Origin of the sequence: Nonomuraea sp. 3N208 (assembly GCF_052245935.1) — a bacterium.
Taxonomy (GTDB): domain Bacteria; phylum Actinomycetota; class Actinomycetes; order Streptosporangiales; family Streptosporangiaceae; genus Nonomuraea.
Genome location: NZ_JBQQBR010000043.1, coordinates 1 through 53,659, shown reverse-complemented (window position 1 = coordinate 53,659; position 53,659 = coordinate 1). Strand labels below are relative to the sequence as shown.

Here is a 53,659-nt window from a genome sequence, read left to right as displayed (position 1 = left end):
CCACCTGACCGAGATGGGGCAGGAGCTGCGGCCCGTGCTGGACGAGCTGGTGACGTGGGCGCACAAGTGGATCCCGCTGCCGGAGGCCAAGTCCGCCTAGCCATCCCGGAACCGCTGGATCGTCAAGGTCCGCCAAGCGGGGCACGAGACCGGTAGCCGAGGTCTGGAGCGCAGTCAGCTCTTCCGTTCCATCAGTGGCCGGCGAGCCTGGCTCACCTCGCGCTTGAGCGCCCAGGCGTCCGCCACCGGACCCACGTGCCCGAGCTTGTCGGGGTTGATCACCCCGCGGATCGTCTGGATCCGCCCGTCGAGTATGTCGAGCGCCAAGGTGTTGAGCACCTTGTTGTCCCGGTCGCGGAAGATCGCGCCCGGCTGACCGTTCACCTCGTGCGGCTCCACTACGACGCCGATCCGGACGAGCGTCAGGACGAACGCGGCGAGCACCCGGGCCACGTTCTCGGCGCCGATGATGTGCTTGGCCAATTGCGGGGCCTTGCCGCCGCCGTCGCCGATCATGTGAACGTCTGCTGCCAGCAGCTCTCGCAGCCCGTCGACGTCGCCTTCCCTGAAGGCGTCGAAGAATCGCCCGGCGAGCTCCTCGCGCTCCCTTCGATCAGCCTCGAACCGGGGCCGGCCCGCGTCCATGTGGCGGCGCGCCCGCACTGCGAGCTGGCGGCACGCCGCCTCCGATCGCTCCACGGCCGACGCGATCTCCGGGAAGCCGAACCCGAACACCTCCCGCAGCACGAAGACCGCTCGCTCAGGCGGGGTCAGCCGCTCAAGCAGAAGCAGCGCCGCCATCGACAACGAGTCGGCCAGCTCAGCCGACCGCTCCGGGTCCTCGTAGGGGTCGCTCAGCAGCGGCTCGGGGAACCACGGTCCCACGTACTCCTCCCGCCGTCGGCGCGCCGACCGCAGAACGTCGATCGAGATCCGGGTGACCACGGCCGAGAGGAAGGCCTTGGTCGACGTGGGATTTGTCGGGGAGGCCTCGTAGCGCAGCCAGGTCTCCTGGACCGCGTCCTCGGCCTCGCCCACACTGCCGAGGATCCGGTAGGCGATCGCGAACAGCAGCGACCGCAGCTCCTCGAACTCCTCGGTCCGGGTCACCGGAGGCCATCCCGGCAGTCCTGCCGCCACGACGGATGGCGCAGCTGCCAGCCGAGCTCCCGCTTGGTCTTGGCGTTGGAGAAGCCGCGCCCCTCGGTCATCATCGTCACCGCCACTTCCCCTGCCGGCAGTCGTGCGCGTGCAGGTCCAGCGGGTCCCCCTCGGTCTTCACCCGTCCGCTCTTGCGGGTTCCGTTCCAGCCGGCGTAGCTCTGCGCGGCAAAGTGGGATACGCCGGTCGCTGGTCCACGAGCGGCGGCACCAGCCGCCGCCCCCACGACCCCGGTCCCGCCTGCCACGAACACCCGCACGACCATCACCTTCCTGATTCCTGAGTCTGTCTCTGAGACCTGAGACGAGACAGCCCGACCGTCTGTGACATCGGGAGAGAAGACACACGCCTTCCACGACGGCGCCGCCGAAGTGGGCTGACCGGGTCATTGCCAGGCCGGCGGCCCTGCCGGGGGGCGGCGGCGGACTGCCGAGGGTGTCGGCGTCGACCTTGATCACGTAGACCCTCACATCGGCCAGGGAACGGCCGGGTCGTCGGGGTTGCTGGTTACGCCCACTGGCCGGGCTCGTAGTCGCCGGCGGGCTGCTGGATGATGACGTTCATGCGGTTGGCGGCGTTGATGAGGGCGATGAGGGACACCAGGGCGGCCAGCTGGTCCTCGTCGTAGTGCTTGGCGGCATTGGCCCAGGTCTCGTCGGTGACACCGCCGGCGGCGTCGGCGATGCGGGTGCCCTGTTCGGCCAGTTCCAGAGCGGCCCGCTCGGCCTCGGTGAAGACCTTGGCCTCCCGCCAGGCCGCGACCAGGTTGAGGCGCACCGAGGTTTCCCCGGCGTTCGCGGCGTTCTTGGTGTGCATGTCGACGCAGAAGCCGCAGCCGTTGATCTGGCTGGCGCGGAGCGCCACCAGTTCCTGCGTCGCGGCCGGCAACGGCGAGTCCGCCAGGACCTTGCCCGCCGAGGCGATGTGCTTCACGAGCTTGGCCGTGACCGGGTTGCCGAGGTAGTTGAAACGGGCGTCCATGGTGATCTCCTTGTCGCGTTGGCTGTTACACCCACTGACGAGACAGCCTCGGCAAGCTGTGACAGCAGACGAATGTGATGCGCGTCTCCCCGCCCGTGCGCGTGCACCTGGCAAACCCGTGCGCTATCCAGCTGGTCATCAACACCCCTGGAAAGCGCCTCAGAGCTCCTGACTACGCCACATCGCGTCGCGTGCGGCGGCTACCGGCGGCGCGCGGCCGCAAGGCAAGCCCTCGGACCACCCGGGAGATGTGATGAGCACCGTGGTGATGTGCACAACGTCGTGTCGGTGGACGGCTTCATCGCCGACGCGAAGGATCAGGCCCCCTGTTCGACGGATACTTCGACGGCGACGGCGACGGCGAGCTCGGCCGAAGGGCCGGGATCGCCGACCGCCCCTTGAGGCTCTCAGCAACGGTTACGAGAGACTGCTTGCCGTGCGCAGCTCATCATTGATCTCCCTCACGCCGTGGTTGCCCGTCGTCCTGGTCCTGCTGGTCGCGCTCGGCGCGCTGGTGGCCTGGGCCGGACGATTGGGCCATGGCAACGCCGTGGTGACCGCGTGTCTCCGAGCGGCGCTGCAACTCGGCGTGGTGTCGGTCGTGATCGCCTGGGTCGTCGCCTATGCCGCGGCGGTCGCGGCGTTCATCCTGCTGATGTACGGCGTCGCCGCCTTCACCGCGGGCAAGCGCATCACGGGCGGCAGGGAGCTGTGGTGGGCCGGTGTGCCGATCGCCGTCGGCACCGTGCCGGTCCTGGCCATCCTGCTGGCGACCGGGGCGATCTCCACGGAGGGGATCGTCGTCATCCCCATCGCCGGAATCCTGCTGGGCGGCTGCCTGACAGCGACGACCCTGGCCGGCAGACGGGCGATGGACGAGCTGGTCCAGCGCAAGGGGGAGGTGGAGGCGGCCCTGGCTCTGGGGTTCGCGCCCCGCGACGCCGCGCTGGAGATCTGCCGTCCCGCGGCTGCTCAAGCGCTAGTGCCGGCCCTCGATCAGACCAGGACGGTGGGGCTGGTCACCCTGCCCGGGGCGTTCGTGGGCATGCTGATCGGCGGGGCGAGCCCGATCGAGGCGGGGATCGTCCAGCTCGTGGTTCTGGTGGCGCTGCTGGCGGCCGAGGCGACGGCCATCCTGGTGACGGTGGAACTGGCCGCCCGCGGGCTTTTCGCCCGCTAACGACGACGGCGGCGAGTCAGCTGCCGACCCGATGGGCACGCAGCAGCCAGCCGGTCATCGGTGTTCTTCCTCGCTCGTCCCGCGGCCATTCGCTCATGTCGCCGAGCCCATCGGGCACAATGCCCAGGATGTTCGCAACGTCGAGCGTCTCGATCTCCCAGCCGTCCGCGAAAAGCCCACGCAGCCGGCCCTCGGTAAGCCCTCTGCCGCCGGGTGTACGCGCGCCGGGAATGTCGGCGAAGCAGAGAACCGCGACTCGGCCGCCCGGTTTGCAGACTCGGCGAAGCACATCCAGATAGCGTGCTTGGGCCTCGGGTTGGAGGGAGTGCAGCAGTCCGCTGTCGAGCACGGTGTCGAATGACGAGCCCTGATCGTCGAATTCGGTGGCGTCGGCGACGTGCAGGTCCACGTCGAGCCCGTGCTCCGCGGCCTTGCGCCGGGCGAGTTCGATCGCGTGCGGTTCGAGATCGACGCCCATGACCGTGTACCCGTGCGCTGCGAGGGCCAGGGCCAGCTCGCCGGTCCCGCAGCCGATATCCAGGACATGGCCCGTGCACCAGCCCTTGGCCACCAGCTCCGCCAGGGCAGGTTGCGGTTCCCCGATATCCCATGGAATGCGCCCGGCACGGTAGACCTCGTCGAATTCCATGTCCGGTTGTCGTGGAGCCTCCGACATCTCGTCCCCCAGTGGCCGGTCGCGGCGCGTCTGAATCGTGGTAGCGGATGGTGCCGAGAGAGCGACGGCTGTAATCCCGCATTGAACGGCATTGCCCCAGCTGCCGCAAGGGCCGGCCGGCCAATCCGGGTCGTCAGTGCCGCTGCCCGCGGTGACGCCGGTTGCCAGGCAGGAGTCCGTTGTCGCGGTCGTTGTGAGCGCCGCCGCGACACTAGCCACCGAGCAGTTCGAGCACGGCGTTGACGGCCGGAGTCATGGTGCGGGCCAGCGCATGGGTGGTCCGGGTGATCTCGATCGTGGAGATCGGGCGGAGTACGACGCCGTCGGGGGCGCCGACCACCGTGGCGACCAGTTCGGGGACCAGGCTGACGCCTAGACCTTCGCCGACCATGCGCAGGACGAGCGCGTAGTCGTCGGCCGTGTGGATGACGTTCGGGTGGAAGCCCGCAAGGGTGCAGGCGCGGTCGAGCATCTCGTGGTCGGTGGTGCCCTGGGAGCCCGCTATCCAGTGCTCCTCGCGCAGGAGGCGCATGTCCACCTCGCCGGTGGCGGCCGGGTGACCTGCGGGAAGGGCGATCATGATGGGCTCGACGCCCAGGAGGTGCCGGGAGACTCCGGGCGGAGGGTCTTCGGGGATCAGGTTGTAGGTGAAGGTGATCCCGAGGTCGCAGCTGCCGTCGCGGAGCGCCTCGACCGCCTCGCGGGGTTCGAGTTCGTGGACGATCACGTGGAGGAACGGATGTTGGGTTCTGGCGGTGGCTATCGCGGGCAACAGTCGGTGGGCCGCGGCCGTGGCGAAGCAGGCCACCCGGAGGGGCCCTCTGGGGGTCGAGGCGGAGCGGAGGTCTTCTTCCGCGGCCTCCAGCGCGTTCAGGACGATGTGCGCGTGCTGGACGAGGCGCCGCCCTTCGGCAGTGAGGCGGACACGGCGCCCGGCTCGATCGAACAGCGGGACGTCGGCCTCACGTTCCAGGGTGGCGAGCTGTTGCGAGACGGCGGACGAGGTCATGCCGCAGACCTCGCCCACGGCGGTCATCGTGCCGTGCTCGGCGAAGTCGCGCAGCAGGCGGAGCCTCATGGGATCCAACATCAAGGAAGCCTTATAGATCATCGTAGAAACGCTAAGTGGACGTTGCCGATTGGACCACGCGACACTGTTGCCCGGCCACAAGAAATGGGCGCAAGGAGGGCAGGATGCTGACTGTCGTAGAGATCCCCCAATGGCAGGGCTCGACGTCGCCCACAGCGCCGCGACTGATCGAAGGCGCCTCCCGGCTGGCCGCCATGGTTCCGGACGCCCGGCACATACGGGTGGACACCAGTGGCACCCTTGCCGAGATCGCCGATCGGGTCCGGCGGGCGCTGCCTCAGGACGGCTTCGTCGTCACGGCCGGCGGGGACTGCGGCGTCGAGCTCGAACCGGTCGCGGCCGCGCTGCGCCGTTACGGCGACCGTCTGAACCTCGTCTGGTTCGACGCCCACGGCGACATGAACACCCCCGCCACGTCCCCGTCGGGCGCCTTTCACGGCATGGTTCTGCGCACACTCCAGGGTGAAGGCCCGTCCGACCTGGTGCGCTCCCCCAGGCTGCGCCCGGATCAGATCGCCCTGGCCGGAACGCGCTCACTGGATCCCGCCGAGGCCGACTACATCCGGCGGGCCGGCATCGGCGGCCTGTCCACCGTCGACGAAGACGCGGTCCTATACATCCATGTAGATCTTGACGTCCTGGACGGCATCACGTCAGTCGGTTACCCGGAACCGGACGGCCTGTCCGAGGCGGAGCTGACCGAGGCGATCGCCGCCCTGGCCTCCCGGCACGAGATCGTCGGCCTGGGCATCACGGAATACGCGCCCGCAGCCCCGAAGGACGAGGAGATGCTTCAGCATCTTGTCCCCGAACTCGTCCGGCTGTGCAGCGCGTCCCGCCCGTGGCAGATCGAACGGCGCGCCGCCGACACCTGACCCGCCCGGCACGCCAGGGCATCGTCTGCCCGCTGTGCCGGACGGACAAAGACGAGGACGACCGGGACAGGCCTCACCTGAGCGGAGTTGTGCCGGCTAAGAGTGGTCCAGGAAAGGGCGGTGGCGCGATGACCTCGCCGTCGGACCGCGAGCTGCTCAGCTGGAGTCCGGCCAGCGAGGCCGAGGAGCGCGCCGACATGAAGCAACTCCAAGCTCAGCGCGACGCTGTGACCGCGCCACCGCCGGTCTGAACCGTCGGTTAGGCGTCCTGTCCGACCTCGGCGAGGCCGCGCGGGTGACTGACCTCGCCGAGGCGGCGTCTGGTTTGGCATCGCGGTCGGAGGCGCGCCGATGCGGCCCCTAAGTAGCAGGCGCCGAAACCAACGCTTAGCCGTGCTGGCCCCACCTCGACATCGAGGGTGTGCCCGACCCGGAGCACGTACCCTGGATCGACCCCGACCCATCCGGTCTGGCGAACGGCCCGGTGTCAGCGGCTTCACCGATCAGAAATCCTCCGCCACGCCGTCAGTTCTGTTAGCCCTCTCGCACCGGTGGAAGGATTGATGACCATGACCGACGCCAGACTGCTGGGCGCCGACGAGGCCACGTTCATCGCGGCGGTCCGCTCAGGCGACACGGCGCGGTTCGCACTCATCACGGAGCGCCACCGGCGTGAGCTGCAGGTGCACTGCTACCGGATGCTCGCCAACTACGAGGACGCCCAGGACATGACGCAGGAGACGTTCCTGCGAGCGTGGAACAAGCGGGAGTCGTTCAAGGGTCACGCTGCGCTGCGGACCTGGCTGTACCGGATCGCGACGAACGCCTGCCTTGACTTCCTGGAGAAGCGCAACGACCGCACACCCGTGCCTGCCGAGCTGCCGGGCGGGGGCTCGGAAGTGCACTACCTGCAGCCCTACCCGGACCGGATGCTCCCGGAGGACCCGCAGGAATCGGTGGTGGCGCGGGAGACGATCGAGCTGGCGTTCATCGTCGCCGTGCAGCATCTGCCGCCGCGACAGCGGGGGGTGTTCATCTTGCGCGACGTCCTCGGCTGGCCGGCGTCGAAGGCCGCCAACGCCCTCGAACTGACCGTCGCATCGGTGACCAGCGCGCTGCAGCGGGCGCGCGTGACGATGCGCGAGCAGCTGCCCGACCGCCGCCTCGACTGGCGGAGCCCTGCCACGCACGAGCTGTCGGATGACGAGCGCAGCGTGGTGAAGTCGTATATGGACGCCCATGAGCGCAACGACCTCGACGGGCTGATGGCCCTGCTGCGCGACGACCTGCGTTTCACGATGCTGCCCGATCCGGGCACCTTGGTCGTCACGGCCAAGGACGCGGTGGACGGCTGGGTCTCCAATGGGCTCTTCCAGCGCGGCTACGACGACTGGCGCTGCATCGCCACGACGGTCAACCGCATGCCTGCCGCCGTGCTGTACCTCCGCAGCCCCGGCGACCCGGAATACCGTTTGTTCACCATCGCGGTCCTGCACATCGTCGACGGGAAGATCGCCGAGCTCACCGGATTCGACGCCACCGACAAACCATGGCTGAGCCTGCCCGCGACGCTGTGATCAGACAAGTCCGCATCGTCGACGAGTCCAGCGCACGGGCCGGCGTCACCGTTTGTTTTCATCTTCAGCGAGTCGGTCAACAGCTCACTCGAAACGCTCGCCGAGGGTCACGGTGAGCACGACAGGAAGGATTTCGACCTGGCCTGACGAGCCGAGCATGTGGCCCGTGCTCATCGCCTCCTCTCGTATCGGGTCATCACCACGCCGCCGGGAAATGTCCGCGTCTCGACCAGGTTCAGGTTCACCCAGCTGTCCAGCGCGGTGAAGAACGGCGTGCCGCCGCCCACCAGGACCGGATGGGTGACGATCGCGTACTCGTCGATCAGCCCGGCCCGCATGGCCGCCCCGGCGAGCGTCGCGCCGCCGATGTCCATCGGGCCGCCGTCCTCGGCCTTGAGCCGGGTGATCTCGGCGACCGCGTCGCCGGTGATCAGGCGGGTGTTCCAGTCGACCTTGTCGATCGTCGATGAGAACACCACCTTCGGCATGTCCCGCCACAGGCGCGCGAACTCGATCTCCGCCTGGGTAGCGTTGGGCTGCTGGTCGCCGGTCGGCCAGTGGGAACTCATCGCTTCCCACAGCTTGCGCCCGTACAGCGACAGCTCGCTCGCCCCCATCTGTTCGTACCACCACTGGAACAGCTCGGCGCTCGGCGATGAGTCCGGTCCGTCCCCTCCGCTCCAGCCGAGGTCGTCGCCGGGCGCGGCGATGTAGCCGTCCAGGGTCACGTTCATGCCGAAGATCAGTTTCCGCATCGTGCCAGCCTCCCGTGAGTCGATCTCACACGTACAGACGGGCGCGGCGCGGAAACCTAATCGGTGCGCGATCTGCGTCCGCAGGTAGTCCTCGCGTTCCGGACTCAGCACGGCGTACTCGGCGGGCTCGAGCACCACCGACCGGATCTCGATTTCACTCTCGCAAACGCCAGGTCACACAGCTCACAGCGCCGGGCCCTCTCACCGCGCTGGAGATCGCCAACCAGTTCCCGACGCTGGGCATCTCGCTCGGCGACCAGCGGACGCACGTGCCCGGCAAGATCCGCCAGTACCTACCTCTCCCAGCGCCGACGCAGCCAAGCGTTGTTTTTCGGCGCCTACTACTGAAAGGGCCCCTGAGGGGGCAATGCCCCCGACGCCGAGTGCGCCCCGTGAGGGAAGCCCGTCAGAACAGCGTGTCGCGGACGCGCAGCGGCCGATAGCCGGTGGGACCGAGCTGGGCGAGTTCACCTTCGATGTCGACCTCGATTGCGCCGAAGAAGTTGATGTTCTCGCTATGCGCCGGGGAGATGTGGGCCAGGACCTCGTCGTCGATGCGGCGTCCCGCCCTGCGCATCGACTCGACCGCGAGGCCGTTGTACTCGGTGGTCCAGGCGACCACGGCGTTGGTGGCCAGCGTCAGGCACCACGCCTGCTCGGTCTGAGCTTCGAGGTGCCGCGCTCGGATGGCGCCCTCGTGGGCGTAGAGCAGGTCTCGCTTGAGCGCGTGCAGCGACTCGCCCTTGTTCAGCTGCCGGGAGATCTTGCGCCGGTAGGCCGGGTCGGCGAGGTATCGGGCGGCGTAGATGGTGCGCCGCAGTGCCCCGTACTCCTTGAGCGCTGCGGCGAGCGCGTTCTGCCTGCCGGCCGCGGACAGCTTGCCGACCAGTAGCGAGGCGGTGGCGTGACCGAACTTTAGCGAACCGGCCAGCCGGAGCAGGTCGTCGTAGTGCTCGGCGATCAGGTCAGTGTTGAGCTTGCGGGTCAGCAGCGGCCCGGTGTGTGGGAAGTCGGCCTCGACCTGCGCACGCGATCCGGCCCGGTAGAGCGTGATCTTGCCCAGATCCCGGATCCGCGGGGAGAGCTGCAAGCCGAGCAGGTCGAACAAGCCGAAGTTGACCAGCGTGATTATGTGGACACTGTCAAGCAGCAATCTGCTTGTGGGGTAACAAGCAATCCAGAGACGATCTCTGTCCTCGTGACGGCTTGATCGATAAGGTGTTCGACCATGGGCGTCTTGGTCGACTACTTCACGGCGGACTCCGATGAGTCGGCCGTGCGGGCTCTGTCCGGCGGGCCGGCGTATGTGAAGCTGCCGTATGTCGACTGCAAAGGCTGGATCGACGAACTCGGCGACCTGGTGGCCGAGCTCAGCGGGCGCGACGTCAGCGAGTTCGGCGATAGCGAGGTCGTCGTGGATGACGGTGAGGTGTCGGGCGTGGACCGGGTGATGCCGGAGACGGTCGCCGTACTCGCCGCCGTAGAAGATGCGCGGTTGCGTGAGTATGCCGAGGACGAGCTGCTCAACGACTACGAGATCGAACGCATCACCGCCTTGCGGGACCTAGCCCGCGAGGCGGTGCGGCTCAGCCACGAGATGTATCGCTGGATGTGCGTCTGAACGCCTCGAACAGCTCTTCACGGAGGGCGGGCGGCAGCTTGGGGCCCAGCCTTGCAGGGCTCACCAGAGCTTGATCGTCGGTCCATGCGCGTGCCGTGCCGACGAGGAACTCCAGTGCGGAACGGGCCTCCTGGCAGTGCTTGTCGTCCGGCCAGCTGTCGACCAGCGGAAGCACCGAACTCGCCCGCTCGGCGATCCGGTCGAGGAACGCATATCCGGGCAGGCCGGGGAAGCGCTGAGCCCGCAGGTCAATGTGGCGGAAGGAAACGTCGTCGAGCTCGGCGGCCGTGAAGTCGTTGCCGCTGAAGTCATTGTGGTCTCTGCCCAGTACGGCCTGGTCGCGATCGGCCGGGCGGCCCCAGAAGTTGATGCTGCGCACCGGACCGAGGAAGACACAGTCGACGAACTCGGCCTCGGATGTGGCCGTCTGCTGCCGCAGGCGAGACCGATCGAAGGTGCACCTCTCAAACCGGACGTTGCCGAAGTGAGTGAACTCCGCGAAACGAGTGCGGCGGAACACGCAATCTCGAAAGACAGTCTGCGGCCACGCGGCGCCGTCCCACTCTTCTCCGCCGACGCCGGTGCCAGTGCTGCCCATCAACAGCTGCTCGAAGGCGGCGCCGGAGAAGTCGCAGTCGTCGAACTCGCTGCCATAGGCGATGAAGCAGGGGAACCGCGTCTCGGTGAAGTCCACGTTCACCAACCGCGCCCGGTCGAAGATCAGATCGGTCACGCCGGTGGGCAGCTGGAAGCGCTGGTCACACAGCTCCCCGCGAGCGATCCTCGCGCTTCGCCACCCTTCATTGGTCGGTTCGAAGGTGAACTGCTCAAACGCGTTCACGTCGGCCGCCTGGAAGTAGGAGATTCATGCGCGGAGTCTCGCATTCGGCCCCGACAACCCCTTTGATCACCCGTGTCGGCAGGTGGAGGAATCGTCAGGATGGGGCTTTGTCCGAGCTCAGCAAGGAGCGCTTCGAGCCGCCGAACCACGGCCTGGTGCCGTTCGACTTCGCGGGTCCAGCCGCGCTCGTCGGCGTCCTGGATGAGCTGCTGTTCGACCTCGAGGCGGGCGCGCAGGCGTGGGGCGTACTCGGGAGTCGTCACGAACTTCGCGCAGGTCAGATAGAGGTCGCACTCGCACGGGCCTTCGGCGGGCAGGCGGAGGCAGTGGCCGAGTTCGAGTTCGGTTTTGAAGAAGTTGGTCTTCAGCCAATGCACCGCCTCGTCGGGCAGGACGCCCGACTTCAGGTCGAGCGCAGCCGGGCCGCCGATGACCGCGCCGGGGCCCAGGACGGACTTGTAGTCACGCAGGACCTCTTGATCGCTGATCTGGGCGTAGATGAGGGCCATGGAGACCGAGGAGTGGCCCAGGACTTTCATGATGGTGTGCAGCTTGGCGCCGCGTTCGGCGAGCTGGGTCCCGACCGTGTGCCGGAAGCGATGGGCGGAGATGGTGGCCCCTGACGCCGGGGCCGTTCTTCTTGCCGCCCGGGACAACCAGGCCGACCTCCATGCTGGCCTGTTGGATGGGGGTGTTGAACAGGTAGTGGAGCGACAGCAGCTTGCCGTGGTCCATGAACAGGTAGCGGATCTGCTCGCCGGTGCGGGAATCGATGAAGGGCCGCTCGGGCACGTTCTTGCGCAGGTCGATGACCTTCTGCAAGGCGTCGGCGAGTCGTGTTCCATCGCCCTGGCGAGCAGGAACTCGTCTAGTTCCTTGAGCTCCAGCGTGGTCGGCAGCCGCCACCCCGGATACTTCGCCACCAGCCGCAAATGCTCGGTCCGCGTCATCGCCCGCCGCCCGTACGAGCGCAGCCCGGCCGGGTCGACGCCGAGCTGCTCGGCCAGCCTGGCCACCGCCACCGGCGGGGCCGAAAGCACCTTGTCCGGCACGAACCCCAGCCACGGCAACGTGCATAACGCCACGGCCAAGCCGAGCCGGTCCGCCGGACCACGGCCCCGACCGGGATCGACGAACGCGACATCCGCCGGAGTCAGGGTGAAGAACCTCGCTAGCTCGTCCCTGCCAATCTCCGGGAACCCCCGCAGGCGCTCCAGCTCCTCGTCCGCGAACACCTGCGTCGCCAAGAAAGACCTCCCGCCAGGCCCACAGATTCCCAGATCAGAAGCCTACCCAGCCATATCCGCCCGATTTTCGGCGAGTACTACGGGGACCCCGACACGGCAGGCGCCGCAGGCGGGGCGGCGGGACCGGCGACCGCGCTGGACGCGGCGGCCACCGTCCTGTTCTGCTACCCCGCGACGGGCATGCCCGCCCCCTACTGCCCGACTGGGATCAGGTGCCCGGCGCGATGGGCTGCACGCTGGAGAATCGCCTCTTCAGGGACCGGGCGTCCGAGTTTTGAAAATTTCTTCATTGCTACCGGGGACCCCTACGAGGCGGAGCGGGCTCGCCTTGGAACGCAGCGCTACCAGCTGCGGAGGCACCTTCTAAGATCCCGGGTCCCTGGTCGCCGCGATGGCGTAGCGCTGGGCATCTTCGCGGTAGGAGGAGCCGACGACGGCGAACCCGGCTTCGACCAGCCGTCCCTCCAGGTCGGACGGGGTAAACGGCCGGAAATCGATGGGATGGCGCTGGTGGGTGACGCTGCCGTCCGCGTGCTCCTGCAGGAACAGGAGCTCCGCCAGACACGGCTCGCTGAGGCTCTCAGGTCGTGTGCCCAGCCTCACCCGCCCGCCCGAACCCTGTCGTGACGCCTGCGTGCCCACCGATTGCCCAACCACGCACCCCCTGCAGGGCCTCGCCCGCAGGTAGGAGCGGAGAACCCGATGCCGATCTCCGTGGCCGTGCGCGCCCGGCGCTGTGACACAGAACTCCGATTCGCCGGCCCCTCCGCCGAAGGCGGGGGCTCTACGTTGAGCCCGATCCGGGTCGGACAGGTCATCGTGAGGGCGCTTCGCTGGCCGACCTCCGACCAGAAAGGTGTTTCATAAGCGGACATATGAAACACGGCGGGCGGTGGCGCTACGGCTGCCTACCTTCCGGGCCCGGGCAGGCGCTGCGTCTCAAGCGGGCCATCCTGGTGATCGACCGGCTCCGCGTGGTACGCCACGTCGCCTTCCCCGTCCTCGACATTCCCCAGGCGGTCGAGGACTCGCCAAAAGCCGTGCGGTCCCTCACTCGCTGAGCGAGCGGGCCGGTTCCTGCGTCCGGGCCCGGGACGTCTCGCCTGCTCTCACCCTTCCTGGTCGGCGGGTTCAGGGCAGGGTGACGTACTTGCCGAGGAATGTCCGGGCCGAGGCGGTGTCCAGGCGGTAGTCGTAGTTGGTCCCCTTGCACGCGTCGTCGGCTCCGCTGATCGACGTGGCGATGAGGAGGTGGGAGGTCGGGCCGCCCAGGAAGTTAGGGCCGCCCGAGTCGCCGAAGCAGGTGCTGCCGTCGGTCTTGGAGCTCAGCGACAGGTCGAGCCATCTGCGGGAGAGGCCTTCGAAGGAGATGGACGTCTGGTTGCGCGTGTCCGTGTACTGGTAACGCCTTCCGTGACCCTTTTTGTTCTTGATGGGGTCCAGGGAGCCGTACCCGACCGGAGTGAAGCGCGTGGTCTTCAGGCGCTTGTCGGCTTTGAGCTTGTCGAGCAGGCCGGCGGACGGCAACTGGGCAGGCTTGATGCCCGCGATGGGCGTGTCGAAGACGACCACGGCCATGTCATGAAGGTCCGACTTGTCCTTGTAGCGCGGGTCCGGCACGTAGCGGCCGGCGTAGAGCTTGGACCCGGGCTCGTAGCGGCTGGAGAAGGAGACCCGGGCGGTCTTCTGCTTGCGCTCGCCACAGTGGGCGGCGGTGAGGAAGACGGTGGGCGAGATGAGGGTGCCCGTGCAGTAGGACCATGTTCCGTCAGGATTGGCCTTGTCGCCGATGAGAGCTCCCACCTCTGGGTGGGCGTCTCCGTCAGCCGAGCCGTTGGTGATGGCCGACGCAGGCGTGGCGGCACCGATGGTCACCGCGGCAACAATCACGACAAAAGGGACGAAACGCATTCGGGAAGTGTATGCGTTTGTGGCCCTACTGTGACAAATCGGACAAAAGATCTACCCACCAGGCGCGTGTTTTTCGCGGGCGGGCGCGTCCGAGGCGCGCCGGCGGTCGGCGCGGCGGGGACCCCTGTGCTCTTGCGGGCCCGGATGGCATCGGCAGCCGATATCGGTTTCGTCATATGCTGGCGGGTGCCAGGGCGAGGCCGGTTCAGGGAGGCGAGGCCAATGCGGGAGTTCCAGCGCGGGGCTGTGCGGCTGCACATCTTGCACCATGCGGCCGAGCAGGAGATCCACGGGGCGTGGATGACCGAGGAGCTCAAGCGGCATGGGTACGCGATCAGCCCGGGCACGCTCTATCCGACGCTGCACCGGCTGGAGGCCGACGGGCTGCTGATTTCGGAGCAGCAGGTGGTCGAGGGCCGGGTGCGGCGGGTGTATCGGGCCACCGAAGCCGGCCGGGCGGCCCTGAAGCAAGATCGCGCTGCGCTCGCCGAGTTGGCGCGCGAGGTCCTCACTGACGACGATCGGCCGCATTGAGTGCTGTGGTCTGGTGCTGGGGTGAAGGTGGTGCCGCCTGGCGAAGGCGAATCGGGTGCCATGCCGGGATTCGGCGCGGTCTTCAAGCTCTACAGCCGCGACCTGAGCGAACCGCTCACCTCCGCTATCCCGGCCGCCGGCCGGAGCCTGCACGAGACCCCCGAATTCACCGCCCTCGCCGCAAGATACGGGCTGACCCACGGCAAACCGGACTGGCTCGAGGATGTCGTGGCACGGTACGGGCTGACGTCACTGTCTCACTAAGACCGAACTCGATCTCGTACTCGTTGAGCAGGGGGTGGTACAGCACACCTAGATCAGTGCTCGTGATCGAGGTGCGGGGCGGTCAGGGGCAGGTGGCGCGGCGGCGGGTGGGGAAGCTTTCGCCCCGTGGAGGTGGTGAGGCCGTCGAGGGCCAGCTCAAGGTAGCGGCGCCACGCCTGAGGCTCGGCGCTGAGCAGCGGCGCCGCCGTATGCTGGATGCCGCTCAGCAGCAGGACGACATCGGTGCCGGTGACGTCTGGGCGGACGATGCCCTGTTGGCGTGCGCGGGCGGTGAGCGCTTCGGCGACATCGCAGAGGCGATCGATCGCGTCACGCACCTGCGGGTGCTGCACGGACGGGCGTCCGATGACCTCGCAGAACGCTCGATCCCTGACGAAGATCTCCACCCCGGCGGTCATGAACTCCCGCAGCGCCAGGCCGGGATCGTCGGCCGTGAGCAGCACGGTGGCAGTGTCCACGAGCTCGTCGAGCATGCCGAGCATGATCGACGCCAGCAACTCCTCCTTGGAGGAGAAGTGGCGGAAGACCGTGCCCTTCCCCACACCGGCACACTGAGCGATCTCCGCGATGGACACCTCGACTCCGCGCTCGGCGAACGTTTTGGCCGCGGCGTCCAGCAGCAGTCGACGGTTGCGCACCGCGTCACTGCGTGACGGGGCAGCAGGTGTCGTTCCAGTCATGTGCCTCCTTCCACCTATCAGCCTACCCCAAGGTGACCGAGCGGTCCGCTTTTACGCTAGGCTAAAGGTGACCGATCGGTCCGCTTAGCCATGCGCCCCCTAATGGTCACGCGGGCTGTGGATTCTGCGAGCCCTTGCGGAAGGAAAGCACATGAGCAACAACACGTTGGCTGGAAAGGTCGTCCTGGTCACTGGAGCGTCGTCGGGCATCGGCGAGGCCACCGCGCTGGCCCTCTCAGCGGAGGGGGCCAGGGTGGCGGTCGGGGCCCGGCGCGTCGATCGGTTGGAGTCCCTGGTGGGCAAGGCGCCCGGCGAGGTGCTGGCCCTCGAACTGGATGTGACCGATCAGGAGTCGGTGCGGGCCGCGGTCGCGGCGACCGTCGAGCGCTTCGGCGTCTTGGACATCCTGGTGAACAACGCCGGGGTGATGCTCGCCGGCCCGATCGCGGGTGCGGACACCGCGGAATGGACGCGCATGGTCGAGACCAACCTGCTCGGGTCGATGTACACGGTGCACGCGGCGTTGCCGCATCTGCTGGAGCGCAAGGGCGCCGTCGTGCAGGTCTCCTCGACCTCGGGCCGGTTCGCGTCGGCCGGCAACGGCGTCTACGCCGCGACGAAGTTCGGCATCACCGCCTTCTCCGAGGCGCTGCGGCAGGAGGTCACCGCCCAGGGCGTGCGGGTCGTGGTCGTCGAGCCCGGCTTCGTCGCCACCGAACTGGCCGACCACATCACCGACCCTGCGATGCAGGCCGCCGCGCAGAACATAGCCGCCTCCATGCGCACCCTGCAGCCCGAGGACATCGCCAATGCCGTCGTGTACGCGGTCACCCAGCCAGCGCACGTCGCGGTCAACGAGATCCTCATCCGCCCCACCGACCAGACCCGGTAGGCCGTGATGGACCTCGCCGGCAGATCACGGCGAGTCAGGCCGTAGCGGCCGCGCCTTCCAGCACAGTGCGGATCTGTTTGCGGGAGGCGATGCCGAGCTTGGTGAAGACCTTGCGCAGGTGCCATTCGACGGTGTGCGGGCTGATGAAGAGCTGAGCGCCGATCTCGGGGTTCGTCAGCCCGTCACGGGCCAAGCGCGCTATCTGGGCCTCCTGGGCGGTGAGCGTGGCGGTCGGCGCTTCCGCGGGGCGCTTGCGGATCGTCTCGCCGGTGGCCTGCAGCTCGCGCCGGGCGCGTTCCGCGAACGCCTCGACCCCGATCCGGCTGAGTATCTCGTACGCGAGACTCAGTTGCTCGCGCGCCTCGACGCGGCGGTTCTCGCGGCGCAGCCATTCGCCGTAGAGCAGCCGGGAGCGGGCGTACGTTATCTGGACCTGGGTGCGGCCGAGCCGCTCGATCGCCTCACGGTAGAGGGTCTCGGCGGCCGGTCCGTCGTTCACCTGGGCACGCACCATCGCCGAGGTGCCGAGGGCCCAGTCGGTGCCGCTGGCCTGTGCCATCGCGCCGAGTTGCTGGGCGGCTTCGGCGGCGCGGGCCGGCCTTCCGGTTCGGGATGCGGCCTCGACGAGCTCGACCAGGGACCTGATGGCCAGTCCGAGCTCCTGTGGGTTCTCGGCGCCTCGCTCGGCCGCGGCGTACGCCTCCTCGTAGCGAGCGTGGCCGTTGTTGAGCACCGCGCTCGCCCATTGGCTGGAGCTCAACAGCTTGCCTTCCCCCTGGTGGAGGTCCGCGTCTCGCGTGATCGCTTCGATCGCCTGGAGTGTCTCGGCTCTCCTGCCTCTCCACGGCTCGATCACCATGGTTACGTAGTGGGCGAGGAAGCGGCTGCCCGTCGCCTCACCGATCGTCTGCGCCTCGGCGATCAGCGTGTCCGCGAAGGCGAGCTCACCGGCCAGGATCCGATTCGACACGAGCTGCAGGAGAGCCGACGGCAGCACCGACAGCGCCCCCCTCTCGCGGGCCAGGTCGACCAGCCTCGTCGAGAGCACCGTACTACTGTCGAAATCCCAGACGTTGAAGGCCATGCGGGAGGCGAGCGGGAGCCAGCCGAGGCCTTCTTCCCTGGAGACTCCCTCGGTGCAGAAGGCGTCCAGGGCCTGGCGCACCATGGGCATGCCCGCCGCGTAACCCTGCGTGGTCATCACGGCCAGGCCATGCAGGAGCAGATTGTTGCGCTCCGGCGGCGGCCCCGGCGGCGCGGCGAGCGTCGCCCTGGCGATATCCAGCAATTGAGCGCCGCTCGGCAGCCGGTCGACGGTGAGAGCTGCGTTGAGCGCATCCCGGTAGGTCTCTTGGGCCAGTCCTGCGTCCAGCGGCTCCAGGCGTTTGGCTGCTCTGAGTAGCAGCGGCAAGGCGGTGCCGGCACTTGTGGAGGCGAACATGATCTGGCCGCGCAGCAGGATGGCCTGGGCGAGCTGGTGTTCGTCCAGGGGGCTGAGATCGGCCGCGTCCAGGAGTTCGAGCGCGGCGTCGTACCCGCCGGCCTGGTACTTGGCCCGGGCCGCCGCCAGCGCCCTGGTTCCGCGGCGTGCAGGGTCGGGGGTCAGCTCGGCTGCCCGTTCCAGGAACGCGGCCGCCGCCGCGACGCCGCCGCGGGCCTGTGCCCGATCGGCGGAGTGTTCCAGCTCGGCGGCCACCGTCTCGTCGGGGCTGGCCGTCGCGTTGGCCAGGTGCCACGCCCGACGGTCGGGATCCGACCGAGGATCGGTCGCGTCGGCCAGCGCGCGGTGCACGTTCTGCCGGTTCTCCGGGGTCGCCACGCGGTAGGCCGCCGAGCGTACGAGGGGATGGCGGAAGCGCACGCGGGTCCCGATGGTGATCAGTCCCGCCGCCTCGGCCGGCGCTGCGGCGGCCGCTGCGATGCCCAGCAGCTCTGCCGCCCGGGTCAGCAGGGTCACATCGCCCACTGGCTCGGCCGCCGCGATGAGCAGCAGCTGCTGCGTCTGGGGCGGGAGCGACTGGACCCGCCGCAGGAAGCTCTGCTCGATCTGGCTGGCCAGCGGCCGCGCGTCGGGCCGCCCGAACCCGCCGGCCAGCTCCGCCGGCGTCAATCCCCTGGGCAGCTCGAGCAGGGCCAGCGGGTTTCCCTGCGTCTCGGCGACGATCCGATCCCGGACTCGCTCGTCGAGCCGCCCAGGGGACACCGAGTCCAGCAGTGCGCGCGCGTCGCTGTCGCTCAGCCGCCCCACCGCGAGCTGCGGCAGCCCTCTCAGCTCTTGTTCGAGGTGGGACTCGCGCACCGCGAACACCAGCCCGATCCGCTCGGCGAGCAGGCGCCGCGCGACAAAGGCGAGAGTCTGCGCGGAGACGCGGTCGAGCCACTGGGCATCATCGATCAGGCAGACCAGCGGCTCCTTCTCGGCCACGTCGGCGAGCAGGCTGAGCACCGCGAGCCCGACCAGGAAACGGTCCGGCGGCGCTCCCGCGCTCAGCCCGAACGCCGTGCCGAGCGCCTCGCGCTGCGGAGCCGGCAGGTGACCGAGATGATCCAGAAATGGGGCGCACAGCTGATGCAGCCCGCCGAAGGCCAGCTCCATCTCGGACTCGACGCCCGCCGCCCGGGCGATCCGGCAGCCGGACGCGCTGGCGCGTGCGTACTCCACTAGCGCCGTCTTGCCGATGCCGACATCGCCGCGCACCACCAGCACCGCACTGTTGCCGGCTTGCACCGTCGCCACGAGCTGGTCCAGCGTCTCGCACTCGATCTGCCGCCCACGAAGCTGCAACCCGGGCCCCCTGCTTGCCATGGGCACCGCCCCCCGAGGGCCGTATACCCGCTGACCATTGACGCCGAAGGTAGGAGGCGAATGGCGCTACAGCGTACCTTTCTGGTGTGGAGCACGGCAATTTGCCGTCGACACCGTCTGCGGGAGCAGCCGATAGGCGGTCGTGGCGACAAGGGCGTCGGTCAGGCCGGCGTCGGCACGGGGGCCGGGCGCCACTGTTCGGAGCCGAAGACCTCGTAGCGGATCCGCTCGTCCGGCACGCCGCGGCGGTGCAGGCCGGCCCGGACGACCTGCATGAACGGGACTGGACCGCACAGGTAGACATCCGCGTCGGGGTGCAGTGGGATCGCGTCGGTGTCGATGAAGCCGGTGAAGGCATCCGGGGCGTCCGAGACAGTCTGCTCGTACCAGACGAGGTTGCGGAAGGAAAGCAGCCGGGAGCCATTGGTGATCATGTCGGCGCGTAGCGGGTGGCGCTCCATGTGCCAGGCCGGCGTCTTCTGCTCGTAGTGGTCCGCCGCCGTCACCAGGCCCTGGCACACCTCCGCGGTGGTCTCGAACAGCGCTTGGGCCCTCTGGCGCCTACCCGGCCCTCGTACCCCGATATCGGCCCCCGACTCCAGATCTCCCCTGTCTCCCAGCACGGCCAGGCGCCCAGGGTAGTATCGCTTACCGATATCGGACGCCGTTTGTACCGGGCGAAGGGACCATCTCGGTGAGCGAGCACGACCCCGCGGACGAGCCGCCCGCACCCGGCGACGGGCGCCCCGGCGATCCGGACTCCGCCGACCGGACCCCGGCCGAAGGATCGGCCGGTTCGGTGCGCGAGGTGGCGCTGCTGTTCCTGAAGCTCGGCACCATCGCGTTCGGCGGCCCGGCCGCGCACACCGCGATGATGCGCGACGAGCTGGTCCGCCGCCGCGGCTGGGTCAGCGACCAGCGCTTCGTGGACCTGATGGGCGCCACCAACCTCATCCCCGGCCCCAACTCCACCGAACTGGCCATCCATCTGGGCTACGACCGGGCCCGCTGGCGTGGCCTGCTCGCCGCCGGAATCTGCTTCATCCTCCCGGCCGCGCTCATCGTCACCGCCCTGGCCTGGGCCTACGTCACCTACGGCAACACCCCGGCCGTCGAGGGCATCCTGTACGGCATCGTCCCGGCCGTGATCGCGATCATCGCGCACGCCCTGTTCGGTCTGCTGCGCACCGTGATCAAGAACATCTGGTTCGCCGCGCTGGCCGTCGCCGCGCTGGCCGCCTACCTGCTCGGCGTCAACGAACTGCTCGTCCTCGCCGCCGGAGCGCTGCTCGCCGCGACCGTGCCGCTGGCGCGGCGGCTCCGCCACCACCAGGCGTACGGCCTGCTCACCCTGCCGCTGCTCGGCCTCGGCTCCCCGCTCTTCCCCGACCCCACCGGCGGCCAGCTCACCCAGCTCTTCCTCAGCATGCTGAAGATCGGCTCGGTGCTGTACGGCAGCGGGTACGTGCTGCTGGCCTTCCTGCGCGGTGACTTCGTCGACCGGCTCGGCTGGATCACCAACCAGCAGCTCAACGACGCCGTGTCCATCGGTCAGGTCACCCCCGGCCCGGTCTTCACCACCGCCACCTTCCTCGGCTACGTGATCGCCGGCCCCATCGGCGCGTTCCTGGCCACCGTGGCCATCTTCCTGCCCTCCTTCGTCTTCGTCGGCCTGCTCACCAAACTCACCGACAAACTCCGCTCAAGCGCCTGGACCTCCGCCCTGCTGGACGGCCTCAACGCGGCCGCACTCGCCCTCATGGCCGGCGTGTCCTACCAGCTCGGCCGGACCGCGATCCTCGACCCGCTCACCGCGGCCATCGCCGTGATCACGCTGGTGCTGCTGTGGAAGACCCGCCTCAACAACGCCTGGTTCATCGCCGCCGGCGCGGCCATCGGGCTCGCGCACACGGTCGTGGCCTGACCTGCGCCCGCGTCCTCACGAGACAGAACCGCTGACGCAGCGCAGCATCGGCGGCGCGGCCTCGGCGCCCGTCACCTACCCGGAAGGGCGGCGGCGCGCAGGAACGCGTCGGTGAACACCTCGCACGTCTCCTTCACCGAGGGCATCTCCGGCCCCATCGCGGCCTCCAGGGTGGGGCGGAGCAGCAGGTGCGCCGCCATCGGGCCGAGCATGAGCTGCAGGAGGAGCGGGAACGGCAGCGGCCGCAGCCGGCCCGCCCGCACCTGATCCATCAGCAGGGTGCGCAGGGTGACCACCATCCGGGGAAGGGACGCCTGCAGCATCCGGCTCGCCGGGCCGTCGGGGCGGCCGAACACGTCGGCGAACACGGCGGGCAACACGCGAGGCTCCTGCCCGAACACGACGATCATCGTGCTGTAGATCTCGCGGACCAGCTTGGCGATGTTGTCGGGGGGATCGGCGGCCAGCGCCTCCAGGTCGGGCACCGGGCCGTAGCGGTCGAAGACGGCGGTCAGCAGGCCATCGCGACCCTCGAAGATCGCGTGCAGGCTCGGCAGCGAGCAGCCGGCCGCGGCGGCGACGGCGTCGAGGGTGACCGAGCCGAGCCCGCGCTCGGCGATGAGCTCGGCCGCCGCGGCGACGGCCCGTTCGCGTACGGGGGGCCGCCCGCCGGGGTCGATGCCCGCCTGCCGCACGGCCTCGTTGAGTGCCGCCCGTGTGCCGCCCAGCCTGCGCAGCAGCGTGCTCCGCGAGATGCCCGCCGCCGCGGCGATCGCGCCGATGGGCACCTCCGCCACGTCCTGGCCCCGCTCGCGGGCCGCCGCCAGCGCTGCCGCCACCAGGTCTTCCATGCGCTGTATGGTACCGACACACATACGGCATCGTGCTGGATGTTACCTATATGAAGGTTTCAGTTGGGCGTGAACGGGATGTTGCGCCACGGACTGCCGGGATCCTGCGTGAGGATCCGGTGGGGAGTGAGCGCGGAGTCGTACATGTGGCCGAACGCCTCCTCGTCGAACCGCAGCACCCGCCCCAGGATGTATCCCGCCGAATAGTCCTCCCACGTCCGATACACCCGCCGGGCCAACTCCCCGGCCTGGATCACCAGCTGCTCGGTCTCGTACGGCTCGGCGAACCGGGCGCTCAGCCCCCACCGCGCGAAGTTCACCGCCCGCCCGAAGTCGTAGCCGAGCGCCGAGGTGACGAAGGCGTCCGGCGGGAGGATGCCGTCGGCGCGGAAGCGCTCCTCGTACCGCATGATCTTCCCGATCAGCGGCATCACCCCGTCGATGCCGGGCCCGCTCACGCCCCGCTGGGCGAGCGCCCCGGCCGTCGCCCGCTGCCACACGGACGCGTCGCGGTGCGAGCCCGGGTACTGGCGGGCGAGATCGTTGCGCACCTGGAGCACGAACTCCGGCTCGGCCGGGCTGTTGCGCCCCTCCAGCAGCGCCGTCAGCTGCACCTGCCAGCTGTGCCGATCCGTGACGCCCCACGACCCGCGCAGGGTCTCGACGTCCTCCTCATAGCTGTTGTAGACGTCGCCGATCTCGTTCCAGATCACCCCGTTGTGCACGGCGAGATGCCCGCCGCAGGCCAGCCCGTGCGCAAGGGGCCCGTGCAGCGGCCCGGTGTATTTGGTGAGCATCTGGTCGGCGTCGTGGCCGTTCTTCGGGACGCTCTTCTTCAGTGACTTCCAATGCCGGCGGGTGCGCTTGGCGTCGGGGAAGTACGTCCCTGACGGGCTCCCGGGATTGACCAGCATCCCCTGCAGCTCCGACCCCCACCACTCCTCGGGCGGGAAGGGCAACGAGACCGCGCAGGCGACGACGTCGGGCCGCGTTCCGGGCAACTCCCCCCGGGTGTACACGACCAGGCACTGCTTGCCCTCGGGTCCCTGCTCCGTCCGCCAGTCCACGACCAGCTTGCGGCCGTCGACCTGGTCCTTCGGCTTGTACGAGAACGTGTCGGCGTCCAGCAGGACGCGCACGTAGGCGTCCCAGTCGCCCCGGGACTTGGCTTCGGCCAGCGACCGCTCGACATCGGTGGGCGGCACCCATGCCGGCTGGAGTTGCAGTTCGTGTCCCGAACTAATATGGTTCGGGACACGAACTGTAGTTCATCCTTTGAGGAGCAGACATGACGAGGCATACGGTCGCGATCATCGGCGGCGGGTACGGCGGCGCCACTGCCGCCAAAGCGCTCGATCAGGACACGGACGTCGTCCTGATCGAGCCCAAGGACGCTTTCGTCCAGAACGCGGTCTCCCTGCGCGCGCTGGTGCAGCCGGATTGGGCGGACAATCTGTTCTTCCCGTACGACAGGCTGCTCCGGCACGGCAGGGTGGTCCGTGACCGCGCGGTCTCGGTCGACCCCGGCGGCGTGGTCCTGTCCTCCGGCGAGCGGGTGGATGCGGACTATCTGGTGCTGGCCACCGGTTCCGGTTATCCCTTCCCGTTCAAGTTCGACGCCGATGCGTCCAGCGCGGCGCGCGAGCGGCTGCTGGCCGCCCACGCCCAGCTCGCGGGTGTCTCCCGCGTGCTGATCGTGGGCGCGGGGCCGGTCGGCCTGGAGCTTGCCGGGGAGATCAAGACGGTCTGGCCGGACAAGCACGTCACCCTCGTCGATCCGACGTCGCAGCTGCTCCCCGGCTTCCAGCCGGAGATGCGGGAGGACCTGCGGCGCCAACTCGACGCGCTCGGGGTGGACCTGCGGCTGGGGACCACGCTGAGCGCGGAGCCGCCGGCCGAGCCCGGCCGGGCCGGGTCGTTCACGGTGCCGTCCACCGGCGGGGACATCTCCGCCGATCTCTGGTTCCGTGCCTACGGCGTCCGCGTGAACACCGGCTATCTCGGCGACGACCTGGGTCCCGTACGCACGCCGCAGGGGCTCATCCGGGTGACCGAGACGCTCAACGTGGAGGGTCACGGCAACATCTATGCGATCGGTGACATCACCGACATCGCCGAGGCCAAGATGGCCGGGAACGCGATGCGGCATGCCGAGGTCGTGGCGGACAACATCATCGCCCACGTGCGCGGTGACCGGCCCGCCGCCGTCTACCGGCCGTCCGCCACACCGTTCGTGCTGCTGCCCCTCGGGCCCGAGGGCGGTGTCGGCCAGCTGCCCTCCCCCGACGGGCCGATCGTGCTGGCCGCGCAGGCAGTCGCCGACTACAAGGGCGCGGACCTGTTCACCGGCCGGTTCGCCGAGCTGTTCGGGATCGCCCGCAGCGTGCCCGCGGCTGCGTGATGTCTCCTGCCGGCGGGTCAGCCGTGCGCGGCCGGCGGCGCTTCGTCTCGCTCCTGGAAGACCATCGGCACGTTGTTGTCCCGCACCACCCGGCTGAGCAGCTCGGCGAGCCTGTCGCGCTCGTCGCCGCCGAGGGTTGCGGGAAGCTCCTCGATCCGCCGGCACGTGGCGGTGTAGAACACCTCGACCAGCTCGCTGCCGCGCTTGGTGAGCGCCACCCGGACCGCGCGCCGGTCCGCCGGGTCCGCCTCGCGCCGCACCAGGCCGCGCTGGGCGGTCCTGTCCACCAGCTCGGTGAGACTGGACTTGGCCAGCCGCAACACCGCGCCCAGGGCGCTCATCCCGTACGGCTGCGCCATCAACACGCACAAGAGCTGCCCCTGCTGAGGGGTCAGCCCGTATTCGCGGGCCGATTCGGCGTAGACGGCATTGACCAGAAAGGATGACCGCACCAACGCGGACACCACCCCCGGTTTGTCCTCGTCCTCACGCATCTGATCAGATTACCACTGAATGATTCGCTACACGAACTACTCACGTCATGGAGGACTCGCATGACCATGCCGGCGCGACACGTGTTGTTCGGAGTCGGGATCTCGACCGCGGTCGGCGAAGCGCGGCAGACCCTCCACCATGCGGTCCAGGCCGACCGGGAAGGGCTGGACCTGTTCACGGTCTCGGATCATCCCTATTTCGGTGGCCGGTTGGACGCCTACTCCCTCGTGGGCGTGGCGCTGGGCCGGACCACGAACATCGCGGGCCTGGTGAGCGTCACCAACCTGCCCAGCCGTCCCGCGCCGATGCTGGCGCGCACCATCACCTCCTTGTCCGCCCTGTCCGAGGGCCGGATCGTGCTGGGCATGGGCGCAGGCGGCTTGTGGGACGACATCGCCAAGCTGGGCCTGCCGCGGCTGGGGCCGGGCGCCGCGGTCCGGGCGCTCGAAGAAGCCATCACCCTGGTCAGGGCGCTGTGCGGCGGCGGCGACCTGGTGACGTTCGACGGCGAGTTCTACCACGTCACCGACCTGGAGCCGGCGCCGGTCCCGGCCCCGCCCGTGTGGACCGGCTCGGTCGGGCCGAAGTCGCTGGCCGCCACCGGACGCGTGGCCGACGGGTGGATCCCCGGACACGCCGCGGACTGGCTCAGCCCGCGCTACCGTGACTCGCGGCCGATCATCGACCAGGCGGCCGTCGACGTCGGCCGCGATCCCCGCGACATCGCCACGATCTACAACATCCCCGGCGTCATCGTGCCGCGCCCGCTCGCCGCCACCCGCGATCGCGAAGGCCGCTGGATCGGCGGCTCGGCGGAGCAGTGGGCCGAGGAGCTCACCGGCGCGGTGCTCGAGCACGACGCCTCCGGCTTCGTGTACTTCCCGACGGGTGACACACCCGCGGACGTCGCGCTCGGACGCTGGGCGCAGGAGATCGTCCCGGCGATCCGCCAGGCCGTCGCCGCGTCGCCGAAAGGCGGTCAGGAGCGCTTCGGCTCGTAGTGCAGCGCGGTGATCCCGCACTCGAACGGCCGGGCGGTGACCAGGCGCAGCCGCTGGGGTGCGCCGAGGTCGGGGAACACCGGCATTCCGGTGCCGATCGCGGCCGGGTTGACGAACAGGTGGAGTTCGTCGAGCAGTCCCTTGGCGATCAGGTCCCGCACGAGCGTGCCACCCCCGTAGGTGATGATGTCCCCGCCCGGCTGGGCCTTGAGCTTGTTGACGGTCTCGGCGAGGTCCCCGCCGGCGACGGTGGCGTTGTCCCAGGGCGACTCGGTGAGGGTGTTGGAGATCACGACTTTGGGCGTGTTGTTCATCCAGTCGATCGTCTCCTGGGTCTCGCCTTGGGGCCCGGACGCCCAGGCCGGGATGAAACCCTCGGCGAGGTTGCGGCCGAGCACAATGCAGTCGACCGGGTCGGTGATCGCGTCGATGTAGGTGTTGATGTCATCGGTCCATGGGAACGTCATCCAGTCCATCTCGCCGTTCGGGCCGGCCATGTAGCCGTCGACGGTGGTCTGGACCTGGAGCTTGAACGTACGCATGAGACGTCTTCCCTTCGGAGTTCCTTGTTCGCTTGAGATGGCTCCACGCTGCCAGCAGGACCTTACGGTCTTCTTCAGACGGGATTACGGCAGCTGCATCTATAACCTGACGGCATGGATGTCGACACCCGGCTGCTGCGCTACTTCATCGCCGTGGCGGAGGAGGGCAGCCTCACCCGCGCCGCCGAACGGCTGTTCGTGTCGCAGCCCGCGCTGACCAAGCAGATCAGGCAGCTCGAGGCGCAGCTCGGAGTGCGGCTGTTCACGCGGTCCAAAGCCGGCATGGCCCTGACCGAGGCGGGCCGGGCCCTGGCGCAACAGGCGCCTGCCCTGCTGGCCGGCTGGGATCAGGCGCTGCGGGAGACCAGGAGCACGGCCAGCCGGGCGGCACGCGTCTTGCGGGTCGGTTTCCTGGCCAGCGCCGCCAACGAGGCCACCCAGCACATCGTCGCCGAGTTCGCCCGCCGCCGGCCGGGATGGCGGGCCGACATGCGGCAGGCCGCCTGGTCGAACCCGGCGGCCGGCCTCGACCGCGGCGACGTCGACGCCGCCCTGCTGCGACTGCCCTTCCCCGGCCAGGAGAGCTTGCGTGTGGAGGTGCTGTTCACGGAACCGCGCTGGGCCCCCGAGTCCGCCGCCCGCTACTACGCCCGGCCCGGTGTCACATACCGTCCCGTCAGCGGGGTGAGCCCCAGCCAGGTGGCCGTCGCCTGGGCTCCCGCCGACGACGCCAATCCCGTCGTACAGGACTTCGTCCGCTGCTGCCTGGACGTGGCAGGCGGGTGAGCCGGCCACGGCCCCGGGTCAGCCCGCGACCGGGGATGCGATGACGACGGTGACGTCGGCGGGCGCCTCGCCGGTGCGGTAGCAGTGCGGGGCGTCTCCGGCGAAGGCCAGCATGTCGCCGGGCTCCAGCCGGCGCAGATCGTCGGCCGGGCCGGCGACGAGGCCGCCGGAGGCGAGCAGGAGATGCTCGGTCGTGCCGGGCGCGTGCGGCACACCGTCGACGGCGGTGTCCGGCGGCAGGCGCAGCCGCCAGATCTCCAGACTGTGGCCGCCGCTGATGCGGCGCAGCAGCTCACGCGTGGGGCCATCGCCGGCGGCGGCGGTGGCCGGCAGGTGCACCACGCCGGGGTCGTCGGCCCGGGTCAGCAGGTCGGTGAGGGGGACGGCCAGGGCGACGGCGATGGCGTCCAGGGTGTCGATGGTGGGGTTGCCCATGCCGGCTTCCAGCTGCGACAACGTCGCCTTGCTGAGGCCGGTACGCCGGGCCAGCTCGGCCTGGCTCATGCCGCGTTGCCGCCGGCGGCGCTGAATCTGGGCACCGGCCGCGGCAGCCGCGCTGCTGGCGGGACGGCGGTCCCGGTCGCCGGTGCTCACCGCGGCGGCCGGTGGGAGGCGGTGTAGGAGACGCGGACGCGGCCCCTCTTCAGCTTGACAGCGGTGATCGTCACCTGGGCCAGGTCGGCGAGGCTGCGGACGTGCGTCCCTCCGCAGGGGGCGGCGTGCAGGTCACCGAGCCGGACGATCCGCCGGCCCTCGGCGTCGTGCTCGGCGATGACCGGCAAATCGTCGGCCACGGCCGCGGCCACGAACGCGCGCAGCCGATCGGCGGCCTTCTCCCGGTCCTCGGCGTCGGCCGGCCGCGTGCCCGTCTCGGACGGGGTGAGCTCGATGCGGGCCTGGCCGGGGAAGTGGTTGCTGCCGGCCAGCGTCCATCCCTCGGCCCGGCTCGCCGCTTCGACGAGGTGGCCGGCGGTGTGCAGGGCGGCGTGCAGCAGCCGCAGCCCGGCGTCGACGCGCGTGTGGACGACGTCGCCCTCGGACGGTCCGGCTTCGCCGCCCGCGAGCACCACCAGGCCGGTCGCGGCATGGCGTACCGGAACGACCTCCCACTCCCCCGCCCAGCCGCGATCGGCGGGCTGGCCACCGCCTTGGGGGTGGAAGAGGTTGTCCCGCACGGCCACCCACGCGCCGCCGGCGTCGTCCCGACCGGCCGCGATCACGCTCGTGGTGATCTCGGTGAGATAGGTGTCGTCGAGATAGAGCACACTTTGATGAACCATACGTTCATCATACCGAACGCACCTTGGTAGCATCGACGCATGCCGACACCCGTCCACCTCACCTTCCACCCCGCTTCCCCCGCCGATACGGCAGAGGTGCTGAGCGTGCTCAACGAGGCGGCGGAGTGGCTCAGGCGGCGCGCCGTCATCCAGTGGCCGGACCGTTTCGAGCGCTCCTGGATCGAAGAGGCGGTCACGCGGGGAGAGACGTGGCTGGTCCGCGACGGCGGCACGGCCGTCGGCACACTCACGCTGGACTGGTCGGACCCCCTGTGGGCGGATGCGGCCGGGTCCGCCGGGTACGTGCATCGGATGGCCGTCCGCCGCCGGGTGGCCGGCCTGGGCGCGGTCATCCTCGACTGGGCGGCCGGCACCGTGCGCGGCAACGGGCGGGATGTCCTGCGGCTGGATTGCGTGGCCTCCAACGGCAGGCTGCGGGCCTACTACGAGGCGCGCGGCTTCGTCCATCGCGGCGACGTGCCCGTGGGCGGCGCTCCCGGCCAGCGCCGTGACGACGGCCCGCGCACCTGGGTCAGCCGCTACGAACGGCCGCTTCCCTGCTGACGCGAAGCTCCGCCCGTGCGGTCGGCGGAACCCGAACGTACCGGACCGGCGCCGCACGAGCACGCGGCCGAGCAGTCGCACGAGCAGCCGGCCGAGCATGCCCCGGTCGTCAGCGGGAGAGCAGGTCGCGCAGCGCCTTGGTGACGTCGGCGGGCGCCTCCTCGGCCATGAAGTGGCCGCAGGTGACGGTCTCGTGCCGCAGATCGGGCGCCCAGGCGCGCCACAGCGCCGCCGCGTCGTAGCCGAGCGCGGCGCCCCAGTCCTGCTGCAGCACGGTGACCGGCATCCGCAGGTGGTTGCCCGCCTCCCGGTCGGCGTGGTCGTGCTCGGCGTCGATCCCGGCGGAGGCCCGGTAGTCGGCGACGATGGAGGGGATCGCCTCGCGGCAGGCCTGCAGGTACGCGGCACGCACGCCGTCCGGGATGGCCCGCGTGTCACTGGTCCACACGTCGAGGAAGTGGCCGAAGAACGCGTCCGCGCTGGCGGCGATCATCTGCTCGGGCAGCCCGGGAGGCTGGGCCATGAGGTACAGGTGGAAGCCGACGGCCGCGCCCGCGCCGCGCATCACCTGCCACATGTCCAGGGTCGGCAACACGTCCAGGCAGGCCAGGTGGGTGACCGCCGCCGGGTGGTCGAGGCCGGCGCGGAAGGCGACCAGGGCGCCCCGGTCGTGCCCGGCCAGCGCGAACCGCTCGTGGCCCAGCGCTCGAGCCAGCGCCACGACGTCGGCGGCCATGGTGCGCTTGGCGTAGGTGCCGGCGCCGGACTCGGCGGGCTTGTCGCTGGCGCCGTACCCGCGCAGGTCGGGGCAGATCACGGTGTGGTCGGCGGCCAGATCGGCGGCCACGTGCCGCCACATCAGGTGGGTCTGGGGGAAGCCGTGCAGCAGCACGATGGGGCTGCCGGCGCCCGCGACGGCCACGTTGAGCAACACGCCGTCGGCGACGGGGACGCGCTGGTAGTCGAAGCCGGGGATGGTGCCAGTGAGAGTGCTCGTCATGGTGGTGCTCTCCTTGCGGTGAAGGGTGACGGCGGAAGGTGACGCACTTCAGCGTGCCGGGCGCGAATGAGCATCCGGTCAGCGCGCTACGGTGGCTGGCTGAGGAGGGGTGTCGAACGGTGCGGTTCGGGGTGCTGGGGCCGGTGACGGTCTGGGACGAGGCCGGCGGTGTGGTGGACGTCAAGGGGCCGCGGCACCGCGCGGTGCTGGCCCGGCTGATCGTCGCCCGCCGCCGCGTCGTGCCGGTGGCGCGCCTGGCCGGGGACCTGTGGGAGGAAGAGCCGCCGCCGGGCGCGGTGGGGGCGTTGCGCACGTTCGTGGCGGCGCTGCGCCGCGCGCTGGAGCCGGAGCGGCCGCCGCGTGCCGCGCCGCGGCTGCTGGTGACCGAAGGTCCGGGGTACGCCTTGCGTGCCGCGCCGGACGCGGTGGACGCGTGGCGGTTCGAGCAGGCGGTCGCCGCCGCCGCGGGGCTGCCGCCCCGGGAGGCTCTCGAGCGGGTGGAGGAGGCTCTGGGCTGGTGGCGCGGGCCGGCCTACGCCGATTTCGCCGGTCAGGATTGGGTACGCGTGGAGCGTTCGCGGCTGGCCGAGCTGCGCCTGCATGCGATCGAGCGGCTGGCCGAGGCGCGGCTGGCCCTGGGGCTGGCCGGCGAGGCGGTCCCGGACCTGGACGCGCACGTGGCCGAGCATCCGTGGCGGGAGGACGGCTGGCGGCTGCTGGCGCTGGCGCTGTACCGTACCGGCCGTCAGGGCGACGCTCTGGCGGTGCTAAGCCGGGCGCGCGACCTGCTGGCCGAGCACCTGGGGGTGGATCCGGGGCCGCGGCTGCGGCGGCTGGAGTCCGACATCCTGCATCATGCCCCGCATCTCGATCCGATGTCCGGTACGGCGGACTCGGTGTGGGCGCAGGCGGCGGCCGCCTACGACCGCAGCGTGCCTGCGGGCGCCAGGGCGCGGCTGGAGTCGACGGTGACGTTGATGCGCGACCTGGCCGTGACCGGCGGTGCGGGCCTGGAGGCGGCGCGCCGGCACCGGGTGGCGGCGATCGCGGCGGCCGAAGAGCTGGGCGAGGCGGAGCTGACGGCGCGGGTGATCGGATCCTACGACGTGCCGGCGATCTGGACCCGTTCGGACGATGCGGGGCAGGCGGCGCAGGTCGTGTCGGCGGCCGAACGCGCCCTGGCTGCGCTCCCGCCGGCCGCGCCGGACGCGGTGCGGGCGCGGCTGCTGGCCACGATCGCGCTGGAGTCGCGCGGCAGGCACGCCGTGCGTGCAGGTGCGGCGGCCCGGCAGGCGGAGGAGATCGCGCGTCGGCTGGACGACCCCGCGTTGCTGGCCTTCGCGCTCAACGGCGTGTTCATGCAGAGTTTCTCGCGTGCGGGGCTGGCCGGTCGCCGGGACGGGGTCGGCGCGGAGCTGGTGGCGTTGTCGGCCCGGCACGGGCTGGTCACCTTCGAGGTGCTCGGGCATCTCATCCGCCTGCAGGCACGTTGCGCGCTGGCCGACTTCGCGGGCGCCGACGAGCACGCGGCCGCCGCGGAACGGCTGGCCGAGCGGCATGAGCGGCCGCTGGTGAGCGTGTTCACCGCCTGGTACCGGGCACTGCGCCTGGACGTGACCGGACGGCGGCCCCCCGCAGAGGCACAGGCAACGCAGCGTGAATCGGCCGGTGTGGCCGGACGGCAGCCCGCCGCTGAGGCCGAGCCGGCACCGGCGGTCGAGGAGGTGGAGGCGGCCTACCGCCGGGCGGCCGCGCGGCTGGAGGGCGCCGGCATGCCGGGCCTGGAGCGCGGGTTGCTGCCGCTGGCGTCGCTGTGCGCGCGCGTGCGCCGCGGCCTGCCGCCCCAGACCGGCGAGGCGGACTGGGGGCCGTACGAGCCGTGGGTCCGCCCGCTGCTGATCCTGGCCGACGGCCGCCGCGACGAGGCCGCGGCGGCACTGGCCGGCGTGCCGGAACCACCGCGGGACCTGCTGATGGAGGCGATGTGGTGCCTGGTGGCGCGGGCTGCGGTGGCCGTCGGCGACCGGGAGGCGATGCGACGCGCCCGCGCCGCGCTGGAGCCGGCGGCCGGGGAACTGGCGGGCGCGGGCAGCGGCCTGCTCACCCTGGGCCCGGTCTCAGGACACCTCGCCGCCGTCGCCACCGCCCTCGGCGACGCCCCGTCCACATGACGGCGGCGCGCCGAGGTCGGCGAAGTCCGTCACGTGCAGGTTGTCGTGTTCGGCGGCAAGGTCGCGGATCATCGCGGTGAGGTCGAGGTCTGGGCCGTCAGGTGGGGTGCCCGAATCAGGACCGCATCGGTCGCGAACCCCAGCGCCACGCACAACGGTGTGTAGAGCAGCAGGTTGAGCCAGTAGAACGGGGTGCCGGTGTCCGTGCCCAGCCCGAAGGCCCAGGCGAGGCCGAGTTCGGCACGCACGAGCAGCCCGCCGCCGAGCGCGAGCGTGGCGGTCTTGGCGAGCCGGCCGCCCCGGCCGAGGGAGACGGCGATCACCGACAGGGCGGCGACGGTGAGCATCACGATCAGGGGCACGAGGACGCGGGCCGTGAACGGCGCCTCGAAGTTGAGCACCGCCAGGGAGAGCGCTCGCGGGTCCGCGGCCGGTCGTACCAGCCAGAACAGGTGAAGGAACGCGTCGAGCAGCAGGACGGCGGCGACGAAGGCCGCGGGGAGCGAGATTCTCATGCCTGGCAGGAGGCGTGGAAATCGCCCGTGGTTCCATGGAACCTTCGCCGCGATCGACGCCTCTGGATGGCTATGACTTGGCCTGTTGCTGAATTGGATCCGGTACGGAGGCTGCGGGTGCTCGCCTCCGCCATCCCCGGGGCGTACGTGGCTGAACGCGTCATCCCCGCCCCGTTCGAGGACGTCTGGTCCGTGGTGAATGCCCTGGAAGAGGAGTTCGGCACCTTCGAGCCGGACATGCGCCGTCTGACCGTCGTGTCCGGGCACGGGAGCGACCGCCTGGTGGCCACGGCGCGAAGCAGGTACGGGATGCGTGCCAGATTCGACGTCGAGCTGCGGCCCGGCTGGTGCTGGATGCAGAGCAGGTTCCTGATCGTCGGCGTCGCGGCGGTGGCCGTACCGGAAGGAACCCTGGTCGCCCAGACCGGAGGAGTCCGCGTGCCCGGCCGAGCGGCACTGGTTCCCCTGGGCGTGCGGGCCGCCGGTGAGAAGGCTCTGGCCAGGCTCGAGGCCCGGGTCACGCGGCGATGAGCGCCGAGCTGGTACGCGCCGCGCAAAGCGGCGACACGATGGCCATGAACGACCTGCTGAGCGAGCTGACGCCGTATCTCGGCCGGATCTGCGGGCCCATCGCGCTCGACGACGGGCGCGACGCCGTCCAGGAGACGCTGATCGCGATCTTCCGGAACTTGCGGAGCCTGCGGTTGTCACCGGAGCATCGGGCGGTGCTGGTCCTGCGTGACCTGGAGGGGTTGCCGGAGGACGAAGCGGCGCGGCTGCTCCAGGTGCCGGAGGGCACGGTCAAGTCCCGCCTGCACCGCGCCCGCCGGAGCTTCCGCAAAGCGTGGCAGTCGTGAGGAACCTCCCGCGACTCGTTCGCCTCCTTCTGGTGGAATCCCACAGAACGGAGAGCATCCATGAGGCCTCGCACGCTCGTGGTCCTGAGCCTGATCCTCACCTTGCCTATCAGCGCCGCCCTTTGTGGCGCGTACGGCTACCGCCCCGCGGTGGCGAGCTACCGGCCGCCGGCGAACGCGCTGTTCCTCGACACGCCGCTCGCTCGCTTCCACTACGTCAAGGAGGGTTCCGGCACACCGGTCGTGCTGCTGTCGCCGGATGACCACACGAACCAGTCCCCGCCATGATCTGTACCCGAGACAGGCGTGTTCGCATTCATTTTCGGTTGCTCAGGCGAAATCAGTTGGCGGGCTTGCCGAACCAGCGGGAGAGGTGGTCGTCCAGGTCCTGCTGATCGTCGCCGATCCAGGCCACGTGGCCGTCGGGGCGTAGCAGGACGCACGGAACATCCAGTACCGCAGTGGGATCCGCGAGGTAATCGACCCGGTCTGACCAGCCGCCGACGGTCAGGCGTTCGGTGCGGTCCAGCAGCAGGCCCCGGCCGCGATGCAGCAGACCGTAGAGGTGGCCCTGTTTCACGTCGATGTCGCGCAGGCGGCGGCCGAGCAGGTCGGGGCCTTCGCCGAAGTCGTAGCGGATGCCGATCGCGGTGATCTTCTCGATCAGATAGCGGTTCACCTCGTCGAAGTCCATCAGTTCGGTGAGCAGCCTGCGCACGGCCTGCGGGCCCGGTTCGGTGGACAGCAGTTCCATCTGGGCGCGGGTGTTGTCCAGCACGTCCTCGGCGACCGGATGACGTTCGGCCTGGTAGGTGTCCAGCAGTGTTTCCGGCGCCCAGCCGCGGATCTGTGCGGCCAGTTTCCAGCCGAGGTTGAAAGCGTCCTGAACGCCCAGGTTCAGGCCCTGTCCGCCGATGGGTGGATGGATGTGGGCCGCATCGCCGGCCAGTAGCACCCGCCCGACCCGATAACGTTCGGCCAGCCGGGTGGCATCCCCGAAGCGGGACAACCAGCGCGGGGAGTGCACGCCGAAATCGGTTCCGGCGATGGTGCGCAGCTGTTGTTTGAAATCCTCGAGGGTGGGCGGTTCCGCGCGGTCGCTGACTCCCGCGGCGGGGACTACGACGCTGTAGACCGCTTCGCCGAAGGGCCGGAGCCAGAATGGCTGATGGGTCTCGCGGATTTCGGTCACCTTGGCGGTGATCTCCTCCTGCGGCACGCCCACTTCCATCTCGCCCATCAGCGTCTCGGTCCGCGAGGGCTCGCCGGGGAAGCCGACACCGAGCAGTTTACGCACCGTACTGCGCCCGCCGTCACAGCCGACGAGGTAGCGCGAACGCAGCTGTTCCCCGTCGGCCAGCTCGACGGTCACACCCTCGTCGTCCTGCTCGAAACCGGCGACCGCGCAACCGCGCCGGACCTGCGCACCCCGTTCGATCGCATGTTCTTCAAGCAGATGTTCGATGACCGGCTGCGGGATGCCCAGCAGATAGGCGTGCGCGGAATCCAGGCCCTTGGGCGCGGGTTTGGGGATGGCGGCGAAGAAACCGCCGGCCGGACGCTGTCTTCCATGCTGGAGAATGCGCTCCAGCAGTCCGCGCATTGCCATCAGCTCGAGACTGCGGATATGCAGACCGACTATGCGGACGAACGACTTGGGCTCGGTTTCCTTCTCCAGAACGAGTACCCGCACGTCGTGCAGCCGCAGTTCGGCGGCCAGCATCGGTCGGCCCGCAACCGGCAATGATCACATCGAAGATGAGGGGCGCGCGATCGGCGCCGGAGGCCGGCGACCAGAGAACTCCGGGGACGTCGCCCACCGTGGAGTCACGCTCGACCCTGTCGTTCGACGGCGGCTCGGCGGTGACCTGCTGAGAGTGCATAGGTGTTGCCTTTCGGGAGTGCCTTGTTGGCGAGGCGCTCCCGGCGACACCTACGTCAATCGCCCGACCGTGACGGGAAGGGGGAGCACCCACATCGATACAGCGTTCATGGGTCTCACCTCCTCGGGCGGTGTCACGATCAACTGCAAGCTACAAGCCCGAGCATCATCCCGTCCAATCCTTTTCCGGCCACGTGATCACGACTCCAAACGGGCCCGTGCGGCTGCAGGGCGCATCCGGCGTGGCGGCCCGTCTAGTACTGGGAGGCCAACAACACCGCCTTCCAGCCGGTGATGGACGCTCTGGCTCCGCTGGACCGCTACGCCGACTCCGAGGCCGCCTTCTGCGACCCAACCGAGACGGTCCCCTCGTGCACGCGGTACCCGAGGATTGGCAGGAGGCCATGGTCGATGAACGCGGCCGCATCGAACGCGACGGCGTCAGTCCGGGCGGGGAGCCGGGTCGGCGGTGACCGCTCGCAGGAGCGGGCGGCTGAGCGCACCCGCCCCGATCACGCCCGCGAACCCCACGACGACGCATCCGCCCAGGGTGGCCGCGCCCACCGAGCCGACGCCGCCGGACGTGACACCGGACATGAACGGCAGCGCGCAGAACACGCCCACGAGGATCGCGCCGCCGCCCATCACCGTCAGCGGGATCAGCGTCTCGGCCCTGCGGGCCCGGTCGAGCACCTCCAGCGGCGTGCCGGCCAGGCGCAGCAGTCCGTACGTCTGCCGCCGGTCCAGCACCGACGACATGGCGGTGATGCCCGAGCTGGTGATGGCCACCAGGAACGACACCGCCAGCACGACGTTCGTGCCCACCCGGATGTCGGCGAGGAACTGCAGGGCGGACTGATCGTCGGCAGCCTGCGTCGTGGGCGTGCGCCCGGGAACGAGCCCGGCCAGCGCAGTGCGGGCCCGGTCCACCGTGGCCGCGTCAGCGGAGCCGTCGAGGGCCGCGACCACGACGTTCTGCGCGGGTTTCACGGTCGCCGTCACACCGGCTTTGCGCAGGCGTTCGCGGGCCTGCTCGCTCACCTGCTCAACCTGCCCGGCGGGCGCGGTGACGCGGAGTTCCGGCGGCCCGGCGGTCCCGCCGTCGAGCACCGCAGGGCTGAGCAGTCCGAGGAAACCGGCCACGAACCCGGTCAGCGCCACCCCGCTCACCGTCCGCCAGGCGGAGCGGGGGTCGTCCACGAGCCTGCGGCCGGCGAGCAGCCGCACGGGGCCGCGGGCGAGCCCGGCCGTGATCCGGCCGATCATGCCGACTACCCAAGGCCCCACCAGGTTCACGCCCAGGAACGCCAGCGCCAGCGCCACCCCGATGATCGCGATGCCGGTGTTCATCGACAGCTGTGGGATGACGGCCAGCACCGCCAGCAGGGCGATCACCCTGACGAACCGCATGGCGGGCGGTGTCTCGCGTTTGGCCACTCCCAGCGGGCTGACCACCACCCGCCGCAGCCCGGCCACCGCCGACAGGCCCACCAGCAGCGGCACGGCGACCAGCACCGCCGCCATGACCAGCGGGTTCGGGAACACGTCGGCGGCGAACCAGGGGCCTCCCTGCATCTCGATCCTGGCCAGCAGCGGCGCGGCCAGGGCGTAGGCGACGGTCCCGGCCAGCGCGCCGGCCAGCGCCACGATCACCGCCTCGGCCACGGTCATCCCCACCACCTGGCCGGGCGTCGCGCCGACCAGGCGGAGCGTGGCCAGCCGCTGGTCGCGCCGGGCCACCGTGAGCCGGGCCGCCGCGCCCCCGAAGATGAGCAGCGGCACGACCATGAGCACGCTGGCGATGACCGCGAGCGTCTGGTACAGCTTCGCGTCCTGGCTCGCTTGTCCGTCGAGGGTGGCGACCTTGACCGGCCCCGTATCGACCATCGAGTCGCTGCCGCGGGACGCGGTCATTTCCGAGGCGTCCGGCTTGTGGCCGACGACCGCGACCAGCTCACCCGGATACACCAGCGCCTCGTCACCGAGCACACCTACCTGGCGCGGGAAACGCGCGGCGAGCTCGTCATCGGGAAGCCGGCCGGCCAGCTCGGCCAGAGCGGGCGAGAGCCACGCCTCGCCGGGGCGAGGGAAGCGGGGCAGGCCGGGCGGAGGATCGGGCGCCTCACCCAGCGCGGCCAGGTCGACGACGGTGATCGTCTGGTCGCGGACGACATCCGTGCGCGACGCTTCGATCGCCACCGCGCCCGAGGAGGCCGGGACGGGGTTGCGCCAGGCGCCGCGATCGGCCCTGGCCTGAAAGGCGAAGTTGGCGGCCACTGCGAACAGCAGCAGTGCCGTGGACACGGCGACCGCCCCGAGCGTGAGCCAGGTGCCGAGCATGCCGCGGCGCCCGCCGCCCCTGAGCAGGCGCCAGGTCAGTGCGAGGTTCACGCACGCACCCCGCTCACCAGCTGCCCGTCGCGGACCTCGACGGTGCGGTCGCACCAGCCGGCCACGTGCGGGTCGTGGGTCACCACGATCAGGCTGGCGCCGTTGTGCTTGGTCGCCTCCACCAGCAGCCGCATCGTGTCGTGACCGGTGCGCTGGTCGAGGGCGCCCGTGGGCTCGTCGGCGAACACCACGGCCGGCTTGCTCACCAGCGCCCTGGCGATGGCCACCCGCTGCGCCTGGCCGCCGGACAGCTCGCCCGGCCGCCTGGACTCCATCGCGTGCAGGCCGAGCGGCGCGAACCACTCGCGCGCCTGCCGTACCGCCTGCGCCCTGGGCACACCGCCGAGCATGAGCGGGAGCGCCACGTTCTCCTCGGCGGGCAGCTCGGGCAGGAGCTGGCCGAACTGGAAGACGAAACCGAAGCGGGTACGGCGCAGCGCGCTGCGCTTGCGCTCCCCCATCGCGTCGATGCGCTGCCCGAGCAGGTGCACCTCGCCCGCGTCCGGCTTCATGATCCCGGCCAGGCAGTGCAGCAGGGTCGACTTGCCGGACCCGCTCGGCCCCATGATCGCCACGGCCTCCCCGGCCCGTACCGCGATGTCCACGCCGCCGAGGGCGACCGTCTGCCCGAACCTCTTCACCAGGGCCCGTCCAACAAGCACGTCATTCATGCCGACCAGCCTCGCGCCCGGGACGGGGTACGGGAGATCGGCCGTTCGTCCATATCCTTCTCGATCGCCTCGGCCGAACGGCGGATCCCGGGTGAGCCAGGCGATCAAGACCCAGACCGCGGCCTCGGCGCCCAGCTGGCGGTCTTCTTCGGCCGCTGCCCCTCGCGCGCACAGGGGAGGTGGACGACCGTTGATGTTCATCTCCGAGCTCTCTGCACGTTATGTCACATTTGTCCTCGGTGCGGCAGGATCTGGCCGGGGGTATCGACTGTGGTAATCGATCAGGGGCGCCGCTACCTCGACCGTGGCCGGTTCTTGTGGGAGTTCGTCAAATCGCCGCTGCGTACGGCCTCAGTGGCGCCGAGCTCGGCGTGGCTGGCGGAGCGTATGGTGGTGGGCGTCCCGGAGCGCGGTGACCCGGTGGTGGTGGAGCTCGGCGCGGGGACGGGCGCCTTCACCTCGGCCATCCAGCGGCGGCTGGCCGGCCGCGGCAGGCACGTCGTGGTCGAGCTCAACGAGAGATTCGCCGCGGGGATCGCGCAGGCGTACCCGTCGGTGGAGGTGGTGTGCGACGACGTCACCCACCTGCCCGAACTGCTCGCCGGGCGTGGCATCGGGCCGGTGGACGTCATGGTCAGCGGCCTGCCGTGGGTCGCCTACGCCGGGGAGCCTCCCCTGATCCAGTCCATGGCCCGCGCGCTCGCCCCCGCCGGGGTCTGCACGCAGTTCGCCTACAACTGGACGCGCAGGGCGGGCCCGGCCCGGCGGCTGCTCGGTGACCTGCGGGCGGAGTTCGAAGAGGTCGTGACCAGCATGACGGTCTGGCGCAACCTGCCACCCGCGGTGGTCTACGTCGCCCGCCGCCCCCGCTGGAGGTGAAAGCACGTCACCGCAGGTGAACCGCGCCTAGCCTGTTGGAGGCGGGGATTGAGCAGCATCCGAACGATCCGCGGCCGGCGGACCGCCACCGCCTCGATCCGCGCCCTCTCGCCAGGTCATCGCGACACGACAGCGTCCGTGTCGGCGCTGCGGGCGAACGGGTCGTCGTAGCCGCGCCACACCCGCGAGCCGGCCAGCGCCTCCTCCGGCGTGAGCAGGCAGGAGTCCAGCAGGGTGTGGATGTGATCGCGGTCCAGGTCGGGGCCGGTGAAGACCAGGTGCTGGACGCGGTCGCCGGTGATCGGGTTCCAGTCGAGAGCGGCGCCGGCGCGGCGGGCCGGGCCGAGCATGTCCCAGGCCGTCTCGGGCAGCGCGGCCAGCCACAGACCTGCGTCGCGTACCGTCACCTGGCCGGCCACGGCGTCCCAGGCCAGCATCCGCTCATGCCGGCTGGCCAGCCAGAAACGGCCCCGGCCGCGTACCGTGCAGGCGGCCAGCTCCCCGGCGGCGGCGTACAAGCGTGCCGGATGCAGCGGGCGCAGCCGCCGCCAGACGACCGTGACGACCGCGCCGGTCTGGGCGTCGCACGGCAGCAGGGCCGTGCCGGGATCGACCCGGGCGGCCAGCTCGCGCGGGCACAGAGCCGGCCCGGCCAGGCCGGGGAGAGCGTCGCGCAGATGGTGCACCGCAGTACAGGGGGCCAGGTGGGCCAGGACCGCCGCGGCCAGCTCGACGTCCTCGGCGTCGCCGCCCACCAGGGCCAGGCAGGTGGCGTACTCGATCTGCCGCGCCAGCACGCCGGCCACGTGAGGCCCGGGCCCCTGCCCGGGTTCCGTCGCCTCGAGGCGGTCGCCGCGGATGATGTCGATGGGCATGTGCCGGGCATCCAGAGCCGCGAGCACCCCGGTCAGCCGCAGCCCGCCCCCGGCGATCGCCTCGGCGACCGCGCGCGGCTCACCCGCATCCCACACGTCCACCACCAGGAGCGCCGCGGCCGGGGCCAGACGGCACAGCTCGGCCGTCAGGTCCTCGCGACCGGCCCCCGGCCCGTGACGAACCGCCGCCGCTCCGGGGTGATCGGCCAGCAGCCGGTCGACGACGGCCGCGCGGGCGGCACCGTGCAGGCCGACGACCAGAACGACAGGAGTGGACACGGGCTCTCCCCTTCCGCAAAAACAGAATGAAAACCGTTATCGATATCTTGACATACCGGGACGGGCGACGGCCTTGGAGAAGGCGGCTGAGGCCATCGTTATCTTGGGTAGTCAAGCGAAATATCTGGTCAGCTGCTTGAAGGTCTGTCAGGCACGTCAGGCAAGTGAGTCCGCTGTTCCAAACGCCGGATCCGACGGCCGGCGTTCGTACCCTTCGACGCCGACCACCAGGTCCTCACCGACCACCTGGACGACCTGGGCGAGACCGTGATGGGGGAGTAGCGTGAGGCAATGGATCGTCGCATCTTCGGCCTGGAGAACGAGTACGGCGTCACGTGCACGTTCAGGGGCCAGCGCAGGCTGTCCCCCGACGAGGTGGCCCGGTACCTGTTCCGGCGGGTCGTGTCCTGGGGCCGGTCGAGCAACGTCTTCCTCCCCAACGGCGCCCGTCTGTACCTGGACGTCGGCAGCCATCCCGAGTACGCCACGCCCGAGTGCGACAGCGTGATCGAGCTGGTCACGCATGACAAGGCGGGCGAGCGCATCCTGGAGGGCCTGCTCGTCGACGCCGAGAAGCGGCTGCGCGAGGAGGGCATTGCCGGCGACATCTACCTGTTCAAGAACAACACCGACTCGGCCGGCAACTCCTACGGCTGCCACGAGAACTACTGTGTGGGCCGGCACGGCGAGTTCGGGCGGCTGGCCGACGTGCTGATCCCGTTCCTGGTCACCCGGCAGATCATCTGCGGGGCGGGCAAGGTGCTGCAGACCCCGCGCGGCGCCGTCTACTGCGTCTCGCAGCGGGCCGAGCACATCTGGGAGGGCGTGTCGTCGGCCACCACCCGGTCCCGGCCGATCATCAACACCCGTGACGAGCCGCACGGTGATGCCGAGCGGTTCCGCCGCCTGCACGTGATCGTGGGCGACTCGAACATGAGTGAGACCACGATGCTGCTCAAGGTCGGCGCGACCGATCTGGTGCTGCGCATGTTCGAGGCGGGCACGGTGATGCGTGACCTGTCGCTGGAGAACCCGATCAGGGCGATCCGCGAGGTCTCCCACGACATGACCGGCCGGCGGCGGGTGCGCCTGGCCAACGGCCGGGAGGCGTCGAGCCTGGAGATCCAGCAGGAGTACCTGTCGAAGGCGAAGGACTTCGTCGACCGGCGCGGCGGCGACGCGATCGCGCACCGGGTGCTGGAGCTGTGGGAGCGCACGCTGCGCGCGGTCGACACCGGCGACCTCGACCTGGTGGCGCGGGAGATCGACTGGGTGACGAAATACCAGCTCATCGAGCGTTACCGGAAGAAGTACGACCTGCCGCTGTCGTCGCCCAGGGTGGCGCAGCTCGACCTCGCCTACCACGACGTGCACCGCAAGCGGGGCCTGTTCTACCTGCTACAGCGCCGCGGCTCGGTGGAGCGGGTGGCCTCCGACATCAAGATCTTCGAGGCCAAGTCGGTGCCGCCGCAGACCACCCGGGCGCGGCTGCGCGGCGAGTTCATCCGCAAGGCGCAGGAGAAGCGCCGCGACTTCACCGTCGACTGGGTGCACCTCAAGCTGAACGACCAGGCCCAGCGCACCGTCCTGTGCAAGGACCCGTTCCGCAGCGTCGACGAGCGGGTGGACAAGCTCATCGCCGGCATGTGACCGAGCGGCCGGCTGGCATCGCGTCAATGGCCACGCCACTCTGCGTCTGTACGGGCACCAGATTGCGCGCGGGCCCACGGGGGCGGTCACGCCTTCACCTGGCTCGTCGACCGGGACGTCACTCCCCTGCTCGTCGGCCGCTACACCGCCGCGGTCGGCGGCGAACCATCGCACGGCGCGTAGCGCGCTGCTGGCGGGGGTGAAGTCCGGTACGGCCAGCGTGGCGGAGGTATTCGGCCGTAGCGGCGAGGAACTGGTGAAGAAGACTCGGATAGCGCAGGTTCTCCGAGCGGTTCCTGGTTACGGGCCGGCGAGGGTCGCGGCGCTGATGGCCGTGTCGGGGGTGGCTCAGAAGCGCCGGGTGGGCGGACTGACCAAGCAACAGCGGGAGCGTCTGCTGCAGGCGCTGGCCGGTTGATCGCCGAAGATCAGCCGAGCGCCCTTGAGGAAAGGGGCACCGCACCGTCCTCCCCCGCGGGCTGCGCGCCGCCACCCCGCGCGGATGCGCTCTATTTGCAGACCAGCGCGCAAGGCGGCTGCGGCCCGCCGGCTCGCATCGCTTCACCTGAGGCGGTGCGGCCGGCTTCGGGGCTGCGCCTCGGACGGCACGAGCATCCGCCGGACCTGTTCGTGGGAGACCCCGGCGTGCTTGCCGATCCGGCGCAGCCCCCACCCCTCGGCCTGCGCGTCCGCCATCGCCGCAGCCATCGCCTGCGAGGTGACTTCATCCAGCATCGCCCGCAACTCCGCCAGCCGCGCCAGCCGTATCGCAGGAGCCAGATCGGCGATCTCGCCGCAGAACCGGCCAACATCCGACCGCAGGAACGCCACACCTTCAGAATCCGCCACAACGCAAGATTGGCCTGGTCAGAGATGGTGTGTCAAATCATGTGACACTAACCCCGGTTCATCGTTCCACTAGTACTGGGAGGCCAATACCCCCTGCTACGGCGACCCCGCAGAGCGCCGATGACGAGGCGGGGGCACGGGATGACCGGCGCGTTGTCCGAGTCCGGCACATGGGCACGGGACATCCATCATGATCGTTGGCATCGTCAACGGCTGTCTGTTCGCTCGGTGTCCCCACCGGTGGCGGGGCGGGCGAGGCGGAGCATGGCCCGGTACAGCGCGGTGTGTGCAGGAGCCTGCTCCAGCGGTGGGAGGTCGGTGCCGGGGGTGGCGTAGGCGCGCAGCATCTGGCCGACCAGGCGGCGCCAGGCGTCGGGGGCGGCGTCTTGGGTGGCGGCGACGACGCCGGCGTTGGCCATCAGCAAGATGACGAGGTCTTGTGAGGTGAAGTCGGCGCGCAGGTGGCCGCCGGCCTGGGCGCGGGCGATGAGTTCGAGGAACCCGTCGTAGGCCTCGGCGCGGCGGCCTTCCAGCGCCTTGGCGGCCGGGAAGGTCATGGCCAGCACGTCGGCGAAGCCCCGGTCGGCGGCCTGCATGGCGCACACGGCCTGGATGAAGCCGATGAAGCCGTGCCAGGGGTCGGGGTCGGCGAGGGCTTCGGCGGTGGCGGCTGCGTAGGCGTCCATACGGTCGGCGAAGACGGCGTTGATGAGTTCTTCGCGGGTGGCGAAGCGGCGCGACAGGGTGGCCTTGCCGACGCCGGCTTCGCGGGCGATGCAGGCCATGGAGACGCCGAGCCCGTCGCTGGCGTACAGGCGGCGGGCGGCGGCCAGGATGCGCTCGCGGTTGCGTTCGGCGTCGGCGCGCAGCCCCGGTTCGGGCTGGCGGTCGGCGGGCGAGTCGGGCTCTGCGGTCGAGGTCATGACCCCCACTCTACCCAACTGGAACGACCTACCCACTTTGGTGCTAGGCTGCACCACGGAACTGGGCAGGCCGTTCCGTTTTCGAAAGGTGCAGCTCATGCGTGCCATAACGCTCGAATCCGTCCCCTCGACCCCGGCTGTGGCCGAGGTGGACACTCCCCGCCCGGAGGCCGGGGAAGTGTTGGTGAAGGTGGCCGCCGCCTCGTTGAACGGGATCGACGTCTCCACCGCCGCCGGCTATCTGCAGGGGTTGATGGAGCATCGGTTCCCGCTGGTGCTCGGCAAGGATTTCGCGGGCACCGTCGAGGGGCTCGGTGAGGGCGTGGAGGGCTTCGCGGTCGGCGACGCGGTGTTCGGTGTGGTGATGAGGTCGTACCTGGGCGCCGGGTCGCTGGCCGAGTACGTCACGGCGCCCGCCGGACACGGCGTCGCCCCGATCCCCGCGGGCCTTGAGGTGGCGGACGCGGCCGCGCTGGGCGTGGCCGGCGCGACCGCCGTGGACAGCCTGAACGCGGTGGCCCTGGCCGAGGGCGAGACGGTGCTGATCTCAGGGGCCGCCGGTGGGGTGGGTTCGCTGGCCGTGCAGCTCGCCGCCGCCCGCGGCGCGAAGGTGATCGCAACCGCCCGCCCCGGTACGCAGACCGACTTCGTCACCGGCCTGACCGGAGCAGAGGTCCACGTGGTCGACTTCACCGGTGACCTTCACGCCCAGGTCCGCCGAATCGCCCCGGACGGCGTGGACGCGGTGCTGCACCTGGCGGGCGACGGCGCCCAGCTCGCCGAACTGGTGCGGCCCGGCGGCCGGATCGCTTCCACCACCGGCCTGACCCAGGATGCCGTCAAGGGCCCGGACGTCACCGTCCACACGATCATGGCCGACCCGACCGCTCCGACTCTGACCGCCCTGGCTGAGCAGGTCGTCTCCGGTGCGCTGCGGGTGCCGGTCACCGCCAGCTACCCGCTGGAGAAGGCCACGGAGGCGTTCGCCGCCTTCGGCGCGAGCACCCCGGGCAAGATCGCCATCGCCTGCTCCTGACATCCATCGCTTCACGGAAAGAGATCTCACGTGCCCACTCTCGCCATCGTCGGCGCCGGCCCCGGCATGGGCCTGGCCATCGCCCGCACCTTCGGCAGCCGCGGCTTCGACGTCGCCCTGATCGCCCGTACCAAGGAGAAGCTGGAAACGCTGGTCGCCCAGCTCGGCCAGGAAGGCATCACGGCCGCCGCGTTCCCCGCCGACATCCTCGACCGCCCCTCATTGACCGATGCCCTGGACGCGGCCAAGGCCCGCTTCGGCGGCATCGACGTACTGGAGTACTCTCCGGCCCCGCACTCCCCCGTGCCCGGCCTCACCCTGGCCGCTCCCTCGGAGGTCACGGTGGACAATCTGCAGCCGCAGATCGAGTACAACTTCTACGGCGCCGTCACGGCGGCCCAGGCGGTACTGCCCGCCATGCGGGAGGCCGGTGCCGGGACCCTGCTGTTCACCACCGGCGGCGGATCCGTGGACCCGGTGCCGATGTTCGGCAACGTCAACGCGGCCGCAGCAGCTCTGCGCAACTGGGTGATCAACCTGAACAAGGAACTGGCCGGCAGCGGCGTGCACGCCGCCCACGTGGCGATCAACGTCTGGATCGGCGGGAACGGCCCGGCGGGATTTCCGGCGGCCACGCCCGAGCAGATCGCCCCCTGTACTGGGACCTGCACGAAAACCGCGACCGATCCGAGGCCATCTTCAACGCCTGACCGGCCGGCCCACCCCGCTCCCGGGAGGGGCATCCGCTCCCTCCCGCCCCCGTCCCCCTCTGCCAAGGAATCCGTACGTGAACGTCTTCTTGTGGATCCTGCAGGCCGTGCTGGCCGCCATGCTCGCCATGGCCGGCGTCATGAAGTCCACCCAGCCCAAGGAGAAGCTGGTCGGCCAGCTGCCCTGGACGGCCGACTTCTCGCAGGCCACCGTCCGCTTCATCGGCATCGTGGAGTTCGCCGCCGCTCTCGGGCTGATCCTGCCCGCGGCCACCGGCATCGCCCCCGTGCTGACCCCGCTGGCCGCGTCCGGCCTGGTCGTGGTGATGGTGCTGGCCGCGATCACCCATGCCCGCCGCAAGGAACCCGGCGCGATCGCCTTCAACGCCGTCCTGCTGATCCTGGCTGCCCTGGTGGCCTGGGGACGCTTCGGCCCCTACAGCTTCTGACCCTCACCGCAAGGAACCCCCTGATGCGTGTCACCGTCCTCGGCGCGACCGGCGGCATCGGCCGCCTTGTCACCCAGCAGCTCCTGTGACCGACGGGACCCGCACCATCGTGCAGGTCATGGAGGCGCAGAAGGTGGCCCGCTTCATCGGCCTGGCCACGGCGTCGCTGGCCGACCTGCGCGACAAGCCGCACTGGAAGCACAAGGTCCTGCCCGTCATGGCCCAGCTGATGTTCCCCAACGCGCTGGCCGAACTGACGGGCATGACCAAGGCCGTCAGACTGATGCCTTCCACCAGCGATCCCCACTTTTCGAGGAGCACACCGCCATGACCACCATCACCGATCCGTCCTTCGTTGACCGGCTCGGCTCAATCCCCGCGTGCCCAGGGAACCCCAACTGACGGTCCACACGGCGGAGCACCGCCCAACGGCAGGCGCTTCCCGCCGTCGTGCGTACCACCGGTTCGGCCGGGACTCCGAAGGGACACCATCATGAAGAAGCGGCGAGGGTGCCGGGGAGGTGCTTCTTGACGACGATGCGCAGGCGGCGCTCATTCATGCCGGACCAGCTCACGACCTCGCGCACCAGTGGCTCGATGTCCGCCAGGTCAGGGGGGACTACCTGGCCCATGTGGGCGGGTTCGACTTGACGTCTTCCGCCCCGCTGATCGGGTCCCTGGGTCAGCGCTGCGTGTAGATCACGCCTACCTTGTCCAGCTCGGCGCCGGAGCGGCCGTGGAACCCCGCGATCTGCCGGCCCGCCGGAGCGGTGAACGTGGTGCAGTCGGAGGTGGTGGAGCCACCCGCGAGCGTCCGGCCGAGATTGGTGGTGAAACGCGCGGAGAAGATGCGCGTCTGCCCGTTCCTGACGCCGCGGCACACCTGGAGGGAGGAGGCGTACTCGTCGGGGCCCAGCGTCAGCGTTGTGGCCGTGCCGCCGGTGCCGCCGTGCGCCAGGATGGTGCCGTCCTGCAGGGTGAGCCCGATCCGGTCGACGCGCGAGCCGGCGTTGAGTGAGATCGCGCTCGCGCGGGCGCGGACGGGGACGATGTCGGTGAAGTACGTCCCGTGTGGGCCGCCGAACTGGTCGCTGAGCTGGAACGCAGGGTTGAGCGCCCAGGAGAACGACGCGGTGATCGGGTAGTGGTCGGACAGCGGCGCGCCTGCCGCATCACGGAAGGAGGCATTGTCGTTGTCGTAGCCGGTGGCGGTCAGCGTGACATAGGGGCCGCCGCGGTAAAGGATCTTGTCGACCACCTCGCACTCGTTGGTCACCGCCGCGTCGTCACAGGTCAGCGCGGGCGAACCCGCCGCCGGTGGGGTGCCGCCGCGTACGCGCTGGACCCACACGTCGGTGAGGCCGTTCTGCGCGAGCAGGTCGCGGATGTTGTCACCCGTCCGGGTGTAGCGGGTATTGGTGTCGCCGTAGACGATCACCGGGTGTCCGGCCGAGTGCGTCTGGATGAACGCCGACAGTTGCAGCAAGTTGGCGCGCCGCGCGGCCAGGTCGCCGCTCTCGGTCCCGGCGTCGGTGTGCAGGTTGTACAGGTGCGCGTAGACGCCCGTGGCCAGCCGTACGCGCATGAACGTGAATCCCTTGGGGGTCAGGCAGTCGCCCGAGCCGATGGAGCAGGTGTCCCAGGTGACGCGCTCGAAGTCGTCGGCGTCGTAGGGCAGGTCGGACAGCGTGTTGAGGCCGCTGCCGAAGGGGACGCCGCCGCTGGTCGGGGTCCGGTGCGGGTGGTCGTCGGCGGCGTAGAGCGCGGCGTGGTAGTTGAAGTCCTCCTGGATGTGCACGATGTCATACGGCGCCAGCCGCGCCCCGATGAGGGGCGTGTTGGTGGCCGGGTCTCCGCCGGAGATCGGTTCGGGCAGCCCGGCGATGTTGTAGGCCAGCACGGAGAACGTGCCGGAGAAGGTGCCGGAGGCGGCGTGCGCGGGGAGCGGCAGGCCCACTCCGATCAGCAGGATGATGAGCGGCGGAAGTAAGCGGGCGATCCTCATGGTCGCGACGATAGATACCGGAGGTTAAACGTGCATGTTCCGCTGTTCATGAGGGGTTCTCGCTTCTGAGGTTGTCCCCTTCCCCTCTGATCCTGGAAAAGGGATCCGTGAACGTGAACAAGGATCGACGAGCGCTCCTCGCGGGCGTGGGCCTGGTCGGTGCGGGTACGGTGCTGGCCGGGCCGGCAACAGCCGCCCACGGTTCGGCCAGGCGCGCCGAGCGGCGCCGCGGCTACCTCTGGCTGGCCGGCGACCACCACCTGCACTCCCAGTACAGCAACGACGCCATGTACCCGGTCGCCGCGCAGGCCGAGCGGGCGGTGGCGGGCGGGCTGGACTGGATCGCCATCACCGACCACGGCAACGTGCCCTTCGCCACCCACAGCGTCAACCCGCTGGTGGCCGACATCAGGACGGCCAGGGAGCGCCACGGCGACCACCTACTGATCTTCACCGGGCTGGAGTGGAACATTCCGGCAGGCGAGCACACCACGCTGATGCTCGCCCCCGGCCGCAACGAAGCCGCCTTCCTGCAGGAGTTCGTCACCAAGCACGACGCCAGGGTCAACGGCACCAGGGACGGCACCCCCGCCAACGAGGAGCTGGCCGTCAAGGCCGTCCAGTTCCTGCGCGAGGCCGTACGGCGCGGCCGGATCGACGATGCGCTCGTGATCCCCAACCACCCCGCCCGGCTGGGCATCAACTCCCCGTCCGAGACGCGGGCCTGGCGGGACGCCGCGCCCGAGATCGTGATCGGCATGGAGGGCGCGCCGGGTCACCAGGCGGCCGGCCTGCCCGCCCCCGGCATGGCCAGGGGCCGCGGCCTGTACGACTCCAGCCCCGGCAACTGGTCCTTCCGCGGCTACCCCGCCGAGGCCTACCGGACCTGGGGCGGCTTCGACTGGATGGCCGCCGCCGTCGGCGGGCTGTGGGACAGCATGCTGGCCGAGGGCCGGCCGTGGTGGATCACCACCACCTCTGACGGCCACCAGGGCTGCGGCGACTGGGTAAAGAACCCGGTCGATCCGCTCAACCAGACCGGCTACGACTCGATCCCCTACAACGACCGGGGCGACACCTTCAACAGCACCGGCCGCTTCCCCGACCCGGTCAACGCCGGCCGGCCGATCAGCGAATACAGCTCCCTGCCGCCCGGCGCGTACAACAAGACCTGGGTCGGCGCCACCAGCTTCGGCTACCGGCAGGTGATGGACGCCATGCGGGCGGGCCGCATGTGGGTTTGCTTCGGCGACCTCATCGCCGGGCTCGACCTGCGGCTCGGCCGTAGCCCGATGGGCGGGACCGAGCGGGTGCGGCGAGGCGGGAAGGTCAAGGTGACGGTCACCGTCGACCTGGCCGACCGGCCCAACGCCACTGGCCTGGTGCCGCGCGCGGCCCGCGTGGATCTGATCCTCGGCACGGTCACCGGCCCGGCCGCCGACCGGGCCGCCTTCCGCGCCCCCGACAGCCGCGTGGTCAAGTCCTGGGACGTCTCCGGCCTCAGCGGCACGATCACGCTGGAGCACGAGGTCACCGCCGAGAACTCGTTCTACGTCCGGGTGCGCGGCACCGACGGCAAGCGCAGCGCGCCCGGCTACTTCGGCGCCGACGTCGACCCGGCCGGGCCCGCCATCGACGTGCCGGGCCAGGCCAACCCGTGGGAAGACCTCTGGTTCTACTCCAACCCGGTCTTCGCCATAGTCCGCTAGGGCGCAGGCGCGGCTGAGCCGGATCAGCTCCTCCTGTGCCCCGACGGGACCTTCAGGAGCCGAGCCAGCTCAGCAAGTGAGGTGATGCGGGGAAAACCGGCGGGCGGCGGCCCGGCACCGAGCCGGTCCAGCCAGACCGAGCGCATGCCGGTCACCGCCGACCCCGTCACGTCCTTGATCCTGCCTATGGATTGATCGTCATCGCGGAGCCCCCTAGGCCGACCGTGTCATGGCCGGCGGTGAAGGCCCTCCCGAGGAGCTCAGCGAGGATGTTCGGGAAGCCCTGCAACGCATGGGCATCTTGGGCGGCGAAAGGACGCCTGAGCCATGGACGCGGCCGTCGAGCGCGTCGCGCTCGCGCTGCAAGCCCCGCGGCTGGACCCGCACGGCCCCACGGCCAGCCCCGGCGACGTCGACGACGCGCTCACCCTGCTTGGTCACGCCCGGGCCGTGCTCGACTCCTACGAGCTGCATCTGCTGGACGCCGCCCGCGCCGCCGGTCGCGACCCTCGATGTCGTCTCGATCCGGATCTGGCTCCGAGACCTCGTCGCATGATCACGTGACACGACCCAGCCACGTTCTCCTGCGCGGCAGAGCGAACGTGCACGTCAGAGCGGTAGGTGCCGGTTTCAAGGGGCGAGCCGCGGGTGGGCGATTTCTGAAAGATTCATCGATCCTTGACACCAACAAGGTCACCGTTGACGATGCGTCTGCCGGAATCCCATCGTGCGGTGTCTCGGCCTGGGTCGGCGCCGTCTCGCTTGCGCTGAGAGGTGCATAGCCGTGGCTTGGACAAGACGGATGACCTTGGGCCTGAGCACGATCGTCGGCCTGCTGACCATGCTCGCCACACCGGCGATCGCCGGAGGCACCGTGGTGGCGGCCGCCCAATCGGCCGGGTGCGCCGCCACCGCGCGCGTCGACGGAGAGTACGCCGGGGGAAGCATCGTGACCGTCACGATCACCAACACCGCCGCCACCGCCGCGACCAGGTGGACGGCGAACGTGACCCTTGCCAGCGGCCAGTCGGTGGTGTCCGCATGGAACGCCATCGTCGCCACGGCCGGCACCACTTCCGCCACCTACGTCACCGCGGTGAACGCGGCTTACAACGGACAACTGGCCCCGGGGGCCTCGATCACCTTCGGGATGCTGGTCACCGGCACTGGACCGACCCCGACGGCGAGCTGCATCAACAACGCCATCACCGGTGAGCCGAGCGTCACGCTCACCGAGGCCGACAACGGCAAGACGATCACTCTCCGCATCGGACAGACCCTCGGCATCTCCCTCCCCGCGGCGTACCGCCCGACCGCCGTCAGTGGACCGGCCCTCGTGAAAGCCTTGACCCGCGGCGGATACCCGACCGATCAGCCGCTGTTCGAGGTGTACCGCACCGGCACCGCCGGTTCCGCCGACGTCAGCACTGCGACCGACTACGCCTGCCTGCACACCCCGCCCTGGTGTGCGCTTCCGCAAAAGTTGTGGCAGGTACACGTCGACGTCGTCGGCAGCGGCGACTGAACACCCGTCCACCAGGCCGCGGTGACAGGTGACGCGTGAGCTCACCAGGAACCTGGCCGCCAGGCTTGGGCTGACGTTGACGGTCGAGGAGACCCTCCAGCCCGGCACCTCACCGCGCAAGGCATGGGAGAACGTGGCCGCCCCATCGACCCAGGCCGGGTGGCGTACGTCCGACGGGTTCGGGTTTCAGGGGTGGGCTGCGTGAGCACGCGCCCGAATGGCTGCGGCTGGAGCGTATCCGCTGGATTGCTCGGGAGGACTACGCCGCTCTGAAAGCCGCTGGCCGTCACCGCGCCTCGCCCCTGACCCCCATTCGCCACGACAAGGAGCCGCTTCCATGGTCAACCTTCAGACACCGCATCCGGGGCAGCTGCCGCCGCTCCACCCGAGCGCCGCCGCCTACTCGGCGGTCCGCGCGGTCACCCGCGATGCCCGGTAGCTCCCGCCAGCGCGTCCGTGCCGGACGGGGCGCCGGGTCGCGCCGAGCCGTGCCCGCAGTGGTCACTTGACGGTCAGGGTGGTCTCCATGCCTTGGGCGCGGTGGTTTCCCACCGGGCACCACACCTCGTAGGTGCCGGGCTGGAGGGTGACCGTCCAGGCGGTCTTCTTGCCGCCGTCGACCACGTCAGACTGTTGGGTGCCCACGCCGGGTCCCTCGAGGGCCATCGCGTGGGGCACGCTTCCGACGTTGTCGATCATGAACGTGTACGTGCCGGCGGCGAGGTCTCGCTTGGCCATCACGAAAGAGAACTCGTTCACCGTCACGTTGATCATGCTTCCCTGCTCGGCAGGCGACGTGGTCGCCTGGCGGGCGGGAGGAGCCTCAGGTGCGCTCGCACCGCCCCCGCAACCGGAGACGGCCAGCAGTGTGACGGCAGCCGCCCCAATGGCGCGGGCCAGTCGCCGTCGATTGGTGATCCTGTGCATGGAAGACCTCCTCTTGGCCTCGCTGCCCTGTCTTCCGCGGGCGCGGTGGCTCGGCCATGGCCACGCCCGGTGGTCCAGACTGCTGCGGTCAGCCGTATGTGGTGGTCTCTCTCCAGTCTGCCGTCATCACCCCCAACGGGGAACACGTAGAGGTCCAGCGTGTGTCCCATGTTCTGCTATGGCTCGCCTCAGGCCGGCGGCGTGTCCTCCAGAACGACCGGCAACGAGCCCGCGCCCGGTAGGCCGCTCAACGAGGGCTACCCAAGAGTGAGATCTCCTCGGGCGGCCCCGGGCGCCGCCGCGAGAAGGGGGAGCATGAGCCGGCCGTTGCGCCCGGCCACCAAGCGGCAAACGCCCGCTCACATGTCGTAGCCGGCGGTAAGGGTGATCAGATCGAGCAGCTCGGCGACCTCGTTGACGATCGCCGGTAGTCGCGCTGCGGTGTCGTGCCATCGGGGGATATCGCCGCGCCGCCGCCCTCGGCCTCGCGAGCGCCGGGTCGACGCTTTATCGGCCGTGCGGGCACGCGATCGCACGGACGTGGGCTGCCCTTGATGAGCGAGGGTCAGGTGTGCGGTCTCCTCGCGACACGATTATGAACGATGTCTCAGCGCTTATGCCGGGACGCTGGTGGAATGGGCTCGCCGCTTCCTGCGCCTCACTTTGAAGATCGTGACTAAACGGCCTGGTCAGACGGGGTTCAAAGTACTCGCGAGACGTTGGATCGTCGAGAGGACGATTTCGTGGCTGATAAACGCTCGTCGCAACGTGGTCGACTTCGAACGCAAGCCGTCGCATAGCGAGGCACACCTGACCGTCGTCGCGATTACGCTCATGACCGGGCGGCTGACCAGGAAAAATCACAGGCGTGGACTCGGAGATCAGCCTCTACGCGGCGTGCCGCCTGAGCTTAGAATCCGCGGGCTCGAATTCTGTTGATCACTATAGATCCGATCACAGGTGATCTTATGCAACGAGTCATGGCCAACTTCGGTCAAGCGGCCGGCCGCCGGGTACGACCGGGTGGTCGTCATCGCCCCCGTCGTCCGCGGCGGCGGCGTGATGAAGGGCGTCCACGAGCAGGTCGCCGAGCTGGGCGACGAGGCCCGGGTGGCGCTGGTGGAGCCGGACGCGGAGCAGTTCCGCGCGGTGATAGGCCGCCGCGCGGTCAGCTCCCTCCTGGACCCCGCCCGCCGCGCTCCGGCCGCCCGAGCGGGCCGCCGGCACGGCCTGGAGGTGGCGTCCCAGGTCGCCGCCGTGTGGAACGACTGATCGTACGTGGCTGGGTCAGCGGGTGGCGCTGAGCTGGTCGAGCAGCAGCGTCAGGCGGGCCTCGCGGCCTGAGGCGGGGAGTCGGCCGCCGCGGGACAGGACGATCAGCCCGTGCAGGGCGCTCCAGG

At 70.1% G+C, this 53,659-nt stretch carries 62 protein-coding genes and 2 pseudogenes (1 of these 64 cut by a window edge); 31 read left to right on the top strand and 33 right to left on the bottom strand.

What is annotated here, in order from left to right:
* Positions 1-100, top strand: partial view of a winged helix-turn-helix transcriptional regulator gene (locus ACTWPT_RS46405; protein WP_443183939.1) — the end only. Its footprint begins 233 nt before the window's first position; 100 of the gene's 333 nt are visible here — the last part of the coding sequence; its start codon lies beyond the left edge, outside the window; it ends in the stop codon at positions 98-100.
* Positions 101-174: 74 nt separating this feature from the next.
* On the opposite strand, the gene ACTWPT_RS46400 is transcribed toward ACTWPT_RS46405, so the two are convergent.
* The 3 genes from ACTWPT_RS46400 to ACTWPT_RS46390 all read right to left on the bottom strand — a co-directional run bounded on the left by ACTWPT_RS46400 (position 175) and on the right by ACTWPT_RS46390 (position 2,142).
* Positions 175-1,110, bottom strand: a complete 936-nt coding sequence (locus ACTWPT_RS46400; RefSeq protein WP_443183938.1) for an RNA polymerase sigma-70 factor — start codon at positions 1,108-1,110, stop codon at positions 175-177.
* A gap of 106 nt (positions 1,111-1,216) precedes the next feature.
* Entirely contained in the window at positions 1,217-1,420 is a 204-nt protein-coding gene (locus ACTWPT_RS46395; protein WP_443183937.1) for a hypothetical protein, read from the bottom strand.
* 248 nt (positions 1,421-1,668) lie between these two features.
* On the bottom strand, positions 1,669-2,142 hold the full coding sequence (locus ACTWPT_RS46390) for a carboxymuconolactone decarboxylase family protein (RefSeq protein WP_443183936.1): 474 nt from the start codon (positions 2,140-2,142) through the stop codon (positions 1,669-1,671).
* A gap of 436 nt (positions 2,143-2,578) precedes the next feature.
* Between ACTWPT_RS46390 and ACTWPT_RS46385 the strand changes: the two genes are divergently transcribed.
* Positions 2,579-3,322 carry an ABC transporter permease gene (locus tag ACTWPT_RS46385; protein WP_443183935.1) on the top strand — a complete coding sequence of 248 codons (744 nt, stop codon included), beginning with the start codon at positions 2,579-2,581 and terminating at the stop codon, positions 3,320-3,322.
* A gap of 16 nt (positions 3,323-3,338) precedes the next feature.
* Here the strand turns inward: ACTWPT_RS46385 and ACTWPT_RS46380 are convergent, their stop codons facing one another.
* Positions 3,339-3,971: a class I SAM-dependent methyltransferase gene (locus tag ACTWPT_RS46380; RefSeq protein ID WP_443183934.1), complete on the bottom strand. Its 633-nt coding sequence runs from the start codon at positions 3,969-3,971 to the stop codon at positions 3,339-3,341.
* Positions 3,972-4,209: 238 nt separating this feature from the next.
* The gene (locus ACTWPT_RS46375; RefSeq protein ID WP_443183933.1) at positions 4,210-5,076 is read right to left on the bottom strand and encodes a LysR family transcriptional regulator; all 867 of its coding nucleotides are present in this window, start codon (positions 5,074-5,076) and stop codon (positions 4,210-4,212) included.
* A gap of 116 nt (positions 5,077-5,192) precedes the next feature.
* Between ACTWPT_RS46375 and ACTWPT_RS46370 the strand changes: the two genes are divergently transcribed.
* The 3 genes from ACTWPT_RS46370 to ACTWPT_RS46360 all read left to right on the top strand — a co-directional run bounded on the left by ACTWPT_RS46370 (position 5,193) and on the right by ACTWPT_RS46360 (position 7,540).
* Positions 5,193-5,963, top strand: coding sequence for an arginase family protein (locus ACTWPT_RS46370; protein WP_443183932.1), 771 nt, complete (start codon positions 5,193-5,195; stop codon positions 5,961-5,963).
* A 128-nt stretch (positions 5,964-6,091) separates the two neighbouring features.
* Entirely contained in the window at positions 6,092-6,214 is a 123-nt protein-coding gene (locus tag ACTWPT_RS46365) for a hypothetical protein (RefSeq protein ID WP_350958054.1), read from the top strand.
* Between the two features lie 318 nt (positions 6,215-6,532).
* Positions 6,533-7,540, top strand: a complete 1,008-nt coding sequence (locus ACTWPT_RS46360) for an RNA polymerase subunit sigma-70 (RefSeq protein ID WP_443183931.1) — start codon at positions 6,533-6,535, stop codon at positions 7,538-7,540.
* 170 nt (positions 7,541-7,710) lie between these two features.
* Here ACTWPT_RS46360 and ACTWPT_RS46355 read toward each other — a convergent pair whose 3' ends face one another.
* The gene (locus tag ACTWPT_RS46355; protein WP_443184001.1) at positions 7,711-8,295 is read right to left on the bottom strand and encodes a dihydrofolate reductase family protein; all 585 of its coding nucleotides are present in this window, start codon (positions 8,293-8,295) and stop codon (positions 7,711-7,713) included.
* Between the two features lie 406 nt (positions 8,296-8,701).
* Positions 8,702-9,448, bottom strand: coding sequence for a Tn3 family transposase (locus ACTWPT_RS46350; RefSeq protein ID WP_443183930.1), 747 nt, complete (start codon positions 9,446-9,448; stop codon positions 8,702-8,704).
* 75 nt (positions 9,449-9,523) lie between these two features.
* Between ACTWPT_RS46350 and ACTWPT_RS46345 the strand changes: the two genes are divergently transcribed.
* Complete coding sequence (locus ACTWPT_RS46345) at positions 9,524-9,916, top strand: hypothetical protein (RefSeq protein WP_443183929.1); 393 nt, start codon at positions 9,524-9,526, stop codon at positions 9,914-9,916.
* Here ACTWPT_RS46345 and ACTWPT_RS46340 read toward each other — a convergent pair.
* The 3 genes from ACTWPT_RS46340 to ACTWPT_RS46330 all read right to left on the bottom strand — a co-directional run bounded on the left by ACTWPT_RS46340 (position 9,882) and on the right by ACTWPT_RS46330 (position 12,607).
* Positions 9,882-10,610 (bottom strand): hypothetical protein, encoded by a 729-nt coding sequence (locus ACTWPT_RS46340; protein WP_443183928.1) that lies wholly within the window; start codon positions 10,608-10,610, stop codon positions 9,882-9,884. The two genes, ACTWPT_RS46345 and ACTWPT_RS46340, sit on opposite strands and share 35 nt — an antisense overlap.
* Before the next feature lie 143 nt (positions 10,611-10,753).
* Positions 10,754-12,004 carry a DUF4158 domain-containing protein gene (locus ACTWPT_RS46335; protein WP_443183927.1) on the bottom strand — a complete coding sequence of 417 codons (1,251 nt, stop codon included), beginning with the start codon at positions 12,002-12,004 and terminating at the stop codon, positions 10,754-10,756.
* A 363-nt stretch (positions 12,005-12,367) separates the two neighbouring features.
* Entirely contained in the window at positions 12,368-12,607 is a 240-nt protein-coding gene (locus tag ACTWPT_RS46330) for a hypothetical protein (protein ID WP_443183926.1), read from the bottom strand.
* A gap of 272 nt (positions 12,608-12,879) precedes the next feature.
* Between ACTWPT_RS46330 and ACTWPT_RS46325 the strand changes: the two genes are divergently transcribed.
* Positions 12,880-13,065 (top strand): hypothetical protein, encoded by a 186-nt coding sequence (locus ACTWPT_RS46325; protein ID WP_443183925.1) that lies wholly within the window; start codon positions 12,880-12,882, stop codon positions 13,063-13,065.
* A 70-nt stretch (positions 13,066-13,135) separates the two neighbouring features.
* On the opposite strand, the gene ACTWPT_RS46320 is transcribed toward ACTWPT_RS46325, so the two are convergent.
* Positions 13,136-13,915 (bottom strand): S1 family peptidase, encoded by a 780-nt coding sequence (locus ACTWPT_RS46320; protein WP_443183924.1) that lies wholly within the window; start codon positions 13,913-13,915, stop codon positions 13,136-13,138.
* A 222-nt stretch (positions 13,916-14,137) separates the two neighbouring features.
* Here ACTWPT_RS46320 and ACTWPT_RS46315 point away from each other — a divergent pair, with 222 nt between their 5' ends.
* Positions 14,138-14,449: a PadR family transcriptional regulator gene (locus tag ACTWPT_RS46315; protein WP_443183923.1), complete on the top strand. Its 312-nt coding sequence runs from the start codon at positions 14,138-14,140 to the stop codon at positions 14,447-14,449.
* Between the two features lie 21 nt (positions 14,450-14,470).
* Positions 14,471-14,713, top strand: a complete 243-nt coding sequence (locus tag ACTWPT_RS46310; RefSeq protein WP_443183922.1) for a hypothetical protein — start codon at positions 14,471-14,473, stop codon at positions 14,711-14,713.
* 53 nt (positions 14,714-14,766) lie between these two features.
* On the opposite strand, the gene ACTWPT_RS46305 is transcribed toward ACTWPT_RS46310, so the two are convergent.
* Entirely contained in the window at positions 14,767-15,414 is a 648-nt protein-coding gene (locus ACTWPT_RS46305) for a TetR/AcrR family transcriptional regulator (RefSeq protein ID WP_443183921.1), read from the bottom strand.
* A 151-nt stretch (positions 15,415-15,565) separates the two neighbouring features.
* Here ACTWPT_RS46305 and ACTWPT_RS46300 point away from each other — a divergent pair, with 151 nt between their 5' ends.
* On the top strand, positions 15,566-16,306 hold the full coding sequence (locus ACTWPT_RS46300) for an SDR family NAD(P)-dependent oxidoreductase (protein ID WP_443183920.1): 741 nt from the start codon (positions 15,566-15,568) through the stop codon (positions 16,304-16,306).
* 34 nt (positions 16,307-16,340) lie between these two features.
* Here the strand turns inward: ACTWPT_RS46300 and ACTWPT_RS46295 are convergent, their stop codons facing one another.
* A complete protein-coding gene (locus ACTWPT_RS46295) occupies positions 16,341-19,112 on the bottom strand; it encodes a helix-turn-helix transcriptional regulator (protein ID WP_443183919.1) in 2,772 nt (923 codons plus the stop codon).
* Between the two features lie 161 nt (positions 19,113-19,273).
* Positions 19,274-19,735: a hypothetical protein gene (locus ACTWPT_RS46290; protein ID WP_443183918.1), complete on the bottom strand. Its 462-nt coding sequence runs from the start codon at positions 19,733-19,735 to the stop codon at positions 19,274-19,276.
* A 71-nt stretch (positions 19,736-19,806) separates the two neighbouring features.
* Here ACTWPT_RS46290 and chrA point away from each other — a divergent pair, with 71 nt between their 5' ends.
* Positions 19,807-21,036 (top strand): chromate efflux transporter, encoded by a 1,230-nt coding sequence (gene chrA / locus ACTWPT_RS46285; RefSeq protein WP_443183917.1) that lies wholly within the window; start codon positions 19,807-19,809, stop codon positions 21,034-21,036.
* Between the two features lie 71 nt (positions 21,037-21,107).
* Here chrA and ACTWPT_RS46280 read toward each other — a convergent pair whose 3' ends face one another.
* The gene (locus ACTWPT_RS46280) at positions 21,108-21,887 is read right to left on the bottom strand and encodes a TetR/AcrR family transcriptional regulator (RefSeq protein ID WP_443183916.1); all 780 of its coding nucleotides are present in this window, start codon (positions 21,885-21,887) and stop codon (positions 21,108-21,110) included.
* Positions 21,888-21,946: 59 nt separating this feature from the next.
* Positions 21,947-23,092 carry a DUF1266 domain-containing protein gene (locus ACTWPT_RS46275; RefSeq protein ID WP_443183915.1) on the bottom strand — a complete coding sequence of 382 codons (1,146 nt, stop codon included), beginning with the start codon at positions 23,090-23,092 and terminating at the stop codon, positions 21,947-21,949.
* 83 nt (positions 23,093-23,175) lie between these two features.
* Between ACTWPT_RS46275 and ACTWPT_RS46270 the strand changes: the two genes are divergently transcribed.
* Entirely contained in the window at positions 23,176-24,288 is a 1,113-nt protein-coding gene (locus ACTWPT_RS46270) for an NAD(P)/FAD-dependent oxidoreductase (protein ID WP_443183914.1), read from the top strand.
* 17 nt (positions 24,289-24,305) lie between these two features.
* Here the strand turns inward: ACTWPT_RS46270 and ACTWPT_RS46265 are convergent, their stop codons facing one another.
* The gene (locus ACTWPT_RS46265; RefSeq protein ID WP_443183913.1) at positions 24,306-24,782 is read right to left on the bottom strand and encodes a MarR family winged helix-turn-helix transcriptional regulator; all 477 of its coding nucleotides are present in this window, start codon (positions 24,780-24,782) and stop codon (positions 24,306-24,308) included.
* A gap of 60 nt (positions 24,783-24,842) precedes the next feature.
* Between ACTWPT_RS46265 and ACTWPT_RS46260 the strand changes: the two genes are divergently transcribed.
* A complete protein-coding gene (locus tag ACTWPT_RS46260) occupies positions 24,843-25,784 on the top strand; it encodes an LLM class flavin-dependent oxidoreductase (protein ID WP_443183912.1) in 942 nt (313 codons plus the stop codon).
* Here the strand turns inward: ACTWPT_RS46260 and ACTWPT_RS46255 are convergent.
* Complete coding sequence (locus ACTWPT_RS46255; RefSeq protein WP_443183911.1) at positions 25,763-26,326, bottom strand: dihydrofolate reductase family protein; 564 nt, start codon at positions 26,324-26,326, stop codon at positions 25,763-25,765. The two genes, ACTWPT_RS46260 and ACTWPT_RS46255, sit on opposite strands and share 22 nt — an antisense overlap.
* Positions 26,327-26,440: 114 nt before the next feature.
* On the opposite strand from ACTWPT_RS46255, the gene ACTWPT_RS46250 reads away from it, so the two are divergent.
* Entirely contained in the window at positions 26,441-27,112 is a 672-nt protein-coding gene (locus tag ACTWPT_RS46250) for a LysR family transcriptional regulator (protein WP_443183910.1), read from the top strand.
* A gap of 18 nt (positions 27,113-27,130) precedes the next feature.
* Here ACTWPT_RS46250 and ACTWPT_RS46245 read toward each other — a convergent pair whose 3' ends face one another.
* On the bottom strand, positions 27,131-27,706 hold the full coding sequence (locus tag ACTWPT_RS46245; protein ID WP_443183909.1) for a helix-turn-helix domain-containing protein: 576 nt from the start codon (positions 27,704-27,706) through the stop codon (positions 27,131-27,133).
* Complete coding sequence (locus ACTWPT_RS46240; RefSeq protein WP_443183908.1) at positions 27,703-28,392, bottom strand: hypothetical protein; 690 nt, start codon at positions 28,390-28,392, stop codon at positions 27,703-27,705. The genes ACTWPT_RS46245 and ACTWPT_RS46240 overlap by 4 nt, the downstream gene beginning before the upstream one ends.
* Before the next feature lie 39 nt (positions 28,393-28,431).
* Here ACTWPT_RS46240 and ACTWPT_RS46235 point away from each other — a divergent pair, with 39 nt between their 5' ends.
* The gene (locus tag ACTWPT_RS46235; protein ID WP_443183907.1) at positions 28,432-28,956 is read left to right on the top strand and encodes a GNAT family N-acetyltransferase; all 525 of its coding nucleotides are present in this window, start codon (positions 28,432-28,434) and stop codon (positions 28,954-28,956) included.
* 109 nt (positions 28,957-29,065) lie between these two features.
* Here ACTWPT_RS46235 and ACTWPT_RS46230 read toward each other — a convergent pair whose 3' ends face one another.
* Positions 29,066-29,956: an alpha/beta fold hydrolase gene (locus ACTWPT_RS46230; RefSeq protein WP_443183906.1), complete on the bottom strand. Its 891-nt coding sequence runs from the start codon at positions 29,954-29,956 to the stop codon at positions 29,066-29,068.
* Between the two features lie 119 nt (positions 29,957-30,075).
* Between ACTWPT_RS46230 and ACTWPT_RS46225 the strand changes: the two genes are divergently transcribed.
* Positions 30,076-32,127, top strand: a complete 2,052-nt coding sequence (locus tag ACTWPT_RS46225) for a BTAD domain-containing putative transcriptional regulator (protein WP_443184000.1) — start codon at positions 30,076-30,078, stop codon at positions 32,125-32,127.
* A 68-nt stretch (positions 32,128-32,195) separates the two neighbouring features.
* On the opposite strand, the gene ACTWPT_RS46220 is transcribed toward ACTWPT_RS46225, so the two are convergent.
* Entirely contained in the window at positions 32,196-32,642 is a 447-nt protein-coding gene (locus tag ACTWPT_RS46220; protein WP_443183905.1) for a hypothetical protein, read from the bottom strand.
* Positions 32,643-32,759: 117 nt separating this feature from the next.
* On the opposite strand from ACTWPT_RS46220, the gene ACTWPT_RS46215 reads away from it, so the two are divergent.
* From ACTWPT_RS46215 to ACTWPT_RS46205, 3 genes are read left to right on the top strand one after another with little or no spacing between them, the layout of a single operon-like run.
* Complete coding sequence (locus tag ACTWPT_RS46215; RefSeq protein ID WP_443183904.1) at positions 32,760-33,173, top strand: hypothetical protein; 414 nt, start codon at positions 32,760-32,762, stop codon at positions 33,171-33,173.
* A complete protein-coding gene (locus tag ACTWPT_RS46210; RefSeq protein ID WP_443183903.1) occupies positions 33,170-33,499 on the top strand; it encodes a sigma factor-like helix-turn-helix DNA-binding protein in 330 nt (109 codons plus the stop codon). The genes ACTWPT_RS46215 and ACTWPT_RS46210 overlap by 4 nt, the downstream gene beginning before the upstream one ends.
* Positions 33,500-33,559: 60 nt before the next feature.
* A complete protein-coding gene (locus ACTWPT_RS46205; RefSeq protein ID WP_443183902.1) occupies positions 33,560-33,787 on the top strand; it encodes a hypothetical protein in 228 nt (75 codons plus the stop codon).
* Between the two features lie 52 nt (positions 33,788-33,839).
* Here ACTWPT_RS46205 and rox read toward each other — a convergent pair.
* The 3 genes and pseudogenes from rox to ACTWPT_RS46190 all read right to left on the bottom strand — a co-directional run bounded on the left by rox (position 33,840) and on the right by ACTWPT_RS46190 (position 38,443).
* Positions 33,840-35,259 (bottom strand): annotated as a pseudogene (gene rox / locus ACTWPT_RS46200) (rifampin monooxygenase).
* 563 nt (positions 35,260-35,822) lie between these two features.
* Positions 35,823-37,772 (bottom strand): FtsX-like permease family protein, encoded by a 1,950-nt coding sequence (locus ACTWPT_RS46195; RefSeq protein WP_443183901.1) that lies wholly within the window; start codon positions 37,770-37,772, stop codon positions 35,823-35,825.
* Positions 37,769-38,443 carry an ABC transporter ATP-binding protein gene (locus ACTWPT_RS46190; RefSeq protein WP_443183900.1) on the bottom strand — a complete coding sequence of 225 codons (675 nt, stop codon included), beginning with the start codon at positions 38,441-38,443 and terminating at the stop codon, positions 37,769-37,771. The genes ACTWPT_RS46195 and ACTWPT_RS46190 overlap by 4 nt, the downstream gene beginning before the upstream one ends.
* Positions 38,444-38,713: 270 nt before the next feature.
* On the opposite strand from ACTWPT_RS46190, the gene ACTWPT_RS46185 reads away from it, so the two are divergent.
* Positions 38,714-39,322 carry a class I SAM-dependent methyltransferase gene (locus ACTWPT_RS46185; RefSeq protein WP_443183899.1) on the top strand — a complete coding sequence of 203 codons (609 nt, stop codon included), beginning with the start codon at positions 38,714-38,716 and terminating at the stop codon, positions 39,320-39,322.
* 116 nt (positions 39,323-39,438) lie between these two features.
* On the opposite strand, the gene ACTWPT_RS46180 is transcribed toward ACTWPT_RS46185, so the two are convergent.
* Positions 39,439-40,476 carry a GTP-binding protein gene (locus ACTWPT_RS46180; RefSeq protein ID WP_443183898.1) on the bottom strand — a complete coding sequence of 346 codons (1,038 nt, stop codon included), beginning with the start codon at positions 40,474-40,476 and terminating at the stop codon, positions 39,439-39,441.
* 291 nt (positions 40,477-40,767) lie between these two features.
* Here ACTWPT_RS46180 and pafA point away from each other — a divergent pair, with 291 nt between their 5' ends.
* Positions 40,768-42,126 (top strand): Pup--protein ligase, encoded by a 1,359-nt coding sequence (gene pafA / locus ACTWPT_RS46175; protein WP_443183897.1) that lies wholly within the window; start codon positions 40,768-40,770, stop codon positions 42,124-42,126.
* Positions 42,127-42,166: 40 nt separating this feature from the next.
* Positions 42,167-42,544 carry an integration host factor, actinobacterial type gene (gene mihF / locus ACTWPT_RS46170; RefSeq protein ID WP_443183999.1) on the top strand — a complete coding sequence of 126 codons (378 nt, stop codon included), beginning with the start codon at positions 42,167-42,169 and terminating at the stop codon, positions 42,542-42,544.
* A gap of 143 nt (positions 42,545-42,687) precedes the next feature.
* Here mihF and ACTWPT_RS46165 read toward each other — a convergent pair whose 3' ends face one another.
* Positions 42,688-42,975 (bottom strand): hypothetical protein, encoded by a 288-nt coding sequence (locus tag ACTWPT_RS46165; protein WP_443183896.1) that lies wholly within the window; start codon positions 42,973-42,975, stop codon positions 42,688-42,690.
* Between the two features lie 206 nt (positions 42,976-43,181).
* Positions 43,182-43,898, bottom strand: coding sequence for a TetR/AcrR family transcriptional regulator (locus ACTWPT_RS46160; RefSeq protein ID WP_443183895.1), 717 nt, complete (start codon positions 43,896-43,898; stop codon positions 43,182-43,184).
* Between the two features lie 97 nt (positions 43,899-43,995).
* On the opposite strand from ACTWPT_RS46160, the gene ACTWPT_RS46155 reads away from it, so the two are divergent.
* The 4 genes and pseudogenes from ACTWPT_RS46155 to ACTWPT_RS46140 all read left to right on the top strand — a co-directional run bounded on the left by ACTWPT_RS46155 (position 43,996) and on the right by ACTWPT_RS46140 (position 46,424).
* The gene (locus tag ACTWPT_RS46155) at positions 43,996-44,934 is read left to right on the top strand and encodes an NADP-dependent oxidoreductase (RefSeq protein WP_443183894.1); all 939 of its coding nucleotides are present in this window, start codon (positions 43,996-43,998) and stop codon (positions 44,932-44,934) included.
* A 66-nt stretch (positions 44,935-45,000) separates the two neighbouring features.
* Positions 45,001-45,459 (top strand): annotated as a pseudogene (locus tag ACTWPT_RS46150) (SDR family NAD(P)-dependent oxidoreductase); the annotation flags it as partial.
* A gap of 262 nt (positions 45,460-45,721) precedes the next feature.
* The gene (locus ACTWPT_RS46145) at positions 45,722-46,093 is read left to right on the top strand and encodes a DoxX family protein (protein WP_443183893.1); all 372 of its coding nucleotides are present in this window, start codon (positions 45,722-45,724) and stop codon (positions 46,091-46,093) included.
* Positions 46,094-46,178: 85 nt separating this feature from the next.
* Positions 46,179-46,424 (top strand): hypothetical protein, encoded by a 246-nt coding sequence (locus ACTWPT_RS46140; RefSeq protein WP_443183892.1) that lies wholly within the window; start codon positions 46,179-46,181, stop codon positions 46,422-46,424.
* Between the two features lie 160 nt (positions 46,425-46,584).
* On the opposite strand, the gene ACTWPT_RS46135 is transcribed toward ACTWPT_RS46140, so the two are convergent.
* Together ACTWPT_RS46135 and ACTWPT_RS46130 are read right to left on the bottom strand one after the other, a co-directional pair.
* The gene (locus ACTWPT_RS46135; RefSeq protein ID WP_443183891.1) at positions 46,585-46,725 is read right to left on the bottom strand and encodes a hypothetical protein; all 141 of its coding nucleotides are present in this window, start codon (positions 46,723-46,725) and stop codon (positions 46,585-46,587) included.
* A gap of 50 nt (positions 46,726-46,775) precedes the next feature.
* The gene (locus ACTWPT_RS46130) at positions 46,776-48,098 is read right to left on the bottom strand and encodes a jacalin-like lectin (RefSeq protein WP_443183890.1); all 1,323 of its coding nucleotides are present in this window, start codon (positions 48,096-48,098) and stop codon (positions 46,776-46,778) included.
* A 113-nt stretch (positions 48,099-48,211) separates the two neighbouring features.
* Between ACTWPT_RS46130 and ACTWPT_RS46125 the strand changes: the two genes are divergently transcribed.
* Positions 48,212-49,807, top strand: coding sequence for a PHP domain-containing protein (locus tag ACTWPT_RS46125; RefSeq protein WP_443183889.1), 1,596 nt, complete (start codon positions 48,212-48,214; stop codon positions 49,805-49,807).
* 23 nt (positions 49,808-49,830) lie between these two features.
* Here ACTWPT_RS46125 and ACTWPT_RS46120 read toward each other — a convergent pair whose 3' ends face one another.
* Positions 49,831-49,977, bottom strand: coding sequence for a hypothetical protein (locus ACTWPT_RS46120; RefSeq protein ID WP_443183888.1), 147 nt, complete (start codon positions 49,975-49,977; stop codon positions 49,831-49,833).
* Positions 49,978-50,134: 157 nt separating this feature from the next.
* On the opposite strand from ACTWPT_RS46120, the gene ACTWPT_RS46115 reads away from it, so the two are divergent.
* The 3 genes from ACTWPT_RS46115 (at position 50,135) to ACTWPT_RS46105 (ending at position 51,537) form a co-directional block, all read left to right on the top strand.
* Positions 50,135-50,371, top strand: coding sequence for a hypothetical protein (locus tag ACTWPT_RS46115; RefSeq protein WP_443183887.1), 237 nt, complete (start codon positions 50,135-50,137; stop codon positions 50,369-50,371).
* Between the two features lie 238 nt (positions 50,372-50,609).
* Positions 50,610-51,332, top strand: a complete 723-nt coding sequence (locus ACTWPT_RS46110; protein WP_443183886.1) for a cellulose binding domain-containing protein — start codon at positions 50,610-50,612, stop codon at positions 51,330-51,332.
* A 28-nt stretch (positions 51,333-51,360) separates the two neighbouring features.
* Positions 51,361-51,537, top strand: a complete 177-nt coding sequence (locus ACTWPT_RS46105) for a hypothetical protein (RefSeq protein WP_443183885.1) — start codon at positions 51,361-51,363, stop codon at positions 51,535-51,537.
* 296 nt (positions 51,538-51,833) lie between these two features.
* Here the strand turns inward: ACTWPT_RS46105 and ACTWPT_RS46100 are convergent, their stop codons facing one another.
* Both ACTWPT_RS46100 and ACTWPT_RS46095 read right to left on the bottom strand, forming a co-directional pair.
* Positions 51,834-52,259: a cupredoxin domain-containing protein gene (locus ACTWPT_RS46100; protein WP_443183884.1), complete on the bottom strand. Its 426-nt coding sequence runs from the start codon at positions 52,257-52,259 to the stop codon at positions 51,834-51,836.
* A 359-nt stretch (positions 52,260-52,618) separates the two neighbouring features.
* A complete protein-coding gene (locus tag ACTWPT_RS46095; RefSeq protein ID WP_443183883.1) occupies positions 52,619-52,795 on the bottom strand; it encodes a hypothetical protein in 177 nt (58 codons plus the stop codon).
* Positions 52,796-53,219: 424 nt separating this feature from the next.
* Between ACTWPT_RS46095 and ACTWPT_RS46090 the strand changes: the two genes are divergently transcribed.
* Positions 53,220-53,531 (top strand): hypothetical protein, encoded by a 312-nt coding sequence (locus tag ACTWPT_RS46090; protein WP_443183882.1) that lies wholly within the window; start codon positions 53,220-53,222, stop codon positions 53,529-53,531.
* Positions 53,532-53,659 lie beyond the last annotated feature (128 nt).

Excerpts from the sequence above, each read along its gene's own strand:
- ACTWPT_RS46390 (WP_443183936.1), bottom strand. The coding sequence starts at position 2,142 with ATGGACGCCCGTTTCAACTACCTCGGCAACCCGGTCACGGCCAAGCTC.
- ACTWPT_RS46380 (WP_443183934.1), bottom strand. The coding sequence starts at position 3,971 with ATGGAATTCGACGAGGTCTACCGTGCCGGGCGCATTCCATGGGATATC.
- ACTWPT_RS46375 (WP_443183933.1), bottom strand. The coding sequence starts at position 5,076 with ATGAGGCTCCGCCTGCTGCGCGACTTCGCCGAGCACGGCACGATGACC.
- ACTWPT_RS46370 (WP_443183932.1), top strand. The coding sequence starts at position 5,193 with ATGCTGACTGTCGTAGAGATCCCCCAATGGCAGGGCTCGACGTCGCCC.
- ACTWPT_RS46365 (WP_350958054.1), top strand. The coding sequence starts at position 6,092 with ATGACCTCGCCGTCGGACCGCGAGCTGCTCAGCTGGAGTCCGGCCAGC.
- ACTWPT_RS46360 (WP_443183931.1), top strand. The coding sequence starts at position 6,533 with ATGACCGACGCCAGACTGCTGGGCGCCGACGAGGCCACGTTCATCGCG.
- ACTWPT_RS46355 (WP_443184001.1), bottom strand. The coding sequence starts at position 8,295 with ATGCGGAAACTGATCTTCGGCATGAACGTGACCCTGGACGGCTACATC.
- ACTWPT_RS46345 (WP_443183929.1), top strand. The coding sequence starts at position 9,524 with ATGGGCGTCTTGGTCGACTACTTCACGGCGGACTCCGATGAGTCGGCC.
- ACTWPT_RS46325 (WP_443183925.1), top strand. The coding sequence starts at position 12,880 with ATGAAACACGGCGGGCGGTGGCGCTACGGCTGCCTACCTTCCGGGCCC.
- ACTWPT_RS46320 (WP_443183924.1), bottom strand. The coding sequence starts at position 13,915 with ATGCGTTTCGTCCCTTTTGTCGTGATTGTTGCCGCGGTGACCATCGGT.
- ACTWPT_RS46315 (WP_443183923.1), top strand. The coding sequence starts at position 14,138 with ATGCGGGAGTTCCAGCGCGGGGCTGTGCGGCTGCACATCTTGCACCAT.
- ACTWPT_RS46305 (WP_443183921.1), bottom strand. The coding sequence starts at position 15,414 with ATGACTGGAACGACACCTGCTGCCCCGTCACGCAGTGACGCGGTGCGC.
- ACTWPT_RS46300 (WP_443183920.1), top strand. The coding sequence starts at position 15,566 with ATGAGCAACAACACGTTGGCTGGAAAGGTCGTCCTGGTCACTGGAGCG.
- ACTWPT_RS46295 (WP_443183919.1), bottom strand. The coding sequence starts at position 19,112 with ATGGCAAGCAGGGGGCCCGGGTTGCAGCTTCGTGGGCGGCAGATCGAG.
- ACTWPT_RS46280 (WP_443183916.1), bottom strand. The coding sequence starts at position 21,887 with ATGGAAGACCTGGTGGCGGCAGCGCTGGCGGCGGCCCGCGAGCGGGGC.
- ACTWPT_RS46270 (WP_443183914.1), top strand. The coding sequence starts at position 23,176 with ATGACGAGGCATACGGTCGCGATCATCGGCGGCGGGTACGGCGGCGCC.
- ACTWPT_RS46265 (WP_443183913.1), bottom strand. The coding sequence starts at position 24,782 with ATGCGTGAGGACGAGGACAAACCGGGGGTGGTGTCCGCGTTGGTGCGG.
- ACTWPT_RS46260 (WP_443183912.1), top strand. The coding sequence starts at position 24,843 with ATGACCATGCCGGCGCGACACGTGTTGTTCGGAGTCGGGATCTCGACC.
- ACTWPT_RS46255 (WP_443183911.1), bottom strand. The coding sequence starts at position 26,326 with ATGCGTACGTTCAAGCTCCAGGTCCAGACCACCGTCGACGGCTACATG.
- ACTWPT_RS46250 (WP_443183910.1), top strand. The coding sequence starts at position 26,441 with ATGGATGTCGACACCCGGCTGCTGCGCTACTTCATCGCCGTGGCGGAG.
- ACTWPT_RS46240 (WP_443183908.1), bottom strand. The coding sequence starts at position 28,392 with ATGGTTCATCAAAGTGTGCTCTATCTCGACGACACCTATCTCACCGAG.
- ACTWPT_RS46235 (WP_443183907.1), top strand. The coding sequence starts at position 28,432 with ATGCCGACACCCGTCCACCTCACCTTCCACCCCGCTTCCCCCGCCGAT.
- ACTWPT_RS46230 (WP_443183906.1), bottom strand. The coding sequence starts at position 29,956 with ATGACGAGCACTCTCACTGGCACCATCCCCGGCTTCGACTACCAGCGC.
- ACTWPT_RS46220 (WP_443183905.1), bottom strand. The coding sequence starts at position 32,642 with ATGAGAATCTCGCTCCCCGCGGCCTTCGTCGCCGCCGTCCTGCTGCTC.
- ACTWPT_RS46210 (WP_443183903.1), top strand. The coding sequence starts at position 33,170 with ATGAGCGCCGAGCTGGTACGCGCCGCGCAAAGCGGCGACACGATGGCC.
- ACTWPT_RS46205 (WP_443183902.1), top strand. The coding sequence starts at position 33,560 with ATGAGGCCTCGCACGCTCGTGGTCCTGAGCCTGATCCTCACCTTGCCT.
- ACTWPT_RS46190 (WP_443183900.1), bottom strand. The coding sequence starts at position 38,443 with ATGAATGACGTGCTTGTTGGACGGGCCCTGGTGAAGAGGTTCGGGCAG.
- pafA (WP_443183897.1), top strand. The coding sequence starts at position 40,768 with ATGGATCGTCGCATCTTCGGCCTGGAGAACGAGTACGGCGTCACGTGC.
- ACTWPT_RS46160 (WP_443183895.1), bottom strand. The coding sequence starts at position 43,898 with ATGACCTCGACCGCAGAGCCCGACTCGCCCGCCGACCGCCAGCCCGAA.
- ACTWPT_RS46155 (WP_443183894.1), top strand. The coding sequence starts at position 43,996 with ATGCGTGCCATAACGCTCGAATCCGTCCCCTCGACCCCGGCTGTGGCC.
- ACTWPT_RS46135 (WP_443183891.1), bottom strand. The coding sequence starts at position 46,725 with ATGGGCCAGGTAGTCCCCCCTGACCTGGCGGACATCGAGCCACTGGTG.
- ACTWPT_RS46130 (WP_443183890.1), bottom strand. The coding sequence starts at position 48,098 with ATGAGGATCGCCCGCTTACTTCCGCCGCTCATCATCCTGCTGATCGGA.
- ACTWPT_RS46115 (WP_443183887.1), top strand. The coding sequence starts at position 50,135 with ATGGACGCGGCCGTCGAGCGCGTCGCGCTCGCGCTGCAAGCCCCGCGG.
- ACTWPT_RS46110 (WP_443183886.1), top strand. The coding sequence starts at position 50,610 with ATGACCTTGGGCCTGAGCACGATCGTCGGCCTGCTGACCATGCTCGCC.
- ACTWPT_RS46100 (WP_443183884.1), bottom strand. The coding sequence starts at position 52,259 with ATGCACAGGATCACCAATCGACGGCGACTGGCCCGCGCCATTGGGGCG.